Origin of the sequence: Pseudomonas sp. AL10 (assembly GCF_029960685.1) — a bacterium.
In the GTDB taxonomy this organism is placed as follows: domain Bacteria; phylum Pseudomonadota; class Gammaproteobacteria; order Pseudomonadales; family Pseudomonadaceae; genus Aquipseudomonas; species Aquipseudomonas lactis.
Window position 1 is genome coordinate 56,500 of the sequence record NZ_JASBQZ010000005.1, and the last position, 56,127, is coordinate 112,626.

56 protein-coding genes, 1 pseudogene and 1 riboswitch (2 of these 58 cut by a window edge) are annotated in these 56,127 nt (G+C 58.2%); of the genes and pseudogenes, 30 read left to right on the forward strand and 27 right to left on the reverse strand.

The features are described 5' to 3' along the window. Positions 1–371: the 5' end (the start) of an arsenic resistance protein gene (locus QK296_RS07760; RefSeq protein ID WP_282390766.1), read on the reverse strand. Its footprint begins 592 nt before the window's first position; the window shows 371 of its 963 coding nt (coding positions 1–371); it begins with the start codon at positions 369–371; the stop codon falls past the left edge of the window. A 686-nt stretch (positions 372–1,057) separates the two neighbouring features. Then, positions 1,058–1,118: riboswitch (Fluoride riboswitch) on the forward strand. Between the two features lie 137 nt (positions 1,119–1,255). Here QK296_RS07760 and crcB point away from each other — a divergent pair. From crcB to QK296_RS07800, 7 genes are all read left to right on the forward strand, one after another. Beyond that, positions 1,256–1,639: a fluoride efflux transporter CrcB gene (gene crcB / locus QK296_RS07770; protein WP_282390768.1), complete on the forward strand. Its 384-nt coding sequence runs from the start codon at positions 1,256–1,258 to the stop codon at positions 1,637–1,639. Positions 1,640–1,649: 10 nt separating this feature from the next. Continuing rightward, on the forward strand, positions 1,650–2,003 hold the full coding sequence (locus QK296_RS07775; protein ID WP_188251455.1) for a DUF190 domain-containing protein: 354 nt from the start codon (positions 1,650–1,652) through the stop codon (positions 2,001–2,003). 2 nt (positions 2,004–2,005) lie between these two features. After that, the gene (ppa, locus tag QK296_RS07780) at positions 2,006–2,536 is read left to right on the forward strand and encodes an inorganic diphosphatase (RefSeq protein ID WP_282390769.1); all 531 of its coding nucleotides are present in this window, start codon (positions 2,006–2,008) and stop codon (positions 2,534–2,536) included. Positions 2,537–2,645: 109 nt separating this feature from the next. Then, positions 2,646–3,071 (forward strand): EamA family transporter, encoded by a 426-nt coding sequence (locus QK296_RS07785; protein ID WP_282390770.1) that lies wholly within the window; start codon positions 2,646–2,648, stop codon positions 3,069–3,071. Positions 3,072–3,198: 127 nt separating this feature from the next. Beyond that, positions 3,199–3,525, forward strand: coding sequence for a multidrug efflux SMR transporter (locus QK296_RS07790; RefSeq protein WP_348775206.1), 327 nt, complete (start codon positions 3,199–3,201; stop codon positions 3,523–3,525). Between the two features lie 20 nt (positions 3,526–3,545). Then, a complete protein-coding gene (locus QK296_RS07795) occupies positions 3,546–4,097 on the forward strand; it encodes an arsinothricin resistance N-acetyltransferase ArsN1 family B (protein ID WP_282390771.1) in 552 nt (183 codons plus the stop codon). Between the two features lie 259 nt (positions 4,098–4,356). Next, positions 4,357–5,154 (forward strand): sulfite exporter TauE/SafE family protein, encoded by a 798-nt coding sequence (locus tag QK296_RS07800; RefSeq protein ID WP_122727957.1) that lies wholly within the window; start codon positions 4,357–4,359, stop codon positions 5,152–5,154. 252 nt (positions 5,155–5,406) lie between these two features. On the opposite strand, the gene QK296_RS07805 is transcribed toward QK296_RS07800, so the two are convergent. Genes QK296_RS07805 through QK296_RS07835 form a run of 7 tightly spaced genes read right to left on the reverse strand, consistent with a single transcriptional unit; the run spans position 5,407 to position 10,265 of the window. Further along, on the reverse strand, positions 5,407–6,480 hold the full coding sequence (locus QK296_RS07805; RefSeq protein ID WP_282390772.1) for an ArsO family NAD(P)H-dependent flavin-containing monooxygenase: 1,074 nt from the start codon (positions 6,478–6,480) through the stop codon (positions 5,407–5,409). A gap of 37 nt (positions 6,481–6,517) precedes the next feature. Next, positions 6,518–6,940, reverse strand: a complete 423-nt coding sequence (arsC, locus tag QK296_RS07810) for an arsenate reductase (glutaredoxin) (RefSeq protein ID WP_282390773.1) — start codon at positions 6,938–6,940, stop codon at positions 6,518–6,520. Between the two features lie 20 nt (positions 6,941–6,960). Further along, a complete protein-coding gene (gene arsH / locus QK296_RS07815) occupies positions 6,961–7,674 on the reverse strand; it encodes an arsenical resistance protein ArsH (RefSeq protein ID WP_188251458.1) in 714 nt (237 codons plus the stop codon). Positions 7,675–7,721: 47 nt separating this feature from the next. Next, positions 7,722–8,192 (reverse strand): arsenate reductase ArsC, encoded by a 471-nt coding sequence (locus tag QK296_RS07820; RefSeq protein ID WP_003395039.1) that lies wholly within the window; start codon positions 8,190–8,192, stop codon positions 7,722–7,724. A gap of 16 nt (positions 8,193–8,208) precedes the next feature. Further along, entirely contained in the window at positions 8,209–9,492 is a 1,284-nt protein-coding gene (locus tag QK296_RS07825) for an arsenic transporter (protein WP_032894883.1), read from the reverse strand. 24 nt (positions 9,493–9,516) lie between these two features. Beyond that, positions 9,517–9,873 carry a metalloregulator ArsR/SmtB family transcription factor gene (locus tag QK296_RS07830; protein WP_032894886.1) on the reverse strand — a complete coding sequence of 119 codons (357 nt, stop codon included), beginning with the start codon at positions 9,871–9,873 and terminating at the stop codon, positions 9,517–9,519. Next, entirely contained in the window at positions 9,870–10,265 is a 396-nt protein-coding gene (locus QK296_RS07835) for an arsenate reductase ArsC (protein WP_282390774.1), read from the reverse strand. The genes QK296_RS07830 and QK296_RS07835 overlap by 4 nt, the downstream gene beginning before the upstream one ends. A gap of 155 nt (positions 10,266–10,420) precedes the next feature. Between QK296_RS07835 and arsN2 the strand changes: the two genes are divergently transcribed. Both arsN2 and QK296_RS07845 read left to right on the forward strand, forming a co-directional pair. Continuing rightward, positions 10,421–10,912, forward strand: a complete 492-nt coding sequence (arsN2, locus tag QK296_RS07840; RefSeq protein WP_348775207.1) for an arsenic resistance N-acetyltransferase ArsN2 — start codon at positions 10,421–10,423, stop codon at positions 10,910–10,912. Between the two features lie 252 nt (positions 10,913–11,164). Beyond that, positions 11,165–12,169, forward strand: a complete 1,005-nt coding sequence (locus QK296_RS07845; protein WP_282390776.1) for a hypothetical protein — start codon at positions 11,165–11,167, stop codon at positions 12,167–12,169. Between the two features lie 312 nt (positions 12,170–12,481). Here QK296_RS07845 and QK296_RS07850 read toward each other — a convergent pair whose 3' ends face one another. The 5 genes from QK296_RS07850 to QK296_RS07870 form a co-directional block, all read right to left on the reverse strand. Then, positions 12,482–12,769: a hypothetical protein gene (locus QK296_RS07850; RefSeq protein WP_282390777.1), complete on the reverse strand. Its 288-nt coding sequence runs from the start codon at positions 12,767–12,769 to the stop codon at positions 12,482–12,484. A gap of 362 nt (positions 12,770–13,131) precedes the next feature. Next, positions 13,132–14,556, reverse strand: a complete 1,425-nt coding sequence (locus QK296_RS07855; RefSeq protein ID WP_282390778.1) for a site-specific integrase — start codon at positions 14,554–14,556, stop codon at positions 13,132–13,134. Then, a complete protein-coding gene (locus tag QK296_RS07860; RefSeq protein WP_282390779.1) occupies positions 14,556–15,158 on the reverse strand; it encodes a hypothetical protein in 603 nt (200 codons plus the stop codon). The genes QK296_RS07855 and QK296_RS07860 overlap by 1 nt, the downstream gene beginning before the upstream one ends. Further along, complete coding sequence (locus QK296_RS07865) at positions 15,155–17,236, reverse strand: integrase (protein ID WP_282390780.1); 2,082 nt, start codon at positions 17,234–17,236, stop codon at positions 15,155–15,157. Before QK296_RS07865 ends, QK296_RS07860 begins: the two co-directional genes overlap by 4 nt. Beyond that, on the reverse strand, positions 17,220–19,220 hold the full coding sequence (locus tag QK296_RS07870) for a hypothetical protein (RefSeq protein ID WP_156356817.1): 2,001 nt from the start codon (positions 19,218–19,220) through the stop codon (positions 17,220–17,222). The genes QK296_RS07865 and QK296_RS07870 overlap by 17 nt, the downstream gene beginning before the upstream one ends. A 370-nt stretch (positions 19,221–19,590) precedes the next feature. Here QK296_RS07870 and hrpB point away from each other — a divergent pair. After that, positions 19,591–21,717 (forward strand): annotated as a pseudogene (gene hrpB / locus QK296_RS07875) (ATP-dependent helicase HrpB); the annotation flags it as partial. Between the two features lie 122 nt (positions 21,718–21,839). Here the strand turns inward: hrpB and QK296_RS07880 are convergent. Beyond that, positions 21,840–22,928, reverse strand: coding sequence for an endonuclease/exonuclease/phosphatase family protein (locus QK296_RS07880; RefSeq protein ID WP_282390781.1), 1,089 nt, complete (start codon positions 22,926–22,928; stop codon positions 21,840–21,842). 41 nt (positions 22,929–22,969) lie between these two features. Next, positions 22,970–23,629, reverse strand: coding sequence for a YciC family protein (locus QK296_RS07885; protein WP_034133780.1), 660 nt, complete (start codon positions 23,627–23,629; stop codon positions 22,970–22,972). A gap of 181 nt (positions 23,630–23,810) precedes the next feature. On the opposite strand from QK296_RS07885, the gene QK296_RS07890 reads away from it, so the two are divergent. From QK296_RS07890 to QK296_RS07900, 3 genes are all read left to right on the forward strand, one after another. Then, positions 23,811–24,524, forward strand: a complete 714-nt coding sequence (locus QK296_RS07890; RefSeq protein ID WP_094775483.1) for a DUF2076 domain-containing protein — start codon at positions 23,811–23,813, stop codon at positions 24,522–24,524. Positions 24,525–24,643: 119 nt separating this feature from the next. Next, entirely contained in the window at positions 24,644–25,120 is a 477-nt protein-coding gene (locus tag QK296_RS07895; RefSeq protein WP_003194396.1) for an NYN domain-containing protein, read from the forward strand. 25 nt (positions 25,121–25,145) lie between these two features. Further along, positions 25,146–25,757 carry a 3'-5' exonuclease gene (locus QK296_RS07900; RefSeq protein ID WP_169900176.1) on the forward strand — a complete coding sequence of 204 codons (612 nt, stop codon included), beginning with the start codon at positions 25,146–25,148 and terminating at the stop codon, positions 25,755–25,757. Positions 25,758–26,041: 284 nt separating this feature from the next. Here QK296_RS07900 and QK296_RS07905 read toward each other — a convergent pair whose 3' ends face one another. Together QK296_RS07905 and QK296_RS07910 are read right to left on the reverse strand one after the other, a co-directional pair. Continuing rightward, positions 26,042–26,353, reverse strand: a complete 312-nt coding sequence (locus QK296_RS07905; RefSeq protein ID WP_169900178.1) for a DUF3077 domain-containing protein — start codon at positions 26,351–26,353, stop codon at positions 26,042–26,044. Between the two features lie 739 nt (positions 26,354–27,092). Further along, positions 27,093–27,554: an Lrp/AsnC family transcriptional regulator gene (locus tag QK296_RS07910; protein WP_003194390.1), complete on the reverse strand. Its 462-nt coding sequence runs from the start codon at positions 27,552–27,554 to the stop codon at positions 27,093–27,095. A gap of 160 nt (positions 27,555–27,714) precedes the next feature. Here QK296_RS07910 and yedA point away from each other — a divergent pair, with 160 nt between their 5' ends. Continuing rightward, positions 27,715–28,611, forward strand: a complete 897-nt coding sequence (gene yedA / locus QK296_RS07915) for a drug/metabolite exporter YedA (protein WP_003194388.1) — start codon at positions 27,715–27,717, stop codon at positions 28,609–28,611. A gap of 48 nt (positions 28,612–28,659) precedes the next feature. Beyond that, positions 28,660–29,994, forward strand: coding sequence for a DEAD/DEAH box helicase (locus QK296_RS07920; RefSeq protein WP_003194386.1), 1,335 nt, complete (start codon positions 28,660–28,662; stop codon positions 29,992–29,994). Positions 29,995–30,107: 113 nt separating this feature from the next. On the opposite strand, the gene QK296_RS07925 is transcribed toward QK296_RS07920, so the two are convergent. Together QK296_RS07925 and QK296_RS07930 are read right to left on the reverse strand one after the other, a co-directional pair. Next, positions 30,108–31,334, reverse strand: coding sequence for a TIGR03862 family flavoprotein (locus QK296_RS07925; RefSeq protein WP_094774564.1), 1,227 nt, complete (start codon positions 31,332–31,334; stop codon positions 30,108–30,110). 170 nt (positions 31,335–31,504) lie between these two features. Further along, positions 31,505–32,425: a histone deacetylase gene (locus QK296_RS07930; protein ID WP_003194383.1), complete on the reverse strand. Its 921-nt coding sequence runs from the start codon at positions 32,423–32,425 to the stop codon at positions 31,505–31,507. A 76-nt stretch (positions 32,426–32,501) separates the two neighbouring features. Here QK296_RS07930 and QK296_RS07935 point away from each other — a divergent pair, with 76 nt between their 5' ends. The 3 genes from QK296_RS07935 to QK296_RS07945 all read left to right on the forward strand — a co-directional run bounded on the left by QK296_RS07935 (position 32,502) and on the right by QK296_RS07945 (position 34,684). Then, a complete protein-coding gene (locus tag QK296_RS07935) occupies positions 32,502–33,071 on the forward strand; it encodes a GNAT family N-acetyltransferase (protein ID WP_014720044.1) in 570 nt (189 codons plus the stop codon). A gap of 159 nt (positions 33,072–33,230) precedes the next feature. After that, a complete protein-coding gene (gene tesB, locus QK296_RS07940) occupies positions 33,231–34,100 on the forward strand; it encodes an acyl-CoA thioesterase II (RefSeq protein WP_003194379.1) in 870 nt (289 codons plus the stop codon). Further along, positions 34,097–34,684, forward strand: a complete 588-nt coding sequence (locus tag QK296_RS07945; protein WP_003194377.1) for an HAD family hydrolase — start codon at positions 34,097–34,099, stop codon at positions 34,682–34,684. The genes tesB and QK296_RS07945 overlap by 4 nt, the downstream gene beginning before the upstream one ends. A 132-nt stretch (positions 34,685–34,816) precedes the next feature. On the opposite strand, the gene QK296_RS07950 is transcribed toward QK296_RS07945, so the two are convergent. From QK296_RS07950 to QK296_RS07960, 3 genes are read right to left on the reverse strand one after another with little or no spacing between them, the layout of a single operon-like run. Continuing rightward, positions 34,817–35,791 (reverse strand): alpha/beta hydrolase, encoded by a 975-nt coding sequence (locus QK296_RS07950; protein ID WP_282390782.1) that lies wholly within the window; start codon positions 35,789–35,791, stop codon positions 34,817–34,819. Next, on the reverse strand, positions 35,792–36,679 hold the full coding sequence (locus QK296_RS07955; RefSeq protein WP_003194372.1) for a neutral zinc metallopeptidase: 888 nt from the start codon (positions 36,677–36,679) through the stop codon (positions 35,792–35,794). Positions 36,680–36,724: 45 nt separating this feature from the next. Beyond that, on the reverse strand, positions 36,725–37,138 hold the full coding sequence (locus QK296_RS07960; RefSeq protein WP_034133756.1) for a lipoprotein: 414 nt from the start codon (positions 37,136–37,138) through the stop codon (positions 36,725–36,727). Between the two features lie 199 nt (positions 37,139–37,337). On the opposite strand from QK296_RS07960, the gene QK296_RS07965 reads away from it, so the two are divergent. Next, positions 37,338–38,216, forward strand: coding sequence for a DMT family transporter (locus tag QK296_RS07965; RefSeq protein WP_003194370.1), 879 nt, complete (start codon positions 37,338–37,340; stop codon positions 38,214–38,216). Here the strand turns inward: QK296_RS07965 and QK296_RS07970 are convergent, their stop codons facing one another. Further along, on the reverse strand, positions 38,217–39,551 hold the full coding sequence (locus QK296_RS07970; RefSeq protein WP_003194368.1) for an MFS transporter: 1,335 nt from the start codon (positions 39,549–39,551) through the stop codon (positions 38,217–38,219). Between the two features lie 226 nt (positions 39,552–39,777). On the opposite strand from QK296_RS07970, the gene quiC reads away from it, so the two are divergent. After that, complete coding sequence (gene quiC / locus QK296_RS07975) at positions 39,778–41,679, forward strand: 3-dehydroshikimate dehydratase QuiC (RefSeq protein WP_003194367.1); 1,902 nt, start codon at positions 39,778–39,780, stop codon at positions 41,677–41,679. A gap of 77 nt (positions 41,680–41,756) precedes the next feature. Further along, positions 41,757–42,422, forward strand: a complete 666-nt coding sequence (locus QK296_RS07980; RefSeq protein WP_003194364.1) for a TetR/AcrR family transcriptional regulator — start codon at positions 41,757–41,759, stop codon at positions 42,420–42,422. A 135-nt stretch (positions 42,423–42,557) separates the two neighbouring features. Here the strand turns inward: QK296_RS07980 and QK296_RS07985 are convergent, their stop codons facing one another. After that, positions 42,558–43,409 carry a shikimate dehydrogenase gene (locus tag QK296_RS07985; protein WP_183043798.1) on the reverse strand — a complete coding sequence of 284 codons (852 nt, stop codon included), beginning with the start codon at positions 43,407–43,409 and terminating at the stop codon, positions 42,558–42,560. Then, positions 43,406–43,852 (reverse strand): type II 3-dehydroquinate dehydratase, encoded by a 447-nt coding sequence (aroQ, locus tag QK296_RS07990; protein WP_003194361.1) that lies wholly within the window; start codon positions 43,850–43,852, stop codon positions 43,406–43,408. Before aroQ ends, QK296_RS07985 begins: the two co-directional genes overlap by 4 nt. 206 nt (positions 43,853–44,058) lie before the next feature. Here aroQ and QK296_RS07995 point away from each other — a divergent pair, with 206 nt between their 5' ends. The 9 genes from QK296_RS07995 (at position 44,059) to QK296_RS08035 (ending at position 54,786) form a co-directional block, all read left to right on the forward strand. Continuing rightward, a complete protein-coding gene (locus QK296_RS07995; protein ID WP_003194359.1) occupies positions 44,059–44,580 on the forward strand; it encodes an RNA polymerase sigma factor in 522 nt (173 codons plus the stop codon). A 63-nt stretch (positions 44,581–44,643) separates the two neighbouring features. Beyond that, positions 44,644–45,642 carry a FecR family protein gene (locus tag QK296_RS08000; protein ID WP_169856612.1) on the forward strand — a complete coding sequence of 333 codons (999 nt, stop codon included), beginning with the start codon at positions 44,644–44,646 and terminating at the stop codon, positions 45,640–45,642. A gap of 200 nt (positions 45,643–45,842) precedes the next feature. Beyond that, positions 45,843–48,497 (forward strand): TonB-dependent receptor, encoded by a 2,655-nt coding sequence (locus tag QK296_RS08005; protein WP_169856613.1) that lies wholly within the window; start codon positions 45,843–45,845, stop codon positions 48,495–48,497. 81 nt (positions 48,498–48,578) lie between these two features. Further along, entirely contained in the window at positions 48,579–49,199 is a 621-nt protein-coding gene (locus tag QK296_RS08010) for a heme acquisition protein HasA (protein ID WP_003194354.1), read from the forward strand. Between the two features lie 170 nt (positions 49,200–49,369). Next, positions 49,370–51,118, forward strand: a complete 1,749-nt coding sequence (locus tag QK296_RS08015) for a type I secretion system permease/ATPase (protein ID WP_282390783.1) — start codon at positions 49,370–49,372, stop codon at positions 51,116–51,118. Beyond that, complete coding sequence (locus QK296_RS08020; RefSeq protein ID WP_003194349.1) at positions 51,115–52,437, forward strand: HlyD family type I secretion periplasmic adaptor subunit; 1,323 nt, start codon at positions 51,115–51,117, stop codon at positions 52,435–52,437. The genes QK296_RS08015 and QK296_RS08020 overlap by 4 nt, the downstream gene beginning before the upstream one ends. Next, the gene (locus tag QK296_RS08025; RefSeq protein ID WP_032895217.1) at positions 52,434–53,762 is read left to right on the forward strand and encodes a TolC family outer membrane protein; all 1,329 of its coding nucleotides are present in this window, start codon (positions 52,434–52,436) and stop codon (positions 53,760–53,762) included. Before QK296_RS08020 ends, QK296_RS08025 begins: the two co-directional genes overlap by 4 nt. Before the next feature lie 134 nt (positions 53,763–53,896). Beyond that, positions 53,897–54,325, forward strand: a complete 429-nt coding sequence (locus QK296_RS08030; protein WP_282390784.1) for a DUF4160 domain-containing protein — start codon at positions 53,897–53,899, stop codon at positions 54,323–54,325. Beyond that, a complete protein-coding gene (locus QK296_RS08035) occupies positions 54,322–54,786 on the forward strand; it encodes a DUF2442 domain-containing protein (RefSeq protein ID WP_120248800.1) in 465 nt (154 codons plus the stop codon). Before QK296_RS08030 ends, QK296_RS08035 begins: the two co-directional genes overlap by 4 nt. Before the next feature lie 114 nt (positions 54,787–54,900). On the opposite strand, the gene trmA is transcribed toward QK296_RS08035, so the two are convergent. Further along, positions 54,901–55,980: a tRNA (uridine(54)-C5)-methyltransferase TrmA gene (gene trmA, locus QK296_RS08045; RefSeq protein ID WP_032895222.1), complete on the reverse strand. Its 1,080-nt coding sequence runs from the start codon at positions 55,978–55,980 to the stop codon at positions 54,901–54,903. Continuing rightward, positions 55,977–56,127: the 3' portion of an NCS2 family permease gene (locus tag QK296_RS08050; RefSeq protein WP_192002507.1), read on the reverse strand. 1,145 nt of this gene lie beyond the right edge of the window; the window shows 151 of its 1,296 coding nt (coding positions 1,146–1,296); the start codon falls outside the window, past its right edge — the gene reads right to left on this strand; the stop codon is at positions 55,977–55,979. Before QK296_RS08050 ends, trmA begins: the two co-directional genes overlap by 4 nt.

Below are 56,127 nucleotides of genomic sequence, written 5' to 3' on the forward strand. Positions count from 1 at the left end.
GAGTCGCCCTTACCGATATGGGTAAACACCACCACATAGTCGATACAAGGCGTCAGCAAGACCAACAGTGCACCCACCAGAATCGCGGGGTGATCCGTTAGGCCCATGGTCAACGCCCAAACCAACAGGGGGATGGCGACGAAGTTGGCTGTGAGCAGCGCCGTCATGAAACGCTTGTTTGCGAGCCCTTCACGGAGATCCAGGAATGGGATCTGTAGAAACATGGCGTACATCAGCACAGCGATAGCTGGTGTCACCAACGCACCTAACGCTTGAGAAGCATTAGTTGCGAGCAGACCTCCGATAGCAGCGACAATGACCGCGACGAAGTAGACGGGAATCTGGTTCTTCTCTAGCTGTTCTCTGTCCACGAAATGCCCTTAAACGCGTGAAATCAATTTTCGATTGAGCAGGGTAATATCTGTAGCCACTACAGGTTCAAGAAAATGCTTGGGGATTCGCATGTCAGGAATTGGGGCGTTGTCTAAATCAACGGGTTGCCACATTGAGACGATTCGCTACTACGAGAAAATAGGCCTTTTACCGCCGGCCCTGCGGTCGACCGGCAGGCACCGAATCTACACAGAGAAGCATCGTTCAAGACTCGTGTTCATCCGTCAGAATCGTGAGTTAGGATTTCCCCTCGACGATATACGAGAACTCATCGCGCTCGCAGCAGATGCTGATCGTCCGTGTGCTGACGCGCTGTCGGTGGTCAAGAAGCATTTGGCAGAAGTAGAGGTGAAAGTAGCCAAACTCCAGCAGATTCGAATTGAGCTGCTTTCCATGGCAGGCGCTTGTGAGACAACCTGCCTGGGCTCAAGCACCTCTGATTGCACTATTGTTGAGTCCTTGTTCGAACCCGCAGCAGGGACACGTTCCAGGTGCTGCTCGTGATCAAGGAGTTACAGTCGTTCGATATCGAACCAAGCAGTCACATCAGAAACGGCATTGGACGTTCTCAAACCACCGTCAACTAACGCGCCGCTTGACCGCAAGAGAGCTGCTCTGCGAACCCTAAAAAGGATATTGATGCCGATTGCTCAGATGCGGTAGGCTCAGGTTAGGAGATGGCATTCCTCCTTAAACCGCCTTGTGCTGATGATGCCTACGTGAACCCTGGACAGGGTGCGTAGGTGTGCCTCCCTGTCCTCCAATTTAGGACAGGCTATGATTTTACTCCGCTGTTTCCCTCCCGCTTTTCATGCATCCCTCTACCTGTCAAACCACACAGGTCTGATGAGGAGAGCTTGCTGTGTTTAAGTCATTAATCGTCATTGCCATTGGTGCCTCACTAGGAGCCTGGTTGCGCTGGCTTTTGGGCATGAAGCTGAATGCTCTGTTCCCGACGATTCCTCCAGGTACTGTGGTCGCGAACATGGTTGGGGGTTACATCATTGGCCTGGCCATCGCCTTCTTGGCCGCTTCTCCTACCCTTAGTCCAGAGTGGCGTCTCCTGATCATCACGGGTTTCTGTGGCGGCCTTACCACCTTCTCCACATTTTCAGCCGAAACGGTCGCCTTGATTCAGGATGGCAGACTGCTATGGGCGCTCGGCTCAATTTCGTTGCACGTCTTAGGTTCGTTAGCGATGACCGCTGCCGGGCTTCTTTCCTACCAAATGATTGGTACTCGCTGAGGAGTTAGAAATGAAAGGCTTTATGGTCGTTTTCTTTACTCAACAAAACCGTCGCTATCAGGGAAAGATGCTGGGCGAATGGATAGTCGACGTGGCTAAAGAAATGGGGTTACGCGGCGCCACGCTTTGCACTGGAATAGAAGGGTTTGGACACACCGGAAAGCTGCACTCATCGCACTTTTTTGAGTTGGCGGATCAACCCACGGAAATTCGCTTGGCAATCACGGAAGATGAGGCAGAGCGGTTGTTCACACGACTGGACTCCGAGGAAATATCGGTGTTTTTCACTAAGACGCCAATCGAGATGGGCACCCTTGGGAGAGCCCCGTCTGACGCAACCACTTCTACAACATCGGAGGTATGAACATGAGCTACGCGGACATCCATGCTGGTGAGGCGATCCCCGATGACTTTTTCACCGTTATCGAGATTCCTGCAAACCACTCTCCGATCAAATACGAAGTGGACAAGCCAAGTGGGCAGATCTTCGTCGACCGCTTCCTCAGCACGCCGATGTTCTACCCGGCTAACTACGGGTTCATTCCAAATACCCTCAGCGATGACGGCGATCCTTTGGACGTCCTGGTCATTTGCCCATACCCGGTATCTCCAGGCGTTGTCATCCGCAGTCGCCCAGTCGGTGTGATGTACATGACGGACGAAGCTGGTGCCGATGCCAAGGTGATCGCAGTACCCCATGACAAGCTGAGCTCTATGTACAGCAACGTGAAGGAGTGCTCTGATCTCCCTGCATTGCTGCTCGCACAGATCCAGCACTTCTTCGAAAACTACAAGGCATTGGAACCGGGTAAGTGGGTGAAGATTGGCCGCTGGGGTAGTGCAGATGAAGCGCGGGAAGAGATTCGCAAGTCAGTAGCTGCGTATACCCCCACATAGGTCTTACGCCAGATTGAATCCGTTAGCCGGGAGTAGGTACTGAGGGGCAAGTGACTTGTGATTGGCCTCTCAGTCGTTCGGAACATCAAATGTCCTGGGGAACACACACATGGAAAAATGGATGGCTTATGCCTTCATCTCAATGTTTTTTGCCGGGTTCACGTCTGTGATCGCCAAGATGGGCCTCGCAGGTATCTCAGGCGAGCTTGGTCTGACAATCCGTACCTTGTTCGTGTGTGCTTTTGTACTCGTATTCGCGGCATGGGCCGTTCCGACACAAGAAGTGGCCAACATCACGAGCCGGAATTTGTCTTGGCTTGGTCTGTCTGGAGTCACCACTGCCTTGTCGTGGATCTTTTACTACAAGGCTCTGAAGGTAGGGGATGTCGCCACGGTGGCACTGATCGATAAAGGTAGCGTGGTCGTTGCTATGTTGCTCGCCGGCCTGGTGCTTCGGGAGGTCATCACGCTGCGCATGATTGCCGGAGCAGGCCTGATCGTGGCAGGTCTGCTGGTCATTGCCAAGAAACCCTGACTAGATTCTCAGGCGTTCAACGTTTTGAACCAATAGGCACGAAAATGGCATTCACTTCTTAGAGCATCTTTGGATGCTTGCGGTTCGTCAGACAGACGAGGACATAATTTCAGTAAGGATGGTTTTTGTGGGATGGATTTTTTTGTTGCTCGCCGGTGTTTGTGAGATTTTCTATGCAGCCGCGATGCCGCGAACTGACGCGTTTACTCGATTGTGGCCAAGCATCTTTTGTGCAGTGTTCATTTGCCTAAGCATGTATCTGTTGTCACTGGCCACGCGCACTATTCCTGTCGGTACGGCCTACGCGGTGTGGGTTGGGATCGGTGCGCTAGGTACAGCAGTCTATGGGATTACCATACTGGGCGAAGATCGCAGTGCAATGCGAATCTTCTGCTTCTTTCTCATTTTGGCCGGGATTGTCGGGCTGAAATTTCTCGCCGCAGAGAAACACTAAATTGAATCAGGGGTGACCCTATGGCTTTGAAAATTCGTACGGCAGTGGCATCAGATGCAGAAGCCATCCAGCGCATTTATGCCCCGATAGTTTCGAACACGGCGATCTCATTCGAAGAGACCCCGCCAAGCGTTGGGGAGATTGCTCAGCGGATAGCGACGACACTTCAGACCTATCCCTACCTTGTGGCTGAAGACGGTGGTGAGATCAAGGGATATGCATACGCAAGCCAGCATCGTGCACGTGCAGCCTACCGATGGGCTGTTGACGTGACGGTGTACATAGCTGAATCAGCTCGCCGCCAGGGTGTTGGCCGCAAGCTCTACGAGACTCTGCTTCCAATACTTGAGAAACAGCGGTTTCGCGCCGCTTACGCTGGAATTGCGCAACCCAATGAAGGCAGCGTGAGCCTGCATGAGGCGCTAGGATTCACCCATATCGGGACATACCCGAAGGTAGGATTCAAGCTTGGAAAATGGCACGACGTCGGCTACTGGCGGCTCGGGCTCTGCCAAGCAACTCCTCCGTCGGAGCCAATTCTCTTCCCCCAGCTTGCAGTGGACTCAAAGTAGAGCACTCGGGGAGTGCTGCCTATGAGCTGAGCTACTGATGAACGTGCAGCGGTATGGACATGAGACCATTCACCTGATGGCTCAGGTCGAGAGAAAGAAACCGCAATCTCAGGATGCGTAAACTTGAGATTTTCCTGAAGGGCTCTGTCGGGTTGGGATTGTCCGGTCTCTAAGAAGCGCAGTTTTCGCGCAGATTTCTGGTTGCTCTTTTAAGTAATCAGGTGATGCATCTTTGATAAATAGGGACGAACGTCGAGCTATGACCTCGCATCGAGAAAACAACAAAGCAACAGTATTCGGTAGCGGTACTCTCATCGGGGCATTAGGTGGGCTGATTGGATTGGGGGGCGCAGAGTTCAGGCTGCCGCTGCTCATTGGCTTGTTTGGCTTTGGCGCGTTGGAGGCAATCATCCTCAATAAGGCCATGAGCCTTGTAGTGGTAGCCACAGCCCTTCCATTCCGTGCGTTCAGTGTTCCCTACGCGGCAGTCTTTGAGCGATGGGACATTATTGTCACGCTTCTCGCTGGGAGCCTTGCAGGCGCCTGGTTCGGTGCAGGATGGGCGACGAAGCTTAAAAGTAAAACTCTTTACCGTATTTTGGCAGTGCTGCTCGTAGGTATTGCTGGTGCTTTGCTGTTCGGACATGAAACAACTTCTACCGGCGTGGCCCTGTTTCATGGCGTGACACTGGCTATCGTCGGGATCGTGGTCGGTTTCGGTATCGGAGTGGTTGCTGCTCTGATGGGGGTCGCCGGCGGCGAACTGCTGATCCCGACAATTGTTCTTCTATTCGGTGCTGACATCAAGCTCGCTGGCAGTCTTTCACTTGCTGTAAGCCTACCCACAATGATTGTGGGTTTCACGCGATACAGCCGCGACCAAAGCTTTTCAATAATCCGCGCTCAACGGCCCTTCATCTTGGTCATGGCAGTGGGCTCCATTATCGGGACGTTCATTGGCGGGCAGTTGCTAGGGCTGATACCAACGGCTTACTTGCTCCCGTTGCTGGCCGGCATTTTGCTGATCTCCTCGGTGAAGGTTTGGCGCCATAACTGAAAAATGCCAGCCCCGGCAGTGCATGAGCATAGGAGTTCGACGCAATGACCAGTTTGTTGTTCCAGGTGTCGTCCATGCATGAGACTTGCTTGTCAGCACTAATTAAACCGTGACGAATTAATCTGCCAGCAAGTCCGCACATCGCGAATGAAAATGACTGGTCAAGACGAATTAAACAAGTGGTCAGCAGCGATTCAAATGGATGGTCAAGTGGGGGGATTCCGCACATTATCGTCGGGGCGGCGGTAGTTATCAGTCCAACTCAGTGAGATAGCTTTGCACTTGCTTGACTACATCTCGAGCGGTGCGGGTTACTCCGATCAATGTCGCAGAGGCTAGCCCTGTCCAATCGCCGTAACCCACCAGCCACAGACTAGGTGAAGCAACACTCCGGTTTTCATTCACGGCGACTTTGCCGTCATCGCCAACGATACCCAGGCTGTTTAGGTGGTCGAGCGCTGGAGAAAACCCCGTGCACCAGATCACGACATCCACCGCTGTTTCGTCTCCTGATGACCAGACAACGCCTGTTGAAGTGAAGTGCGTGAATGGCCGTACTGCGCTCAATACACCGCGTTCACGAGCGTCCTTCACCGATGGCACCATTACGATATCGCCCAGCCCTCCAGCGGGTTGTTCGGGCTCCACACCAACCTGTTGCGCCTTCAATCGAGCAGTAGCTCGTTCGAACAGGACACGCCCATCAACCTCATCAGGTAGAAACTTTGGAGCCTCTTGAGTCACCCAGGTTGCCTGAGCCACTTTAGAAACCTCGGCGTAAATCTGGGCTCCCGAGTTGCCACCACCCACGACAAGGACGGTTTTCCCCTCAAACTCATCCGGCCCAACGTAATGAGCGGAATGAAGCTGCTGCCCTACGAACAACTCCTGTCCGGGATAGCTCGGAGTAAATGGGCGGCTCCAGGTGCCTGTTGCACTGATAACCGCTTTGGCATCCCAGTTTCTATCCCCGGAGACAACCTGTAATGCTTCTTCGATTTTCTCGACACGGGTCACCCTGGTGGATCGGATGATGGGGAAGTCATATCGACGCTCGTACAGAGTCAGATAGTTGATAACATCATCACGGTGAGGTGTTTCTTCTGATACGGCAGGCATCGGCCAGCCTGCAATCGAGCTCCATGCCGATGGAGAGAAGAGTCGCAGCGAGTCCCAGCCATGCCGCCAGGCTCCTCCTGGTGCCGACTCCGCATCGAGCAGCACGTAGGACAAGCCTGACCGCTTCAAAAAATAGGCGACTGTCAGCGCTGATTGACCACCGCCAATGACCACAACATCAAGTTTCGAATTCTGACTCACCAGCATCCTCCAGGCTCAATCGCGGCACCTCACCGTCGTCGTATCAGACTCTGCGACCGTGCTCATCAATGACCAATTGGCCGTCCTCTTTGACGAAACTCCCACGCTGCTCTTGCGGTAACAAATCGAGCACAGCTTCTGACGGACGACACAAACGCGTCCCCAAAGGCGTCACGACGATGGGGCGATTGATCAGGATAGGGTGAGCCATCATGGCATCGATGAGCTGTTCGTTCGTCAGTGATGCATCGCCCAATCCCAGCTCTTCGTACGGAGTGCCTTTGATACGCAAAAGAGCCCGCACCCCGATACCCATATCCTCAATGAGTCTGACAAGTGTTGTGCGATCAGGCGGGTTCTTCAGATACTCGATAACCGTCGGTTCTTCCCCGCTGTTACGGATCAACTCCAAGGTGTTGCGAGAGGTGCCGCATTCGGGGTTGTGGTAAATCGTGATCTGGCTCATATCGCTTCCTCGTACTGACGTTAGATGGAGCGCTGGTTGACGCGTTTGGAAAGCTCTTCGGCGGACTCTTTACGCTCGGAGTACCGATCAACCAAATAATCCTGGCGATCCCGCAACAGCAGGGTGAACTTCATCAGCTCTTCCATCACGTCCACGAGACGGTCGTAGTACGAGGACGGCTTCATACGACCTGCCTCGTCGAACTCGGTAAATGCCTTGGCAACCGAAGATTGGTTTGGGATGGTGAACATCCGCATCCATCGGCCCAGTACGCGCAGCTGATTAACCACGTTGAAAGATTGCGAGCCACCGCAGACCTGCATCACTGCAAGGGTCTTTCCTTGCGTAGGTCGTACAGCACCTATCGCCAGCGGAACCCAGTCAATTTGGGCTTTGAATACTGCACTCATGGAGCCGTGACGCTCAGGGGAGCACCACACCTGCCCCTCAGACCATTGCATCAGCTCGCGCAGCTCAGCGACCTTGGGATGTGTATCGGCAGCGTCATCCGGAAGCGGCAGACCCGATGGGTCAAAGATCTTGGTTTCAGCGCCAAACTCATTCAGCAGGCGTGCCGCCTCCTGCGTGACTAACCGGCTGAACGAGCGCTCTCGCGTTGATCCATACAGTAGAAGAATGCGAGGTTTATGGAGCGAAGGCGTGCGAGGCGACAGTTGCTCCAGCGACGGAATGTCGATCAGGTCGGCGTTTACGTTCGGCAGTGTGTCTTGCATATAAACTCCTACGGCGGCGCCTGGTTGGGTGCCGCCTCGGTTGATCTTTAAAGCGAACCGATGCGGTTCAGTTCAGCTTTCAACTGTTCAGCGCTGATGGTCTTCAGTGGCAGCGCAAGAAATGCGCTCACGCGCTCGTGAATTTTGGCGAGTGTGGTTTCAAACGCTGCGGTGATCTCGGCTTCCGACCCGCTAGCGTCAGACGGGTCGGCCAGACCCCAATGCGCCTTCAAAGCTGGCCCAAAGAAGATTGGGCATGCCTCACCCGCAGCCCGGTCACAGACAGTGATCACGATGTCGGGAGGCGAGCCTTCAAAAGCATCCGAAGCCTTGCTGCTCAAACCCGCCGTGGAGATACCCGCCGCCTCCAGCGTTTGCAATGCCCGTTGATTCACCCGGCCACTGGGAAAGCTTCCTGAGCTGACTGCTTCTACACCCTCGGGCGCCAAGTGGTTGAAAAGCGCCTCGGACAGAATGCTGCGGCAGCTGTTGTGGGTGCACATGAACAAGACTTTCATCAGACGATTCCTTGATTCAGAAACTGAGGCGCAGTGCCAGGGCGGACAATGTGGCGACGAGGATGGGTACGGTCAGCACGATCCCGGTCTTGAAGTAGTAACCCCAACTGATCGTTATGTTTTTCCGGGCGAGCACGTGCAGCCACAACAGAGTTGCCAAGCTCCCAATTGGGGTGATCTTCGGGCCCAGGTCGCAGCCGATGATGTTGGCGTAAACCATCGCTTGCTGGACAACACCATCGACTTCGGCGGCATGAATGGATAAGGCGCCTACCAAAACGGTGGGCATGTTGTTCATGATCGAAGACAGCAACGCTGTTAGCAGCCCTGTACCAAGGGACGCGCCCCAAACGCCATAACCGGCGAACACGTTCAGGATCTGCGCGATGTGGTCGGTCAGGCCGGCGTTCTTCAGGCCATAAACAACCAGGTACATACCCAAAGAAAAAATCACCACCTGCCATGGCGCCTCTTTGAGCACCTTGCCTGTGTTGATGGCGTGACCACGAGCCGCGATGACGTAAAGAATGAATGCACAGACCGCTGCAATGGCGCTGATTGGCACCCCCAATGGCTCAATGACAAAGAAGCCGATCAGCAGTAGTGCCAGCACCCACCAACCAGCTACAAAAGTGGCCCGGTCGTGGATCGCCTCGTCCGGATTGTCCAGTTGGTTGAGGTCATAGGTCTTTGGTAGATCTTTGCGGAAAAACCACAGCAACATGGCTAATGTCGCCGCCACGCTGACGATGTTTACCGGCACCATGATCGAAGCATATTCGTTGAAGCCGATATCGAAGTAGTCGGCAGAAACGATGTTTACCAGGTTGGAAACCACCAGCGGTAAGCTCGCCGTATCGGCGATAAAACCGGCTGCCATGACGAATGCCAAAGTAGCCGCAGGAGAAAAACGCAACGCCAACAACATCGCGATCACAATGGGTGTGAGGATCAATGCTGCTCCGTCATTGGCGAACAGGGCCGACACCGCTGCACCCAGCAGGACGATAAATGCGAACAGCTTGCGGGTGCTCCCGCCTCCCCATCGGGCCACATGCAGCGCAGCCCACTTGAAAAAACCTGCCTCATCAAGCAGCAGACTAATGATGATGACCGCGATGAAAGTCCCAGTGGCATTCCAGACAATGCGCCAAACCTCTGGTATATCGGCAAGGGTAACGACACCTGCCAGCAACGCCACGATGGCACCGAACATCGCACTCCAGCCAACCCCAAGCCCCTTGGGCTGCCAGATGACAAGGACGATGGTGGCGATAAAGATCAATACGGCAATCAGCATTTCATTAATCCGGTTGGGCGTGAATCAGCTACACACGGCTTGGTTGATCGGACGGTCGTTCATGCCGCAGAGGCGCTTAGCCTCGGTTTCCAGCCATTGCTGATTGGCGTCTACCACTTCCTTCAAAACTGCAGTCACCCACGCGGGCAAATCAGGATTCAGTCGGTAGTACACCCATTGGCCTTGGCGACGATCCAACAACAAACCGGCAGAGCGCAGCAGCGCCAAATGACGAGAAATCTTCGGCTGACTCAGGTCGAGTGCTGCCGTTAGCTCGCAGACACACAGCTCACCTTCACTCACGACAAGCAGCGAAATTTTTGCTCGGGTGTCATCCGCCAGGCACTTGAATAAGGTGGTGGGGTTCAAGGGTTCTGTCATAGATCCTCCAAGTGTTTGGTCTTGACCAAAACGAAGAGCTTGATGCGCTCGTGGATGTCGTGGAGCGTGTGGCGAAATGCGCCAAGATCATCGCTAGTTACTGGGTCAGGAAAATCCCAGGCAATGACTTCACCTGCATTGGGCATTGGTAGGCACTCGCTTGCGGATTTATCACAAAGAGTGATTACGTAATCGAATCGATCAGCTTGCAACTCGCTGATGGACTTGCTGCGCAGGCCCGTTGCATCGACTCCAACCGCCTCCAATGCTTGAGTCGTGCGCAGATCAACCTCAGACGGTTCAGATCCTGCGCTGAAGGCCTCGAAGCGCGGGTCGGTGTGCCGCAGCAAAGCCTCTGCAAGCAGGGAGCGGGCTGAGTTGGCAACGCACACGAAAGCACTTTGATAGCAGGGCTCATGGTGGAACTCGATGCATACGGAAAATCGAATATACGCTTTGGCGAATATTCGGTAAAGCGAATATGATGTCTGCTGTTTCGAGATGTGCCCTAACGTTCCATGCGTGTCGGCATAACGGAGATGAGAGGATGGAGGGGGATATGATGATCAAAGCAACGGCAATAGCCGGAGGGCAGTCGCAGCGCTTTCGCGATGCGCTGAAATTTGCTGACCTTCCAGCAGACGATATTGATCTTCCAGGCCGAACCTTTTTTGAGTTCACACTGGACAGCGAGACGGTCGCATGGGGAGGATTCGAAACGCATGGTACGGACGGGTTGCTGCGTTCCCTGGTCGTAGTCTCGACACACAGATCGAAGGGGGTCGGTGTCACGGTGCTTCGGGTCATTGAAGCGAAAGCCGCCGAGCAGGGAATCGCTCGACTTCATTTGCTGACAACAACTGCGTCAGGCTTTTTTGAGCAGCAGGGCTATGCAGCAAATCAACGAGGCTCTGCGCCGCCTCTGATTTCTCAGACGGAGCAGTTCAGGGGGCTTTGCCCTGGCTCGGCGTGCTACATGTACAAGGTCTTAACTTCGAAAGGTGCGATGACTGTTGCGCCTGAGGTTTTACGAGACTGAAGGAGTGACTTATTCATCGTTTGAAATGCACCTCCAGCGCAAGCGGAGCGCGCAGGCCCTCGGATGGGCCGAAGGCTTGAGGATGGAAGCCCGCAGGGCCAAAACCCAGCGCAGTCGGGGCCAACGGGGTCAAGCCCCTAGCGGATTCAATGTAAGTCGCCATCGAACTACTGAGCCAGGAACCTTTGTCAGGCTTCCACTTGCCCATCCAACACGTCAAAATACGATTTTGACGTGCCTACAGGATGTTCAATGCAGACGATCATCGTTCGCTATTTTGAAACTGTGATCGACCCAGCATCAGGCCGTGAAGTGCCTAACCTGCTGGGAACTGAATCCTACGAAGATATTCGCGAAGCACTCATCCCCGGCCTACCCACCCCGCGCCCAGGTAAGAAGGCCCCCCCGATCTTCGTCACTAAGTGCTTTTCTACCTCCCAGCACCATCGTTGGGAATTGGTATCGGTAACCAGTACGCCCGCGAACGGCGTAGCACCGGCTATTTTTACGATTTTTATCAGGCCGGTAGACGTTTCCAGCGAGGTTTTCCTTTACCAGACGCTCAAGAAGGACAAAAACCAGACGCTGAAGAGACTGCTATGGCCTGGAACATTGGTTGAGGTCGATTATGGCTTTGTCCAGCACACTGGGCGGACTGACGCGAGCACAAAGACTAATAAGCGTTACTGCGACACGCTTCTTGCTGGCGAGATGTACAAGCGTCGATTGGCTGTAGTGGTGAAGGTTGTGTCGCCAAACCTTGTTCAGGTTGCTCCTGTGACATCCGTCACTCCATCGCCGGATGACAAATCGATCTTCCAGATATCTCAGGCCACGCTGGATAAAATGCCGCGCTATAAATTTAGTGGCAAGTCCAGCTATGTCCTGTGCGGCAGAGCAGAATCCGTTTCTATTCAGCGTCTTTTGCCTCCATTGAGCTACGGAACGAGCATCCCCATTCGCAACGTGCGCTACACGGTTAAGCTGGCGCGGAGCGAAGAGAAGCTTTTCAAAGAGGCTCTGCTGCACGCTGTGGGTGCTACCAACTATGTCCCCTACCACCAGTTCCTTCAGGAGCAGATCAAAGCTGATCAGCTCCAGCAGGATGTTGACCGCCTCAATCGGGAGCTGGAGGCGTCCATAGCTGCCCTGGACGCGGTCACCACAGCGGGCAACCTCGCAAAACGTTGGGCATCAGAGTGGGAGCTGGACTATGATGAAGGCCTTGAGGTTCAGCGAGAGTTGGATCGCGCCTGAGTCGAGCAACGTTAAATTGAAGTCCTGTCAATCTGGTTGACACGCGTGGCACCTTTTCTATATAATTTGCCCACATGGTCGAGCTAAGAGTGCAGGACTCCACCTCGGCGACACGGCTAATACCGTCTCCTGTGAAAGTAAAATGTTCAAAGAAACCGCCCCTCAAAGGCGGTTTTTTTGTGCCCATCGTTTAGTGCTCGGAGCCCTGAGATGGAGGGTTACTCTTGAGTCCGGTTTTGCGCCAACGCCTTAGTGGTGGTGCTTCTGCCGGTCGTGGGCAGGATGCCCCGCTGATGGCGAGGCAGCCTCTGTTTACCAGCCCAAAATTTCTTCGACCCGTTCGGTGAGCTCTGCCCGGTCGGTAACCTTGCTCAGATCATCGCTATGAAGTGCATTTTCGGCAGCATGGACATGTACAAGCTTCTCTTTGCCGTGCTTGTTCATAAGCTGCTCCAAGAAATAAAGGACTTCGTAGCCTTCGTCCTTGTCTACCTGCTGACGATCTTTAATACCTGCATAAGGCGAGTCGCCTTCATCTCGAGTCCAAGTATAGGTATAGACATCGGTTTGAAGGTTTGAGCGTTTGAGTATTACAGCCATGTGAACTCCATTTGCGTGATACAGCTGATGTGGAATTGAGCGCTCCGTGCATCCAAAGGCCCCGCCTGGTAGGCGAGCATGATGGTGCTTGGGCGAGCTAATCGTGCCCCAGCTTTTGCGTAGTGTCACGGGATTAGTGGCTTCTTGCTATTGCGCTTAATTACATGGCGCGTCCCTGATGCAAATGAGCCGTGCTAGCGCTTGAGTGAGTTTCTATGTGGCTATAGGAAGTTGGTCAAAAAGCAGGGAGTTGGCATGTTCAGTTTGCGCTTCGAGGTTTGCTCAATTGCGGTTACCAGTTTGTGGCCACCGAGCACGCCGACAGATGTACTCATCTACCGTGATGGCTTGGCGCATAGACATCAGGCGACTGGAGCACGCTTCCTGGCTATCTCAAAATCTTCGTCCCTCAAACGCTGCAGTTCCAGCAACTCTGCTTCGTACTCCTCGATTGTCAGATCCACTTTCAATCTGGTCAATAGTTCTCGTTGCTTGCGGTCGAAAAGCTCCATGGCAGTAGTCAGAAGGACTGAGGAAACAGTTTTTGCATACCCAGCGATTTCCTTGAACGCCATATGGATGTAATGTTCCACCGATTCGGGGGATTTGTGCCCAGTCCACATCATAACCTCGGCAATAAAGCTACGGACATCAAGCAGAGCCTGCCTGAACTGGTCGGAATTCTGGATCTCGTGCTCTTTTATCAACATCACGAATCGTTTCGTGATGAAGGCATGTCTAAACATATGAGGTGAAATTTTTTCCTTAATTCCTGCGACTATCTTAAGGGTTGAAATCTCTGAAGTGATCGTATCGGGTACCAGCCCTTGTCCGGTAGTTTCACCGATGAGAAGAAATCCCTCATCGTGTACACCCTTTAGCTTCTTGAAAACCTGCCGTCGCTGCATGTCAATGAACTTCTTAATGTCGTTAAGAAGCATTTTGTGGACAGGAATGTACCGTATTCTTCCATCGCCCTGTTTCCAGGTTTCTAGCCGCAACATTGGATCGGTCATCTCTAATGCATTTATGATGTCTTGAACCTTAATGCGTGAAATTTCGCCCCTTCTTGCTCCTGTATGCTCGAGTAGTTGAAGCATGACCTTTCTTCTTTGTTTAATAAATCGCGAGGATTTTGCCGAGTCTACTGCATTGCTGAGACGTCTGATGTTTTCATCGGTTATGGGGAAGACAGAGCGAGTTCTACCACCAAGGCTGAGAGAGTGGTGATGCACATAGCTTCTCTTAATATTACGACCGTTACGGTATTGTATTGTAAAGGATTCATGCGTGATGCGTATTGTTCCACCAGTAGATACGAATTCCGGATTGTTGTTCATGCGACCTACGAACTCGAGGAAGTTTAAGCATCTACGTCCAATTGCTAGAATGGTCGGTTCAGTCCTCTTCTTGGATGCAGGATATATTGGTGAGGTTTCTTTCCTTAAAGAGTCAATGAATTGTGTGAAACTAGAATCGGTTAGCTGAATGAAGTCTGTTTTTGAATGGAAGCAAAAACGGATTAGTTGCGAAATTTTCGAGGCATACTCTCCTAGTGAACCACCTTTGGATCCTCTTGAGGATAAACCAAGATTTCCTCCGCGACCTGCTCGCTCCAATAATGAAAGGATGTATTGGTTGGCCGGTAAGCAAGGAGATCCATTAGGCCATGTAATAAATGGAATGTTGTCAAATTGATAGGTTTCTAACTTGTCCAATGCCATGTGTGAATATAAGGTTAGGCCATCTAAGAGATAGGTTAGCTGGCATGAGGTATCTTTACTCATTACCTATAATCCTCAAGTTTAACCACCGGGTTTTCGCTTGGGGTAGGTAGGCTATTAAAGGGCGGTGCATTCAATGAGGTTATGGCCGCCAAGGCCCTTATCGATTCGCTTGCCCGATGCGCTCGTAGCCCAGCGTTAGGAGCATCTCGTACGCTCTTGATATCATCCAGTGCGCGCCCGAGGGCCTGTAACAGAACAAAATTGGTTCTTTGGTGCATGGCGAGTTTGGATTCGAGCTCCTCGACCCTCATGGATAAGCCTACTTTAGTTCGCTTATTGGAGCGCTGAGCTTTGCGTTCGGCGAGTTCAAGTGCTTCCAAGGCAGCTTGCCTTAGTCTGTTGAGGCCATTAAACCCTGTGGGTAAAATTTTTTCAGCATAGGTCTTCAGGGTATTAAGACTCACCGGTACAGTGGTTTTGATTGAACCTTCGATTTCAAAGCTAATTCTCATAGCGGCAGTTGAGCTTTGGTTCTTAAGCGCTGGTATAAGAGCCTTATCACTCTTAAAAGCGTCCGGATTTCTATGGATCCGCAGGAGGCACTCAACCAGCGTATTGAATGCCTCAGTATTACGTTGAATACGTGTGTCCATCTTGCTCATGGCTGAATTTCCTTGATCTTTACCACTAAGCGAAATTTTTGACCGTGCGGGCCTTCAAAAAAATCGGGCTCAATTTCAATTGTGCCTTTCTCCATAAGGTCTGCCAAATAGTCTTCCAGCTCCTCAGCATCAACGACAGTGAAATCATAAGTTTGATACTTGGCTTTTAAAAGATCGGCTAAGTTCTGGTAGTTTTCCGCATGTCCATTATGGATGTCTTCCGCAATATATTGAACTTTGGCACCTTTCAGAGTAACCCCATCAACAGTCTCTGTGATGTAGTTCCATATGTGTGTGGCGTCTACATGCCCGAGCATCCATTGTAAAGTTTCCAGCCCGCCGAAACTGCTGGAGTGAAAAAATAGCAATGCGAAGAAACGACGGAGTTGATGCTGTCGAATATAATAGCGTTGGCCCTGCTCATTATTCAAGGTTTCAAAGTAGTCGCAAAACAGATCGAGGTTTTGATTGTAGGTATAAGTCGATAATTGAGATAAGGTGACATCACCATGGATCGAGGGGCTGCAAAATAGTTCTTGCATTTCTTGGATGAACCCAAGGCGCTTGAGTATCTTTTGCATCCTGATCAAGTTCTTGATCATGTTTACCGCGATGGGTTCTATTGGACGTGCTTCTGTTTGACGTGTCCCAAAGAGCCGATAAGTGCTTTTCCTGTTTTGAAAGATAAGCCATTGAAAGCTGGTATCCAGGCAGTTAGACGCATGCAGGTCTCGGAGCTCTCCAACGCGGCGCCCCATAAGTGCGCCAACGACCAATTGAACACAGCCAGTGTATATTTTGACAAGCTCAATCAATCCCCGGTTACAACGCAAGCGCCTAAAGTATTCTGTATTTTCACCTCGGGTATTTTGTGTATAGGGAGTATCCACACTCCTGCGCGAAAGCCCAAGGTTCTCAACTCCGAGAAGCTTAAGTTCTTCAGACATTATTTTTCTGAAAACTGGGTCTGTTAGTTTGCTAAGGCTGATTCCCTGTTTTCGGCAGTAGATAGCGACTCGACACCATCCATCAATAACATTGCGCCCATGCTTTAAATGGAATTCTATAGCGTCTTTTACCGCGCTAAATACAACGGAAGCAGGTAGAGTTCTGTGCCGCCCTAACTCCTGGAATTTTATTGAGAGATTTTTTATATGAATCAGGTCAGTCTCTGAAGGTGCAGGCAGGCCGATCTCATGAAGGATGCCCAATCCGTAAATAGCCTTTTTGTAATCCGCAAGAGCGCTTTGGCCAATCAGTTCGCTCCCGCCAGTGGTGACAGGAACTGGCGGGAATTCTCGCTTGAAATCATCTTTCCTAGGAATGGTCAATATTTCTAAGATAGGCTTGTCAGCAGTACAGCCCTTTAAGGTGTTTGCATAAATTACTTTGGATAGTGTAGCTGAGTTAGGTACATATCCCTTTTCAGTGGAAAATCTATAGACTCCATTGATGTGAAGGGCTGCTCTTACTTTAGGGATGAGCTCCAGGGGGATCTCGAGCGTGTTGTTATCGTGCTGGCTAGGCGTAATCTCGGAAATTTCAGGCCATTCCGTGATGATTTTTTGGATGGCGACAGGATCTGCTTTAATAAGTAGCTCAAGGCAATGAAGAGACAACCGCTTAGACCACCCATAAACTGCTTCTGCCGCATTGCTGCTCGATGCTATTTCAGTCAGGATGGTCTTTAAATTATCCCGTCCCAGACCTCCCAGGCCAAACTTGGCTAATTTGAAGTGCTTTGAGTTTAGGAGAAGTGCGTCGATGATGTGAAGGGTGGCGGCGAAAATTGATGGAGCTTGTCCGGCTTTGATTTTGCTTGTCGTAACTATCTCTGAAACTGAACCCGTCAGAAAATATTTTAATCCAAGTAACAGATCGTTATGTTTTTGATCGGTCAGCCGGCTTCCGTCTTCAAGCTCGACATTCCAGTCAATCAGCTTAGATTTTTTGAATCCAAAACTGTACTCCCACTGGTTCTCATAAAAGTCGCTAAGTAGCCAGTCAGCTTTTAGCAGTCTTTCCGCAGAGTGCAAAAATAATGGTTTAAGAAAGTCGAGTTCAGGCGGCAGATTCATAGATCACCTTTTCCATGTAGGCAGGATTGCGATGTACCAACGCTGTGGATAAATGCTCCTTTAGAAGACCATCATTACCCTGCTCGATATCGAAAGTGATCAAGCTAGAAATTTGTGCCCAGTATTTAGCTCGCCCAGAAATTTTGTTAGGCATAGGGGATTGGTTTACTGCCTGTTCCAATGAGAGCAATGCAGTCATGATGCCGACATCAATCGAAATATAAATGTGATCTTTGGTGGCAACAGTGGGCTTTATATTTTCCTGCTCAGGTGTTTGAAGGTACGCAGGGATGTCTTTGAGGGCATGGTTTTTCAAAAATGAATGTAGCTCATCCATATTGGTAAAATTTGTTGCCTCAAGAAGATAGGGACTATTTTTCATAGCCTCACATATGAAGCCGCGCTGGAAAATCCGGATCCAGCGTGTTTGAAAGAACCCGAGCAGCGCTTCGGGCAAATATCTTCCTAGTAGAAGTGAGTCATAACGAGCGTGCCCCAGGGCTTTGGCCATTTCAGTTACATCTTTTGTTTTTAAATACACAGCAACGCCGCAAGATGCTCGCAGAGAAGCCAGCGAAACACGCTCAAGGTAGTCTTGAATTCCACATCCCATCAAATGCTCATAGGGCGCGAATTGAGATTGAAGACCTGCGAGCAGGCTATCTGATCCTGCTAGCTTGGATCGGTTCCAGCGAGGAAACCTAGCGCTTGAAGGTTTTGAGAATGCACCTCCGCAAGTTAGGAACAGCTCCTTCCAAGCAGGATTACCCTGCTCGCGTAGGAAATTACGCAAAGGCTCAGTAATCTCGATAATTTCTTCCACCCACCTTTGAGATAGCGAGTTGAGACTGATAACCTGTTCGCTAAGTTTTTTCCCCCGCCGATCCTTGTAGCCTACTAAATTAGCACCAGTTTCGGTTTTTACGAATCCGATGTAATCCCCATTGTCATCACAGAGAATAAGTTTCTCTAAGAAACTTCCAGTTATCTCAGGGTGTTCCGTGACCAATAGGATCTGATATGGGTATAGTTTTTCACTGGTAGGTAGGCCCAGGATTTCGGCAGTTTCCGCTCGGTTTCCGCCTCCAAATCTTGCATCAAGATAAGCCTTCCCAGTTCGGAATCCATCTCTTTCGAACGTAGCACAGATATTTGCATATCCTATTTCTGCTATGCTCTTTAGGGATGACCCTCCTTCTAATGGTGTGCCAAGCTTTGCCATTTCCTTTCGGCTTTGCGCAGCTTTAATGAGAGCGCTAGTTTGAACTACAGCCCAGTTGGTCGTAATCGATATGTCAGTGTCAATACGTTTAAAGAGTAATTCAATTGCTTCTTCATCGGTCAAAAACAGCGGAACCGGCGTAATAAGCTTTTCATGGATTATAACGCCGTTATCTCGTATTGTTTTGTGAGTTCCAGCGCCAAAAGTAGTTCTCGACTTTGGCTTCGGTAGATGACCTCGATAGGGAGTCGCCCATACACCTGTATCAATAAATAGAGCCTCGCAGTTTGAGATTAGCTGGCCCCATGTAAGGATCTGGGAGTTCATGTCTTTTTTATCATTGTAAGCAGTAATGAAAAAATCCTTCATAAAAGCAAGGAAGAATTCATTGATTTTCTGAGGATGTTGGAAGGTAGCAGCTGGCCAGTCTTTGGCATTTGCGGAAAGAAAGCGTGCCATTTTGTTCAGGTCTGTATAGCTAGGGCGTGCTTGCTTTCTGTAGAACATTTCCCAGTGCTGATAGAAGTCTTCAGTAAACTCCTTTCCATGACTTTCCCAAAGGCAGGGGAAATCTAGGAAATGCTCTGTTTCTTTAGATGATTCGATCCTCCAACCATTCCAGTATCGGAGTCTCTCTGCATTGAATTTACCTCGAGTTTGCTCCCAAGCTCGGTCGTTCTCCGCCCAGCTCTCATCGTCGTAACCTATATGCTCCAATGCCGGAACAGAGGCCCGCATTGCGTTGTGCATAGCAGTGAACATACGGATCTTGGCTCTTCGCGCCGCCCACTCATTCCCTACAAAGGATGTGGACTTGAGGGCGCCAAGGAAGCCTCTGACTAAACCTGTGTAGCTGGGACTCGACAGACCCACGTAGCTGACTTGAACGCCGAGAAGGTCGCAGTAGCACTCGAATAGTCTCAGTGCAACTATGAACGACTTTGATAGCGTCCGAGCTGTCGCCTCCATGAGGCTTACGACCTCTGGTGCAAGGACACGAAATGGATAAGAGGCCAAGGAGTTCGTGTTCTTGATGGTTGTCAACAGGTAATACTCTTTGTTTTGGCCTGAAACCGGCATTTTAGAGGGGCTGAGATGATTTTTACATGAATGTGCAATAGTTCAAATTTTTGAGCGCAGCCTCGACGCCGATCTGGCGCTGGCCCTGAGCCTTAACGGTCGCGAGTTGTTTCGCGACGAGCAGCCGCTGAAAATCCTGCTGATGTCCGCCACCCTTGAAGGCGAACGCCTGGCCGGCCTGCTGGATGACGCGCCGATCCTGCGCAGTGAGGGGCGCATGTTCCCGGTGCAGATGCGCTGGGGCCGGCCGTACCAGGCCGGGGAGTTTATCGAGCCGCGCGTGGTGCAGACCATCCTCGAAGCCCTGCATGACGAAACCGGCAGCGTGCTGGTGTTTTTGCCGGGGCAGGCGGAGATTCGCCGGGTCAACCAGCAACTGGCCGAGGCCTTGGGTGATCGCCCTGACGTGCTGCTGTGCCCCCTGCATGGCGAGCTGGACCTCAACGCCCAGCGCGCCGCCATCGACCCGGCGCCGGCCGGCAAGCGCAAAGTGGTGCTGGCCACCAACATCGCCGAGACCAGCCTGACCATCAACGGCGTACGCGTGGTGATCGACGCCGGGCTGGCGCGGGTGCCGCGTTTCGACCCCGGCAGCGGCATGACCCGCCTCGACACCCAGCGCATCTCCCGCGCCAGCGCCACCCAACGCGCCGGCCGGGCAGGGCGGTTGGAGCCGGGGGTGTGTTACCGATTGTGGTCCGAAGACCAGCACGACGGTCTGGCCGCTTATGGCAGCGCGGAAATCCTCGCCGCCGACCTGGCGGGGCTGGCCTTGCAACTGGCCCGTTGGGGCGTGACGCCCAACCAGTTGGTGTGGCTGGACGTACCACCGACTGCCGCGTATGCCCAGGCTCAGGATCTGTTGCAACGCCTCGGCGCATTGAGCGAAGAAAACCTCACCGCCCATGGCCAGAAGATGGCCGAGTTGCCCGCTCACCCGCGTATTGCCCATCTGTTATTGCGTGGCCAGGACTTGGGGCTGGCCGCCACGGCCTGTGACGTCGCGGCTCTGTTGGGCGAGCGCGATATCCTGCGCGGCGGCGGTGCCGATTTACACAGCCGCCTGGCGCTGATGTCTGGTGAAGAGCGTGCGCGAGGTACCCAAGGTGGCGTGCAGCGCGCCAAGCAACTGGCCCGGCAATACCGTGGCTACCTGCGCGGCAAGGCGACCCAGCCGGTGGACAACCCCGACCACCCGCGCTGGCTCGGCGCCTTGCTGGCACTGGCCTACCCGGACCGCGTCGCCCAGCAACGCCGCCCCGGTGGCGCTGAATACCGCCTGGCCAATGGCCGAGCGGCGCTGTTTGCCGAAGCCGACAGCCTGATGAAACAACCCTGGCTGGTGATCGCCGACCTGGGCAGCCGCCAGGGCCAGCGTGAAGAGCGCATCTACCTGGCGGCGGATTTTGACCCGGCGCTGTTCGACACAGTGCTGGCCGAGCAAGTGCGCAACGTCGACCAACTCGACTGGGACGAGCGTGAAGGCGTGTTGCGTGCCGAGCGCCAGCGCAAAGTCGGCGAACTGGTACTCAGCCGCGAACCGCTGACCGGCCTCGACGAATCCGCCCGCAGCCAGGCGCTGGTCAACCTGGTGCGCCGCAAAGGCCTGGAACTGCTGCCCTGGACCCCGGAACTGCGCCAATGGCAAGCCCGTGTGATGTTGCTGCGCCAGCTGGATGCGGGCAAAACCAGCGAGTGGCCCGACCTCAGCGACAAGGCCCTGCTCGCCAGCCTGGAGCATTGGCTGATGCCTTACCTGGGCAAGGTCTCGCGCCTCAGCCATTTTGCCAACCTGGATATCTCCAGCTACCTGCACAACCTGCTGCCCTGGCCTTTGCCCCAACGCCTGGAAGAGCTCGCGCCGCAGCATGTGAAAGTGCCGTCGGGCTCCTCAGTGCGCCTGGACTACAGCGAACAGCCGCCGATCCTGGCGGTGCGCTTGCAGGAATTGTTTGGGCTGGCAGACACCCCGCGTATCGCCGGCGGGCGCCTGGCCGTGAAGTTGCACTTGCTGTCCCCGGCGCGTCGGCCGGTGCAGGTCACGCAGGACCTGGCGAACTTCTGGCGCAGTACCTACGCCGAGGTGAAGAAGGATCTCAAGGGGCGGTACCCCAAGCATTACTGGCCGGATGACCCGTTGGTGGCCGAAGCGACAGCCCGAATCAAGCCGCGTAAGTAAGCGCGATGCAGTTCAAATGTGGGAGCTGGCTTGCCTGCGATCGCATCGCTGCGGTGTCACTGAAAGACCGCATCGGCGGCATCGCAGGCAAGCCAGCTCCCACAAAAGAATAATGATGTGGGTTATTGCGCGGCAGGCAGCAGGTAGCGGGCGATAACCGGTAGATGGTTGGAAATGCGCAACGTGTCCTCCTGCCTCACCTTCGCCTCCACCCGCTTGATGCGCGGGCTGTAGAACAGGTAATCCAAGGTGCGATCCGGCCTGTCCAGGCTCGGGTCATTGGGGAAGTGCGTCAGCCATTTCTCACGATCAATCCCGCTGGATTCGCTATTGCGCGGGATCATCGGGTACTTGTCCCACAGCAGGTGCAACTCGCTGTCCGGCGAATACTGCCCGCGCTTAGCTGCGTCCAGGCGCAGGTATTGGCCCAGTGGCAGCAGGTTGAAATCCCCGCCGATCAACCAGGGCGTGCCCCGGCCTTCGAATTTATCCAGCAGTTTGGCTGTGGCTTGCACCTGTTGTTGCGCGGCCGAGCGGCCAGGTGCGCCGCCGTCCAGGCGTGTATTGAGCACCGCCAGTTGGCCGCCATCGCTCAAGGGCAGGTAAGTCAGCAGCAACGCAGGTTTAGGCTGGAACTGCCGACTGATGAAGTTGGCTTCGGCGGCCGGCAGTTGCAGGCGCTCGGCGTGTTCGATCTGGTAGCGGCTGAGCGTAGCGAGCTTGCGCCCCACGCTACCGAAGATGTGCAGGCTGGGCACAAAGTCGGCTTTCCAGTCGAAGGCCTGGGCGCTGCACGGGTAGAGGTCCACCAGACGCTCCTGCAACAGCGCGAGCTGGTCCTGATAGTGGGAAGGCTTGGCGCCTTCGTCGACTTCCTGCAACAGCAGGACGTCAGGCTGTTCGTCGCGAATCACCCGCGCCACTTCGTCGAGGCTGAACGCCATGTCTTCGACGGTGGGGCGATCGTCCGGGCCGCTGCCGTCCGGGGTGTCGTACCAGAACACGTAGTTCTTGCCGGCCAGGTATTGCACATTCCAGGTCATGACCTTGAGCGCCTGCCCCGGCAACAGCGTCGGCGCGCGGGGTGCCACGCAGCTGACGGGCAGGGTCTCTTTGTCGGCAGGGCGCCAGGTCAGGCTGTAGATCAGCGCGGCCAGCAGGCCGGCGATGATCAACAGGCTCAACAGGGTGATGCGCAATAAACGGGTCATCGGCTCGGCTTATATGCGTGTCAGAAGAGCCACGGAGCATATCACCGCACGTCGGCGTCGCCACCGATCAGCATGAATAAACGGAACAACACCACGCTGGTAAACAGTTGCAGGAAGCTGTGGGCGCTGTCCATCAGCAGCCCCAGCAACGGCGCCGGCTCAGGGTACGCCGCTACGCTGGCGCCCTTGAGCAGCCACAACGGCGTCATCACGCACAGCAGGCACACCAGGATGCGCCAGAAATGCCCACGGGTCAGGCGCAGGCTTTCTTTCATCGCCGCCAACGCCGGCATGCCGCGCAATACCAGCAGGTATTCGGCAAACGCCAACACCACCATCAGCCACAAGCCCGGCAGGAAATACAGCGACAGCCCCAGCAAAATCAGCAAGGTGCTCATGGCCGTCAGCAGGGCAAAACGCGGCCACAGGCTCAAGGCCATGGCCCACACATCCTTGGTGCGCGGCGACTCGCCCCGGGTGCGGGCGTCGAGAAACAGGATCAAGGCGCCGGTGTACAGCGGGTACACCAACAAACCCACGACCACGCTGTAGCCGGGAAACGCATCCGGGCCCAGCGTGTGGTCCAGCACCTGTTGCAGCAAGGCTTCGAGGATCACCAAGGGCAGGCACAGCTGGACGATGGCGCCCAGGTTGCGCTGGGTAAAACGGAAAGAGTCGCGCAAAACGTCTAACGGATTCATCAGGGTCATCACAGGCCTGGAAGCAGAGGGCGACACTTTAACCGATCAGGCTCAAAGGGGCGCAAACGTAAACCTTGAGTAAAGACCATTGAAACAACTCGTAACATCCCCATAACTGAAACGCCCCTGGCCTGATCACAGGCGGGACGAGAATTTTTTATCGGCAATCTACGAGGTCGCCATGAACAGCGAAGAGCAAACCCTGATCGATGGACTGTTTTCACGGTTGCAGCAAGCCGAAACGGACTCAGCCCCCCGCGACGCCCAGGCCGAAGCGCGGATCAAGGAGCATATGGCTCGCCAACCCGCCGTCGGCTACTACATGACCCAGTCGATTCTGGTGCAGGAACATGCGCTGCAGAGCCTCGACGCGCAGAACAAGCAACAGGCCCAGCAGATCCAGCAATTGCAGGACGAGCTGCAACGGGCCAAGGCCACGCAACCTGCGCCGGCCAGCGGTGGTGGCTTCCTGTCGAGCATCTTTGGCGGCGGCTCCCGTGAGCCACAGCCTGCTCCGAGCAACTCAGGTGGCGGCTGGCGTGAACCGGCGCGGCCCGCTTTTGGCCAGCCAGCGCCGCAGCAGAACTACCAACCGCCGCAAGCACCGGTCGCCGCGCCCGCCGGCAGTGGCTTTCTCGGTGGCGCCATGAAGACCGCCGCCGGTGTGGCCGGTGGTGTGTTGCTGGCTGAAGGGATCAGCAGCCTGTTCCATCACAACCAGCAGCCACAGGTGGTGGAAGAGATCATCGAACAACCAGCACCTGCCAGCGATCAAGGCAACTGGGGTAACGATGACCAGCAGTTCGCCGGTAATGACAGCTGGGGCGGCAACAATGCCGACAGCGATTTTTCGGACGATTCCTCATCCTTTGGCGACGACGATTCTTTCGTCTGACACACCAGGCCCGGGGCGCCACGGCGCTCCGGTCTGATTTTTTCCCGGAAACACTCCCTTGGCTGGCATACTGGCGCCCTTTCCGGGCGCTGGCGCCTGGCTGTCCATGAGGAAGTGCGGTGAAAAAAATTGCGGTGTTCGCCGATGTGCAAAACCTCTACTACACCGTGCGCCAGGCCTATGGTTGCCACTTCAACTACGCCGCCCTGTGGGCTGACATCAGCGCGCGCGGGCAGATTGTCGAGGCGTACGCCTATGCCATCGACCGCGGCGACAGCAAGCAGCAGCAGTTCCAGCAGATCCTGCGCAACCTGGGCTTTACGGTAAAACTCAAGCCGTATATCCAGCGCAGCGATGGCTCGGCCAAGGGCGACTGGGACGTGGGCATCACCCTGGACATCATGGACGCCGCCGATCATGTCGACGAAGTCGTGCTGGCCTCCGGTGACGGTGATTTCGACATGCTGCTCGAGCGCATCATCCACAAGCATGGCGTGCGGGCCGTGGCCTACGGCGTGCCGGGGCTGACGGCCAACTCATTGATACGCGCCGCCAGCCACTATGTGCCGATCGAAGGCGCGTTGTTGCTCAAATAGATCGTTGAACGGAGTAGGAACAGGTTTGGAACGCATAGCGGTCATCGACTTTGAAACCACCGGCATCACCCCCAGCAGCCACTGCCGGGCCACGGAGATTGGCGTGGTCATCCTTGAGCGCGGGCAAATCGTGGACCGCTACCAGAGCCTGATGAACGCTGGCGTGCGCATACCGGCGTTTATCGAACAACTCACCGGCATCAGCAACGCCATGCTGCGCAGCGCGCCCCCGGCTGAGCGGGTGATGAACGAGGTCAATGAGTTCGTCGGCACCACGCCCTTGATGGCGCACAACGCCGCGTTCGACCAGAAGTTCTGGGACTTTGAGCTCGGCCTGATCCGCCGCACCCGCCTGCAGAAATTCGCCTGCTCCCTGCTGCTGGCCCGCCGCCTCATGCCGGCGGCGCCCAATCACAAGCTCGGCACCCTCAACACCTACGCCAAACTGCCCCACACCGGCCAGGCTCACCGGGCGCTGGCGGATGCGGAAATGGCCGCCAACCTCACGGCGCACCTGGCCCAGGAACTGCGCCAGACTCATGGCTTGCGCGAGCTGTCCCATGACCTGTTGTGCACCTTGCAGAAAGTGCCGGCGGCGAAGATCAATGAACACCTGAAGAAACATTGCGGGTTTTAAGGCCAGGCGCTGATCGTCCCCACGCTCTGCGTGGGCATGCATCTGGTGACGCTCCGCGTCACGACTTTAAGAGCGGACGCAGAGCGTCCAGGGCGGCATTCCCACGCAGAGCGTGGGAACGATCAGCAAACAGCGCGGGTTCTGATCCGGCTACTACCTCAAGAACACTGGAGTTCCAATGTGGGAGCTGGCTTGCCTGCGATAGCGGTGTATCAGCCAGCCATTTATTGCCTGGCCCTCCGCTATCGCGGGCAAGCCCGGCTCCCACAGGGGTTATGCGTCGCCTATCGAGGCTGTGCGCACTCCAGCGCCTGGTCCACCACCCCCTTCGCCATCTCCACCAAATGCATCACCGCCCGCTGCGGCGCCTTCATCACCTCACCCGAAGCGTGTGCCGTCTCCACCGCGCAATGCAACAACTCCGCCGCATGGGCCAACGCGTCTTCGAAGCTCAGGTTGTCATTCAGGATAAAAATCGGCGCATCCGGGGCGGATGCCTTGAGGTAGTAGTCGATGGCACGACGGTGGAGCAGGGCGTCTTCGCTGAGGAAGTCGGTTTTGGACTGGGGTGGATCGGGGGTGACTTTTTTGACCATGGTGAAACTTCTCCGTCAGGTAAGAAGCTGCAACCGTTCGCTTGCACACGAATTAGGGTGGCAGCAGTACGCAGGTGTGCAAGACCGAGACGGAGTCCGGTAGATCCGAAGATCTCCCGCGTACAGCTGCCATGACACTTAGCGCCTGAGATAAAACCCAGGCGTAGAGAGTTAAGGCTATGCGTATTACCGTCGTCGGACTTGCACGTCCGGTCACCGAACATTCGATGACAGGGCGAGACTAGCTACCGAATCCGACGGAAACAAGGCCGTGGGATTCTCTCGGAAACGTCCCGCAAATGAAAGGGATCGGTCGTGCTGGCCAATGAAATACGGGGGGGGTGAGGTCTCTTTCACCTGAGCGCTGAATGGTCGGTAGGCCAAATCCTGCTATGACCCAGGACCTTTCTCGTTTTTCTCTTCACTCCTCTATCGCGTCTTACTGCGACCTACCATCCCGTCTGTCACTCATGCACAGGGATTACAGTCATGCAGGAAAGCGATCTTCATACAACGATTATGCGAAGCAAGTTGGAACTTGAATCAAATGGCATTGATCTGGGCTCCAGTTCAAGCGTGGCGTTTCATGTGGGCAACACGATGACAAGCTGCCCGGCAGTCACTGATCGTTCCCACGCTCTGCGTGGGAATGCTGCCCTGGACGCTCTGCGTCCGCCCTTAAAGTCGTGACGCAAAGCGTCACGGGATGCATTCCCACGCGGAGCGTGGGAACGATCGATCAGCCACTATTTTTCCCATGGGCTTCCAATTGCCCCAACGGCACCCGCCGCTCTATGGCGCTGGACAAAATAATCGAGGTCTTGCTGAACCCGAACTTCGCCACCCGATTAATCAGGTCTTCCAGCTGCGGCATGGTGCCCACCGCCGCTTGCATGATCACGCAGGGGTCGCCTGTGACGCGGTGGCATTCGGTCAGTTCGGGTATTTCCGCCAGGGCGTCGTACACCTTTTGGCTGCCATGATTGGTCAGCCGCAACTCGATCACGCATTGAATCGGCAAGCCCACCTTGGATAAATCCACCTTGGCCTGGTACCCGGTGATCACGCCGCTGGCCTCAAGCTTGGCCACGCGTTCGGCCACGGCAGGGGCGGAGAGGTTTACGGTGCGCGCCAGTTGCGCGTAGGAAGCACGGCCATCTTCAAGCAGGGCGCTGAGGAGCATGCGATCGTATTTGTCCATGATAAGGCTCCGGTTGCGCTTCGCTTTCGAAAGCACGATTTATAGCCTTGATAACCATGTTTTGAGAAGTGTATTGGCGTTTTAAACAGGTTTTGTAACTTAAGTTTATCCATCTTCGTTTCTAGAATAAGTCTCCCATTTCCTGCCATAGAGCCGCCCAATGCCTGGCCCACGTCGCTTTCCCTTACCGTTGATCGCCGCCTTTTTTGCGTTGTATGTGATCTGGGGTTCCACCTACCTGGTGATCCGCATTGGCGTGGAGTACTGGCCGCCGTTGTTGCTGGCGGGCATTCGGTTTTGCACGGCGGGCGCGTTGATGTACGGCTTTCTCAGGTGGCGCGGGGTGCCGGCGCCGACCTGGCCGCAGTGGAAGGCGGCCGGGATGATCGGCATTTTGTTGCTCACGGTGGGCAATGGTGGCGTAAGTGTGGCCGAACACATGGGGGTGTCGTCCGGCGTGGCCGCGTTGGCGGTGGCGACGGTGCCGTTGTTCACTTTGCTGTGTGGGTTTTTCTGGGGCGCACGTAATACACGGCTGGAATGGGCCGGGGTGCTGCTGGGGATCATCGGCATCGCCATGCTCAACATGGGCAGTACCTTGCAGTCGAGCCCACTGGGCGCGGTGTTGCTGTTGATGGCGGCAGCGTCCTGGGCCTTCGGCTCGGTGTGGAGCCGCCATTTACCGCTGCCCCAAGGCGCGATGGCCAGCGCCGCGGAAATGCTCGTGGCCGGTGTGGCGCTGCTGATCGTCAGCGCGTTGTCTGGCGAGCACCTGCAGGCGATGCCGCCGCTGGAAGGCTGGCTGGCCCTGGCGTACCTCACGGTGTTCGGCTCGATCATTGCCTTCAACGCTTATATGTACCTGCTCAAGCACGTACGCCCGGCGGCGGCGACCAGCTATGCCTACGTAAACCCGGCAGTGGCCGTGTTGCTGGGGATTGTATTCGTGGGCGAGAGCATCGGCCTGGAAGAAGCCCTGGCAATGCTGGTGATTATCAGCGCGGTGTTGCTGATCAGCCTGCCCCAATGGCGCAAGCCCAAACCCGAAATAAGGTAAACTGCCGCGCATTACGCCCTTGCGCTGAATTTTTCCTACGGTAACTACATGACTTTCGCCACCCTTGGCCTGATCGAACCCTTGCTGCGCGCCCTTGAGACGCTTGGCTACCAGACCCCGACGCCGGTGCAGGCCCAAGCCATTCCGGCCGTGCTGGCCGGTCGCGACCTGATGGCCGCGGCCCAGACCGGCACCGGCAAGACCGCAGGTTTCGCTTTGCCGCTGCTGCAACTGTTGACCCTGGAAGGGCCGAAAGTCGCCGCCAACTCGGCGCGTGCGCTGATCCTGTGCCCGACTCGCGAACTGGCCGAGCAAGTACACGCCAGCGTTGCCGAGTACGCCCAACATCTGCCGCTGACCACTTACGCGGTGTACGGCGGCGTGAGCATCAACCCGCAGATGATGAAGCTGCGCAAAGGCGTCGACATTCTGGTCGCCACCCCTGGCCGCCTGATCGACCTGTTCCGCCAGAACGCGTTGAAGCTCAACCAGCTGCAAACCCTGGTGCTGGATGAAGCCGACCGTATGCTCGACCTGGGCTTCTCCGAAGAACTTGCCAACATCTACCGCATGTTGCCGAAAAAGCGCCAGACCCTGCTGTTCTCCGCGACCTTCTCCGATGACATCCGCCTGCTCGCCGGGCAAATGCTCAACGACCCGCTGAGCATCGAAGTCAGCCCGCGCAACGTCGCCGCCAACACCGTCAAGCAGTGGGTGGTGCCGGTGGACAAGAAGCGCAAGCCGGAACTGTTTGTGCACCTGATGCGCAAGGGCCGTTGGAAGCAAGTGCTGGTGTTCGCCAAGACCCGCAACGGCGTAGACGCCTTGGTGGACAAGTTGCAGGGCCTGGGGATCAACGCCGACGGCATCCATGGCGACAAACCCCAAGCCACCCGCCAACGCGCACTGGACCGCTTCAAGGCCAGCGACGTGCAGATCCTGGTGGCCACCGATGTGGCGGCCCGTGGCCTGGATATCGAAGACCTGCCGCTGGTGGTCAACTTTGACCTGCCGATCGTGGCCGAAGACTACATCCACCGCATCGGCCGTACCGGGCGTGCGGGCAATACCGGTGAGGCGATTTCCCTGGTGTGTGCCGATGAGGTGAACATGCTCTCGGCGATCGAGATGCTGACCCGCCAGACCCTCACCCGCAAGATGGAACCGGACTTCGAGCCGGAGCACCGCGTGCCGGACACCGATGCCAGCGGGCAGGTGGTCAAGAAGCCGAAAAAACCGAAGAAGCCTAAGGCGTCCGGCGGTGGCGGCAAGCGCAACCTGGGCAAGTGGGTGGACAGTGGTGACGTGGCGCCGGCTGAGCCGTCGATCAAGCCGGTGCGCAAGGTGCCGGTGTTTAATACTGGGCCGCGTAAGAAGAAGTGATTGATCGTTCCTACGCTCCGCGTGGGAACGCATCCTGTGACGCTCTGCGTCACGAACCTAAAGCGGGACGCAGAGCGTCCCTGGCGGCATCCCCACGCAGAGCGTGGGAACGATCAGCGGTGGAGCCATTCCAAAATCCCCCGCCCAGCCGCTCTACCACTGGCAAAACACCCCGTCAGCAAATACCCACCAGTGGGCGCCTCCCAGTCCAGCATTTCCCCCGCGCAAAACACTCCAGGCAATGGCTTGAGCATCAACCGCTCATCCAGCGCTTCAAACGGCACCCCCCCGGCCGTGCTGATCGCCTCATCCATCGGTCGCGTCTTCACCAGCGTCAGCGGCAACGCTTTGATATCCACCGCCAATTGCGCCGGATCGGTGAAGTGTTCAGCGGGCGACAACTCGCGTAACAAGGCCGCTTTCACGCCATCTAGCCCCAACTGACTGTGCAGATGCTTGCTCATCGACCGTGAGCCACGGGGCTTTGCCAATCCGGCCTGCACCTTGTCCAACGGCTTGCTGGGCAGCAAATCGATATGCACCGTGGCCGCACCGTCGCGGTTGATCGCTTCGCGAATCGGCGCCGACAAGGCGTAAATCAAACTGCCTTCAATGCCGGTGGCGGTGATCACGCATTCGCCCAGCCGAGGCTTGTCATCCCCCAGGCCAATGGCGACGTTTTTCAACGGTGCGCCAGCGAATTTGCTGACCATCAACTCGCTCCAGGCCGACACTTCAAACCCGCAGTTGCTCGGTTGCAGTCGCACATAGGGCAGGCCCTTGCCTTCAAACAGGTTAAGCCACGCGCCGTCAGAACCCAGGCGCGACCAACTGCCGCCGCCCAGGGCTAGCAGCACCGCATCGCTGTGGACAACTTTGTCACCGTCCGGGCTGTGGATAAGTAAACCGCCTTCGGCATTCCAACCCAGCCAACGATGCCGGGTTTGGATAACCACACCTTGATCGCGAAGGCGTTTGAGCCAGGCGCGCAACAGTGGCGCGGCTTTCATATCGGTAGGAAATACGCGGCCAGAGGTGCCGACAAAGGTCTGGATACCCAGGCCATGAATCCATTCGCACAACGCCTCGGCGCCAAAGCTGCGCAGCAGCGGCGCCATGTGCGGGGCGCGTTCGGCGTAGCGCGACAGGAACGCCGGGTACGCTTCGGAGTGGGTGATATTCATGCCGCCCACGCCGGCCAGCAGGAACTTGCGCCCCACTGAAGGCATGCCGTCGTACAGGTCCACGCGCACGCCCGCCTGGCTCAAGACTTCAGCGGCCATCAGCCCGGCGGGGCCGCCGCCGATAATGGAGACGTGGTGGGCAGAAGTCTGAGGCATGGGCAGGCTACGGTGATATGAATAGGCCGAGCATTCTACCCGACCACGACACTGTTGCCTGATCAAAAAACGTACACTTTCCTACAGGCCATACGGCCATTCGCTTGCAGCCGCTTACGCTCAAGTTATCCACAGGCCGTTCCACAGGCATTGTGGGTAACGCTCACACTTCAATGACAGCCTGATGACGTCCACACCCGTTGTGCGCTGTGGTGCAGGATGCCGTGGCGGCGGGCGAGGGCGGGGCGGTCCTTGCTGTAACCGCCGCCGATCACGCCCATCACCGGAATGTCGCGGCCCAGGCAGTGGCGCATCACGCTTTCATCACGGGCGGCGACGCCTGCGTCTGTCAGCTTGAGGTAACCAAGGGCGTCGTCCTTGTGCACATCCACGCCGGCGTCGTACAGCACCAGGTCCGGCTGGTAGAGCGGCAGCAGGTAGTTGAGCGCGTCATCCACCACCTTGAGGTAGTCGGCATCGCCCATGCCCATGGGCAGCGGGATGTCCCAGTCGCTCTGGGCCTTGCGTGCCGGGAAGTTCTTTTCGCAGTGCAGCGACACGGTGATGGCGTCCGGCGTGTCGTGCAGGATGCGTGCGGTGCCGTCGCCCTGGTGCACGTCGCAATCGAAGATCAGCACGCGATTGACCCGGCCGCTGGCCAACAGGTAATGGCTGATCACCGCCAGGTCATTAAAAATGCAGAAACCCGCCGGATAATCGTAATGGGCATGGTGGGTGCCACCGGCCAAATGGCAGGCCAGGCCATGTTCGAGGGCCTGTTCGGCGGCCAGGATCGAGCCGCCCACCGCGCGCACCGTGCGCCGGGCCAGGGCTTCGCTCCAGGGCAGGCCGAGGCGGCGTTGGTCTTCGCGGGACAGTTCGCCGCCCATGTAGCGTTCGATATACCCAGGTTCATGGGCCAGGGCCAAAATGTCTGCCGGGCACAGCGGCGGGCGCAGCAATTGGCTGTCTTCGGTCAGGCCGCTGTCCACCAGGTGGTCACGCAACAGGCGAAACTTGTCCATGGGGAACCGGTGGTCCGCCGGGAACTCAGGGCTGTAGTCTTCGTGGTAGATCAATGGCAAGGGCATGGGATTTTCTGACGGGAACCTGCGACGGATCTTAACAGCGCTGTACACTCACGCACATGGCAAGGCAGGGGGACCCATGGAGCCGATATTGGAATTGGAAAGTGCACGCTTGGTGCTGCGCCAATGGCGCGACAGCGACCTGCCGGACTTTGCGCGCATGTGCGCCGACCCACAGGTGATGCGTTATTTCCCGGCTCAATTGAGCCACTTGGAAAGCGCCGCGCTGATCGGCCGGATTCGCGGGCATTTTGCTGAATATGGCTTTGGTTTCTGGGCCTTGCAGCGCAAGGACACCGGTGAGTTTATCGGCCTGACGGGCCTTGCGAATGTCAGCTTCGAAGCCGGCTTTACCCCGGCGGTGGAAATCGGCTGGCGCCTGGCCCGTGAGCATTGGGGCCTGGGTTATGCCAGTGAGGCCGCCTGGACGGCGTTGCGCTGTGGTTTTGACCGCCTGCAACTGGACGAAATCCTGGCTTTCACCACCGAGAGCAATCTGCCCTCACAAAAAGTCATGCAGGCCATCGGTATGCATTACGATCCGCAGGCAGATTTTGAACACCCGAAAGTCGCAGCCGGTGACCCGCTGCGCCCTCACGTGTTGTACCGCATCACCCGCGCCCAATGGTTGGACACGCTGCACGGATAAGCAGGCGGTCATGCTCAACAGAAACCTGTAGGAGCGAGCTTGCTCGCGAAGAACGCAAGAGCGCTGCGGTAAACCAGAAGCGCTGCGTCATCGTTAACGACCTTCGCGAGCAAGCTCGCTCCTACCGGTAGATACCGTTTTGCTTTGAGGAGAGTTTCAATGAGCCAAGTATTGGAAGATCTGGTGGACTTGCTGACCCTGGAGCCGATCGAGGAAAACCTCTTTCGCGGCCGCAGCCAGGACCTGGGCTTTCGCCAGCTGTTCGGCGGCCAAGTGCTCGGCCAGTCGTTGTCGGCGGCCAGCCAGACCGTAGAAGAAGCGCGGCATGTGCATTCCCTGCACGGCTATTTCCTGCGCCCTGGCGATGCCGCGTTGCCGGTGGTGTATTCGGTGGACCGCGTGCGCGATGGTGGCAGTTTCAGCACGCGTCGTGTCACCGCGATTCAAAAGGGCAATCCGATCTTTACCTGTACGACCTCGTTCCAGTACGACGAAGAAGGTTTCGAGCACCAGACCACCATGCCGGTGGTAGTGGGCCCGGAAAACCTGCCGTCGGAGCTGGAGCTGACCCAGCAACGTGCGCACCTGATCCCCGAGCACATGCGCGACAAGCTGCTGTGTCCCAAGCCCATCGAAGTGCGCCCGGTCACCGAAAAAGACCCGTTCAACCCGCAGCCGTCCGACCCGGTCAAGTACGTGTGGTTTCGTGCCGACGGTGCCTTGGCGGACACGCCGGCGCTGCATAAATACCTGTTGGCCTATGCCTCGGACTTTGGCCTGTTGACCACCTCGCTGCTGCCCCATGGCAAGACCGTGTGGCAGAAAGACATGCAGGTCGCCAGCCTCGATCACGCGCTGTGGTTCCACGCTGACCTGCGTGCCGATGACTGGTTGCTGTACGCCATGGACAGCCCGTGGGCCGGCAACTCCCGGGGTTTCTCCCGGGGCAGCGTGTACAACCGCGCCGGGCAACTGGTGGCGTCGGTGACCCAGGAAGGTTTGATTCGCCATCGCAAGGATTGGGCATGAGCCTTTGCGACGTTAAGCACTGGGTGTTCGACATGGACGGCACCCTCACGGTGGCGGTGCATGACTTTGCTGCCATCCGCGAGGCGCTGGACATTCCACCCGAAGACGACATCCTCACGCATCTGGCGGCCTTGCCGGCGCCGGTTGCAGCGGCCAAGCACGCCTGGTTGCTGGAGCACGAGCGCGAGCTGGCCCTGGGTTCGGTGGCGGCGCAGGGCGCGGTGGAGCTGGTACAGGAATTGGCCGCTCGCGGTTATCGCCTGGGCATCCTGACCCGCAATGCGCGGGAGCTGGCCCATATCACCCTGGAGGCGATAGGCCTGGCGGACTGCTTTGCCATTGAGGATGTGCTGGGGCGCGATGATGCGCCGCACAAGCCGGATCCGGGTGGGTTACTGAAGCTGGCGGCGGCTTGGGACATATCACCCAACGAAATGGTGATGGTGGGGGATTATCGCTTTGACCTGGATTGTGGTCGGGCAGCGGGGGCCAAGACGGTGTTGGTGAACTTGCCGGAGAACCCGTGGCCGGAGTTGGCGGATTGGCATGCCGAGGATTGTGCGGCGCTGCGCCGAATGATCTAACCCAGGCGACAGAGATCAAATGTGGGAGCTGGCTTGCCTGCGATAGCGGTGGGTCAGCTGACACTTTATCAACTGACAGTCCGTCATCGCAGGCAAGCCAGCTCCCACATTTTGATTAGGTTTCGTCAGTGATTACTGGGCGAACAGCACCTTTTCTCCCTCTGGCGAGGTAAACATCTTGTCCCCGTCATGCCCCACCCCCGGCACTTCCACCAGCCTGTGAGCCAACTGCGGATGCCGCTGCTTGAGGTAATCAAAGTAGTTGTGCCCACGTATCAGCCGATACGCGCCCTGGGCCTCGGCCTCGCAGCTTTTATCCAGCGCCGGGTGGTTGAGGTCGGTGTCCTGCTGGCCCAGCAGGTAAGTGATATCCCGTGACACGTAGGCCTGTTCCAGTTGCTGGGCGCCTCGGTCACCCACGTAATCCGGCAGGTTTTGCATGCCGTACTTCCAGTCGTTGAAGCCTGGGCAACTGGTCGCATCGAACTTCACCGGGCGTTGCGGGCTGAAATACGCATAGGACGACGGGTTAGCCACCACATACCGCAGGCGGATGCCTTCGGTGTTCAGCAGCGGGTGGTCGTGGCCGGTGAGGGCGAAGCGCTGCACCACTTGGCCGCCACCGGAATGCCCGGCGACCACGATTTCTTTCAGCGCCGGGAACAGTTTGCGGTTGCCCAAGTGCTTGATGATCTGGTCCAGAGCGCCATAAGAGCTGATCTGCCCTGGGCCGGTGGACGCTTCGCCGGCCATCCAGTCGTTGCCCTTCCAGCGCAAAACCTGATCGTCCAGGTGGTTACGCTTCACGTCCGTTTGATTGAGAAACTGTGGTGCGATCACCAGCGTACTGCCGCCCACCCCGGCATGCTCGGCGGCATTGATGCCGCTGTGCAGGTAGGTTTGCGCATTACGCAGGCGCCCATGCACGATGATCAATGCACGTGTGACCTTGGGCAGCGGTTGGCGCCAATCCTGGCTCAGGCCCAGGCTGAGTTCGCCGGCCTCCAGATGAAAGCGATCGGGGCTGACCACCTTGACGCCGTGTTCGGCCGCGAAGGTGCAACAGGACACGAGCACACCCAGCAGTAACCCCAATCGTTTGATCATTTAGAGACTCTTGGCCGCGAAGGTATCGCATTGAGTGATCTGGCCCTGGGCGAAGCCGGTCTTGAACCAGCGCACGCGTTGGGCCGAGGTGCCGTGGGTAAAGGAGTCCGGTACCACGCGCCCCTGGCCCTGCTGCTGCAAACGGTCGTCGCCGATGGCATTGGCTGCGTTCAGGGCTTCTTCGATATCGCCGGGTTCCAGCCAGTTCAGGCGCTTTTGCGCATGGTTGGCCCACACGCCGGCAAAGCAGTCGGCTTGCAGTTCCTGGCGAACCAGCAGGCCACCGTCGCCTTCCATCTGCCGACCCTGTTGGCGCGCCGCCTGGATCTTGGACGAGATGCCCAGCAACGTTTGTACGTGGTGCCCGATTTCGTGGGCGATCACGTAAGCCTGGGCGAAGTCACCGGCGGCCTGGAAGCGTTGCGACATTTCCCGGAAGAAGTCCAGGTCCAGGTACACCTGCTGGTCAGCCGGGCAGTAGAACGGGCCGCTGGCTGAGGTGGCGCCACCACAGGCTGAATTTACCCGGCCACGGAACAGGATCAGTTTCGGGTTCTTATACGCCAGCCCATTTTGCTGGAACACTTGGCCCCAAGTGTCTTCGGTATCGCCCAGCACAGCGCGCACAAAGTCGGCTTGCTCATCGTTGGCCGGCGGTGCCTGACGCGGCTGAGTGCTGACCGACGGCGCCTGCTCCATCTGCCCGGTCAATTGGCCGAGGATCTGCATCGGGTCCTGGCCGGTCAGCCAGCCAATGCCGACGATCAGCACGATGGCCGTGAGGCTCAGGCCCTTGCCGCCGCCGAAGCGCATACCGCCACCGCCGCCGCCACTGTCATTACGGGCATCCACCACGTTGTCGCTGCGTCGGCCTTTTTTCCATAGCATGGGAGCAATCCTCTGTGTGCTAACCGTGATTGATTATGGTCGGTATTAACGGCAATAGCCTTCGCCAGTGGCAACGACCAGGCAGTCTTTTTTATCTGCCAGCCACTTCAAACCGGTGGCGGCGCCATCGCCAGCGCGCAACAGCTGCGGGCCGTCGGGGCGGGTGAAGGCGATGCCGTCGTCAGTGGCCTCACCTTTGAAGGTGCCAGCGTCATCGGCATCGAGGCCGTATTGCATGGTCAGCAGATAGTGGCCGCGGCCAATGCTGTCGTCTTTGGCGATGGTCAGGTGCAAGCCTTCGACACCGATCCACTTGCCGACCCATTTATCGGTGGGCGGGGTCTCGGGCACCAGGGTCGCTTGCACGGAAGCGGGCGCGGGCTTGGGGGCTTCTTTCGGGGCTTTATCGCAGGCAGCGAGCAGGGCGAGGGCAGACAGGGCAAAGAGGATTTTTTTCATAGCGGCAAGGCCTTGGTTAAAAAGTGTGCAACGCCGGGGCGAGCGTGCAGCGTTGGACTCGGATCCATCGATTTAGTGCGCTGTTCGCCCGGTGTTTGGTTATGCTCTTGGGGCAGACTCCGGCCCGGCTGCTAGATTACCGGGTTGAGCGCTACTTGGTTCAGTGCTCAGCGTCCCGCTCGCCACACAAGAGAATTCAATGACTGTCAGTACCCCGCTCTCCGGCGTCAACCATCCGTTCAAAGGCATCCTGCTGATTGTGCTGGCGACGTTTCTGTTCTCCAGCCACGACGCCTTGTCCAAATACCTGGCCGGGTTTTACCCGATCGTGATGGTGGTGTGGGCGCGTTACATGGTGCACACCTTGCTGATGGCCGGGATCTTCCTGCCGCAATCGGGCCTGCGCGTGTTGCGCAGCAAGCGGCCGGGCATGCAGGTGGTGCGGGCGTTATGCCTGTTGGGCACCAGCCTGTTCTTCACCACGGCGCTGCATTACATCCCCTTGGCCGAAGCCACGGCGGTGAACTTCCTGGCGCCGATCCTGGTGACGGCGCTGTCGGTACCGTTGCTCGGTGAGCACGTGACCCGTGGTCAGTGGCTGGCGGTGATCTGCGGGTTTATCGGCGTGGTGATCATCATCCACCCCGGCGGCGAGTTGTTTACCCCGGCGGTATTGCTGCCGCTGTGCTCGGCGTTGTTCTTCTGTTTCTACCAGTTGCTCACGCGCATCCTCAGCCAATACGACAGCCCGACCACCAGCAATTTCTTCGCCGGCCTGTGCAACACCCTGGTGATGAGTGCAATGGTGCCGTTCTTCTGGCAAGTGCCGACGCTGTGGCATGCGGTGATGATGCTGGCGCTGGGCACCTGCGGGATGACCGCGCACTTGATGCTCACCCAGGCGTTCCGCTTCGCGGCGCCGGCCTTGCTGGCGCCGTTTGGCTATTGCCAGATCGTGTTCGCGGGGTTGTTGGGCTGGCTGGTGTTCAGCCATACCCCCGATATGACCACGGTGGTGGGTATCGGGGTGATCTGCATGAGCGGGTTGGCCGCTGCCTGGCAGCAGCGGCGGCGTTAGTTAAACGTCTACGGTGGGGATCTTGCGCGGCGCCATGAAGTACATCCACACCAGGGCGATGAAGTACATCGCCGGGATCAGGGTGAACAAGATCGTGTAGTTGTTGTTGGTCACCGTGAGGATGTGGCCGACGATCTGGGTCATGAACATGCCGCCGATGGCCGCGCACATGCCGCCAAAGCCGAATACCGTGCTCATCATGTGCTTGGGCGTGTAGTCCATCACCAGGCTCCAGATGTTGGCGGTCCAGGCCTGGTGCGCGCCGATGGCCAGGGAGATGGCAAACACCGCGACCCACAGCTGGCTGGAGCCGGCCGCCATGATCACGCCGACGATGCAGCAGGCGAACAGCAGCATCGACAACAGCCGCGCCTTGATCGAATTCATGCCACGGCCAATCAGGAACGACGACAGGATCCCACCGCCCACGCTGCCAAAGTCGGCGGTGAGGTAAATGATGATCAGCGGAATGCCCATCTGCGTCACGTTGATGCCCAGGTTGTATTGCTGGTTCAAGAACGGCGGCAGCCAATACAGGTAGAACCAGAACACCGGCGCGGTGAGCGAGTAGGCGAGGGCGAAGGCCCAGGTGCCACGCATGCGCAGGATGCGGCTGAACGGCACACGGGGTTGTTCCGGTTCGACTTCCTGTTGCACGTAGTCCAATTCGGATTGTTTAACGGTGGGGTGGTCTTCCGGGTTGTAGTACTTCAAGCCCCAGAGCACCAGCCAGATACCGCCAAGTGCCGACATGCACAGGAACGCCGCCTGCCAGCCCCACACGTGCAGGATCAACGGCAGCAGCATCGGCGTCATCATTGCGCCGACGTTGGTGCCAGCGTTGAAGATGCCGGTGGCCACTGCACGTTCACCCGCTGGGAACCACAAGCGTGTGGTCTTGACGCAGGCCGGGTAGTTAGCGGCTTCGGTCAGCCCGAGAATAAACCGGCAGACCATAAAGCCGACTGCCGAAGTGGCCAGGCCATGGGCGCCGGTGGCCAGGCTCCACAGCAGCACGGCGCAGAAGAACACGCGCTTGACGCCAACCCGGTCGATCAGGCGGCCTTGCAGCACAAAGCCGATGGCGTAGCCGACCTGGAACCAGAAGTTGATGTTGGCGTAGTCCATCGCCGTCCAGCTCATTTCCTTGGCGAGGATCGGTTGCATCACGCCCAGGGCGGCGCGGTCGATGTAGTTCAAGGTGGTGGCGAAGAACACCAGGGCCAGCATGCCCCAGCGCGTTTTACCCACGGCCAGGGCACCGCGGATCTTGTCGCCGATACCGGCGTGCGGGTTGCCCGGGCGCGCGGCCAGGGCTGGATTTTGCAGAGGCATGAGGTTTGTACCCGTTTTTTGAAATTCTTATGGTGTGTTCTGGGTCTTTGTTACGTGAACGAATTGCCCGGTCGATGGTGCGCAGTGGTTAAAAAGTCGTCAATTCGCCAAAGGGGCTTAGTGTTCGATAATCGCACCAAAAACTAACCGGTTCGTACATTTTAATTGCTGCCTGTAGGCTGGGGGCGAATAATTTGCCACAAACAACAATTGCCGGGAGTCTTCCATGCAACGTTCTATTGCCACTGTGTCCTTGAGCGGCACCCTGCCGGAAAAACTCGAAGCCATTGCCGCCGCCGGGTTTGATGGGGTGGAGATCTTTGAGAACGACTTGTTGTATTACGACGGCAGCCCGCGCGAGGTTAGGCAGATGTGCGCCGACCTGGGCATCGCCATCACTCTGTTCCAGCCGTTTCGCGATTTCGAAGGCTGCCGCCGCGATCGCCTGGCGCGCAACCTGGAGCGCGCCGAACGCAAATTCGATTTGATGCAAGAGCTAGGCACCGACCTGGTGCTGGTGTGCAGTAACGCCTCGGCCGACAGCGTGGGCGACGAACGTATTCTGCTCGATGACCTGAGCCTGCTGGCCGAACACGCGGGCAAGCGCGGCCTGCGCATCGGCTATGAAGCCCTGGCCTGGGGCAAGCATGTGAACACCTGGCAGCAGGTGTGGAACCTGGTGCGCCAAGTCGACCACCCAAGCCTCGGTGTATTGCTCGACAGCTTCCACACCTTGTCGCTCAAGGGCGACCCGAGTGCCATCGCCCAGATCCCGGGCGACAAGATTTTCTTCGTGCAGATGGCCGACGCACCGATCCTGGCCATGGATGTGCTGGAGTGGAGCCGGCATTTCCGTTGCTTCCCAGGCCAGGGCGAGTTTGACCTGGCGGGCTTTCTTGCGCCGATCATCAAAAGTGGCTACAGCGGGCCCTTGTCCCTGGAAATTTTCAACGATGGTTTCCGCGCCGCGCCCACCCGCGCGAATGCGGCGGATGGCTTGCGCTCGTTGCTGTACCTGGAAGAGAAAACCCGCCAGCGCCTGGCGCAAGAAGCGCCCGCTGCGCCAGTGGACATTCTGTTTGAAACCCCGGCGGCCAGCGAGTACGACGGTATCGAGTTCCTGGAGTTTGCCGTGGATGAAAGCCTCGGTGCCAAGCTGAGCAATTGGCTGGAGCGCCTGGGTTTCGCCAAGGCCGGCCAGCATCGCTCGAAGAATGTGAGCCTGTTGCGCCAGGGCGATATCAACCTGATCCTCAACTGCGAACCCTATTCCTTTGCCCATAACTTTTTCGAGGCCCATGGCCCGTCGTTGTGTGCCACGGCGGTGCGGGTCAAGGACAGTGCCAAGGCCCTGGAGCGGGCGGTGGCCTACAAGGGCCAGCCTTATCGCGGCCTGGTCGGCCCCAACGAGCTGGAATTGGCCGCCGTGCGTGCACCGGATGGCAGCCTGATTTACCTGGTCGATCCCAGCGAAGGCGGGCTTTACGACACCGATTTCAACCTGCAAACGGCCGCACTCGCCAGCGGCGGCTTGCTGCGCATCGACCATATGGCCATGGCGCTGCCGGCCGACAGTCTCGACAGTTGGGTGTTGTTCTACAAAAGCCTGCTGGATTTCGAAGCCGATGACGAAGTGGTGCTGCCCGACCCTTACGGCCTGGTGAAAAGCCGGGCGTTGCGCAGCCGTTGCAGCTCGATCCGCCTGCCGCTGAATATCTCCGAAAACCGCAACACCGCGATTTCCCACGCGCTCTCCAGCTATCGCGGTTCGGGCGTGCACCACATTGCCTTCGATTGTGCGGATATTTTCGCCGAGGTACGCCGGGCCAAAGAGGCCGGTGTGCCGTTGTTGGATATCCCGCTCAACTATTACGACGACCTGGCGGCACGCTTCGATTTCGACGATGAGTTCCTCAGCGAGCTGGCGTACTACAACGTGCTGTACGACCGCGACGCCCAGGGCGGTGAGCTGTTTCATGTGTACACCGAACCGTTCGAAGGGCGGTTTTTCTTCGAGATCATCCAGCGTAAGCACGGCTATGCCGGCTACGGCGCAGCCAACGTGGCGGTGCGTCTGGCGGCGATGGCCAAGTCACGCAGCGGTGCGGCGCGCCAGGCCCGTTTATAAGGGCAGGGCGGGTGCTTCCTTCGGGGAGCGCCTCGGCCCATAATCGGGCCTGCCCAAGCAATCGCCGTGAGCGCACCATGACCCTGACCCCTGACCTCTGCGCTGTGTCAGACACACCGCGCAAGAGTCGCAAGAACAATCCGGAAAAGACCCGCGAAAATATTCTGCAAGAAGCTATTGTCGAGTTTGTTCAGCAGGGCCTGGCCGGCGCACGCGTGGACGCCATCGCCGAGCGCATCCATACCTCCAAGCGCATGATCTATTACTACTTCGGCAGCAAGGAGCAGCTATACGTCGAGGTGCTGGAGAAGCTCTACGGCGATATCCGCAACACCGAAACGCGCATGAACCTCACGGCTCTGGAGCCGCGTGAGGCGATTCGCCGGTTGGTGGAGTTCACCTTCGATCACCACGACCAGAACGTGGATTTCGTGCGCATCGTCAGCATCGAAAATATCCACAACGCCGAGTACGTCAAGCGCACCGAGACCATCAAGGCGATGAACAGCAAAATCCTCGAAGGGCTGGGGGAGACCTTGCGCCGCGGGGCTGAGTTGGGGCTGTTTCGCGAAGGGCTGGAGCCGCTGGATGTGCACTTGCTGATCAACTCGTTCAGCTTTTATCGGGTGTCCAACCGGCACACCTTCAGCGAGATTTTCCAGATCGAGCTGTCGGACGAGGCGATCAAGCAGCGCCATCGGGAGATGATTTGCGAGTCGGTGTTGCGCTACCTGCAAGCCTGAGAACTGATCGTTCCCACGCTCTGCGTGGGAATGCCGACATGGACGCTCTGCGTCTGCTGTCAAAGTCGTGACGCGGAGCGTCACGGGAGGCGTTTCCACGCAGAGCGTGGGGACGATCATGATGGGGTTGCATCCCTAGGTATTCATGCTCTGGAAATGCGCCAGCATCCTGTCTGCATCCGCCACTTCGCCGCTGAACAACTCAAACGCCTTCACCGCCTGAAACACCGCCATATTGCCGCCGTCCAGGGTACGGCAACCCAAGGCGCGAGCGTCACGCAGCAGTTGGGTTTCCAGTGGGAAGTACACGATTTCCGCTACCCACAATTCGGCCCGCAATAACTGCGCTGGCACCGGCGTGCCAGGCAACTTGGCCATGCCCATCGGCGTGGTGTTCACCAGGCCATCGGCCTCGGCCATGGCGTTTTCCAAGTGGCTGCCAACCTGAGCGCGACCGATGCCGAAATGCTCGGTGAGGTTATCCACCAGGTCCTGGGCACGGGCGCTGTCGACGTCGAAGAGGCTCAGTTGCTCCACACCCTCGGCCAGCAGTGCATGGGCCACCGCCGCACCCGCGCCACCGGCACCCATCTGTACCACGCGGTGGCGCGGCACGTTGTGCAAGTTGCGCCGAAAGCCTTCGGCGAACCCCAGGCAGTCGGTGTTATGGCCAATGCGCTTGCCGTCCTTGAACACCACGGTGTTGACCGCGCCAATGCCCCGGGCCTCATCGGAGAGTTCATCGAGCAGCGGCAGGATCGCCTGCTTGCACGGGTAGGTAATGTTCAGCCCAGTGAAGTGCATCAGCTCGGCGGCCCGCAGGAGTTCCGGCAGGGCGCTGAGGTCCAGATGCAGCGGCTCCAGGTCGATCAGGCGATACAGGTAGCGCAAGCCCTGGGCGTCGCCTTCCTGTTCGTGCAGTGCCGGGGTGCGTGAGGCCTGGATACCGGCGCCGATCAGGCCGGCGAGAATGCGTGGTTTCATCAGGTGCGTCCCTTCAGCGTATGGCTGAAATGTTCCAGGGCCAGGTGGTAGCCATGGCTGCCAAACCCGGCCAACACGGCCTTGGCGATTGGCGACACAAACGAGTGATGACGAAAGGCTTCACGGGCGTGCACGTTGGATAAATGCACTTCGATCACCGGCACTTCACTGGCCACCAGGGCATCGCGGATCGCGACCGAGGTGTGGGTCCAGGCCGCCGGGTTGATCACGATACCGGCGCAGCGGTTGCGGGCGGCGTGGATCCAGTCGAGCAATTCGCCCTCGTGGTTGGTCTGGCGAAATTCGATGGTCAGCCCGAGTTTGTCGGCGCTGCGCCCACACAGGGCAGCAATGTCGGCCAGGGTTTCATGGCCATAAGTGGCAGGCTCGCGGGTGCCGAGCAGGTTGAGGTTGGGGCCGTTGAGCACCAGCACGATGGGCGGCATAGAGGCTTCTCCACAGTTCTTATTGGTTGTGGAGTCAAAATGTACTGGTTGGTTAATTTGGTCAATGGATGGCTGCGGATCTGTTCGGTGATCGAACGTTTAATCAAGGCAAACGCTAGGCTCAATCGGATTAGATATCAATTGAAAACCATTCTCGACAACGCTTAAGATGCCCGCCTGTTTCCTCAACATTCCAGGGAGTCGGTTTGTCGGACGTGGATCTCAAGGGCCTGTTTCTCAAGCACGCCGATACGCTGCGCGGGTATCTGGCCCGCAGAGTACGGGACCCGCAATTGGCCGCAGACCTGGTGCAGGAGAGCTTCCTGCGCCTGGCAGAAAAACCGGCCGGTGAGCGTATCGACAACTCCCAGGGTTATCTCTATCGAACGGCGAGCAATCTGCTGATCGACCATATTCGCCAGGAAGCACGGCGCAAGACCGACACCGTGCCCCACGAGGCGCTGGCCGAGATTGAAGATGACGTGGCCGGGTTGGAGGCTCAGGCAATGGCGCAGCAACAGCGGCAGGCATTGAAGCAGGCGCTTTCGGAATTGCCGGCGCGCACCCAGCAGATTTTCCGCTTGAACCGTATCGAAGGCATGACCCACGCTCAGGTCGCCCGGCATCTGGACATCAGCGACAGCAGCGTGCAAAAGCATCTGGCCAAGGCCCTGGCCTATGTGATGCAGCGCTTGCAGGAAGGCGAGGTGACGCCATCCGACGAATGAATTACCGAAAAACGCCAGGCCAGACGTCACAGCGTCTATATAACGAGAATTCGAGATTCACACGTGAATAGCCAGGGACCGCAACAGCACAGCATTACCGAGGCGGCCGCCGAGTGGGCGGTGCGCCTGCACGCCGGTGCCTTGAGCGAACAGGAACAAGCCGAACTGCGCCAGTGGATCGCCCGCGACAGCCGCCACGAAGCGGCCCTGCGGTTTGCCGAGCAGACCTGGGCGGCGCTGGGCGAGGTGCACACGGACGAGGCTGTACACCGACAGCGCCCGCCCGCGCCCGCTATACCCTTGCGCCGCGCCAAACGTCGAAGGCCGTGGCAACGTGCGGCCGCCGTGGCGCTGGTGCTGGTGGCGGCGGGCATCGGCTGGGTACGCGGGCCGGATGCCTTGCTGCGCTTGCAGGCCGACTACGTCACCCACATAGGCGAAGTGCGCACGGTGCACCTGGCCGATGGCAGCGTGGTGGAGCTGGATTCCGATAGCGCCATTCGCCTTGAGTACGACGGCGTACAGCGCGGCGTCAACCTGCTCCAGGGCGCGGCGATTTTTCAGGTGGCACCGATGGCCGGCGAAGAAACCCGACCGTTCGTGGTGCACAGTGCCGGCGGCCAGACCCGGGCGCTGGGCACACGGTTTGTGGTCGAACGTGAACGCGAGAGCCAGGCCTGGGTCGGTGTGCTGCAACACAGCGTCGAAGTGTCAGTGCCGGCGTCACTCAGAAACGGCCCTGCCGAGCAGGTCCTGCAACCGGGCCAGGCTGCGCGCTACAGCCCCCAGGATGGGGTGGTCAGCCTGGATCAGTTTGATGTGGATCGCGCCACCAGTTGGCGCCGTGGTGTGTTGATCTTCGACCGGCAGCCGCTGGCCAAGGTCATCGAGCAACTCAACCGTTACCGCCCCGGGCGGGTGGTGTTGGCCAACGCAGACCTGGGCGAGCGCGAAGTCAGCGGCGTCTTCCGCCTGGACATGCTCGACAGCGCCCTGGCCACCCTGACCCAAGAGCTTCAAGTGCAACGCCTGGAGCTGGCTGGCCTCAGCCTGATCTACTGACCTTCCCCCGTTAAAAACCGATGCCCCTGTAGGCGCGAGCTCGCTCGCGAAAATACCCAGGGCACCGCGTTTTCGTTGACGTTCTTCGCGAGCAAGCTCGCTCCTGCAAAAAATATTACTGACTTCCCGCGCCTCGCACGTCTTGCTAGGTGAGAAGTATTCGCATAAACAAAAAATGCTCAGCGCAGGGATCATCACCAATGTCAGCACTCACCAAGGGGCGTACCACCGGCAGCCGCTTAGCCCTGGCCATTCACCTGGGGTTGTCCGCCGTGGCCGTACCGGCCTATGCGCAGCCTCCAGCTGCCACGGCTCAGTCCGCCGTGTTGACGTTCGATATCCCTGCGCAATCCCTCGGCAGTGCGGTGCTGGCCTTCGCTGACCAGGCCGGCCTGCAAGTGTTGTTCGACAGCCAGCGCCTGCACGGGCTGAGCAGCACCGCGCTCAAGGGGCGCTTTGACGTGCAGGAAGGCTTGGGCCGCCTGCTCGGCGCCGCCCCGGTGGAGTACCGCTTTACCGGCGATCGCCAGGTCACCCTGACTCGGGTGGAACAACAAGCCGGTGCCCTGGCCTTGGCCACCACCACGGTCACCGGCCTGCACCCGCAGGATTGGGTGTATTCAACGCCGCGCGCGGTGAGTGTGGTGGGGCGCGAACAGCTGGATCGCAACCCGCCGCGTCATGCCGCCGAGATGCTGGAAGAGGCGCCGGGCGTCTACTCCGCCGTCAGCCAGCAAGACCCAGGGTTGTCGGTGAATATCCGCGGTATCCAGGACTATGGCCGGGTCAATATGTCGGTCGATGGCATGCGCCAGAATTACCAGCAAAGTGGTCACCAGCAACGCAATGGCACGCTGTATGTCGACCCGGAGTTGCTGTCCGAGGTGGTGATCGAAAAGGGCGCGACCTCCACCCAGGGCGGTGCGGGGGTGATTGGCGGGGTGGCCAATTTCCGCACCCTGGAAGCCGCTGACCTGCTCAAGGATGGCAAGCAAATCGGCGGGCGCATTCGGCTCACCTCGGGGCTGGGTGGGCGCAGCAACGGCACGCACTTTATCGGCAGTTCGGCGTTTGCCGTGGGCACCGATGTCTGGGACATGCTGGTGGCCGCCAGCGAGCGTCACCTCGGCGACTACAACCCCGGCACCCGGGGCAGCATTGGCGAGTTGCGTAGCGGCGCGGCGTACATGCCGGCCAGTGAGGAGCGGATCAAGAACACCACCGTTGCCTATTCGGGCTCGGTGATGCGTTCACGCTTGCTCAAGCTGGGGCTCAATCTTCCGGTTGAGCAGCGCCTGCAACTGAGCTACCTGGTCACCGAGGTCGACTACGACGACGTCAATATGATGACCGCCGAAAAGCCCCAGTTATGGGAAAAGCTCGGCAGCAGCAACGTCAAGGCGCAGAACTTCGCGCTCGATTACAGCTATGCGCCAGACAACCCGCTGATCGACTTCAAGGCCAAGCTCTACCATGTAGATACCCGCAACGACCAATCCACCCTGGCCCGGGGTATCAGCAAGGCGTACGACGTCACCTATCAAACCAATACCTACGGCGCGCAGGCGCAGAACATCTCGACCTTTGCCCTGACGGAACTGGCCACCCTCAAGGCCAACTATGGGTTGGAGTTTTTCTACGACAAGGTCCGGCCGGACTCCAACCAGGGGGTAGAGGCGGGCTCGGCGCTGACGGCCTCGGCGGCGGAGAGCATCACGCCCAAAGGTGATCGCACCATGGGCAGCCTGTTCGGGCGCCTGGACTTCGACTACGACGGTTGGCTGAACCTTAACGCCGGCTTGCGTTATGACCGTTATCGGCTGCGCGGCGATACCGGTTTGAACACCCGTACCTTCATCATCGGCACCACTCGCCAGATCAGTGTGCCCACCACTTATGATGTGGATCGCGAGGAGGGCCGTTTTTCGCCGACGTTTGGCTTGTCGGTCAAGCCGGGTGTGGACTGGCTGCAACTCTTCGCCACCTATGGCAAGGGTTGGCGCCCGCCGGCAGTGACCGAAACCATGGTCAGCGGCCGGCCCCACGGCGGCGGTTCGGAGTCGATTTTCCCCAACCCTTACCTGAAGCCGGAGCGGTCCACGGCGTGGGAAGTCGGCTTCAATGTGCTCAAGGAAGACCTGCTGTTTTCCGATGATCGCATGGGCATGAAGGTGTCCTACTTCAACACCCGGGTCGATGACTTTTCCTATATGGCCCTGGGCGTGCAGCCGCCGGGTTATGGCAACGTCAATATCGGCAGTGCGGCCTATGTGAACAACCTGGAGACCACGCGTTTTCGGGGGCTTGAATACCAACTCGATTACGACGCCGGTTTTGCCTACGGCCAGTTCAACTACACGCGCATGCTTGGCAGCAATCAGTTCTGCAGCAAAACCGCGTGGCTGGGCGGCGTGACCAAGACCCAGAAACGCCCGGGTAACCGTGCCCCGGTGGACGCGATGGTGCCGGACGACGCAGCCAATGCCGGCGTGGGTTGCAGCGCGATCCTCGGCTCCTCCGAACACATGCCCATGGACCGCGGCACCGCCACGCTGGGCGCGCGGTTCTTTGAGCGCAAGCTGGACGTGGGTGTGCGTGCCCGCTACAGCGCCGGCTACTACGTCAAGGGCGCCGCCGGGGTAACCACCTCGCAAACCGGCGTCTACCCCGCTGACTGGAAGCCCTACACCGTCTACGACCTGTATGGCAGCTACCGCGCCACCGACCAATTGACCCTGCGCCTGGCCATGGAAAACGTCACCGACCGCGCCTACCTGGTGCCGCTCGGGGATGTGCTGGCTTTCACCCTGGGCCGTGGGCGCACCGTGCAGGGCACCGTTGAATATCAGTTCTGACCGCTTTTGCCCAGTGACGGGCAAAACCACAGCAGGCACCGGCTTGCTGGGGAGTGACCACCCAATGACTTGGAGTTTTGCATGAGCATTTCTATTTCATACAGCACGACCTACGCCGCCAGCACCGTCGCCCAATACCTGAACGACTGGTCGGCTTACTTTGGTGATCTCAACCACCGTGAAGGTTCGGTGAAAGAGGGTGTGAACACCGGTGGTTTCAACCCGGGGCCGTTCGACGGCACCCAATATGGCGTGACAAGCAGCGTCAGCGATGCGGCGGTGGTGGCTGAAGGCAGCCTGCATTACACCCTGTTCAATCCGCCGACCCACACGCTGTGGGGTTCGCTGGACGGCCTGACCCTGGGCGATACCCTCGCCGGCGGCGCGAGCAGCGGTGGCTACACCATCGCCAACCAGGAAGTCAGCTTCACCAACCTGGGCCTGTCGAGCCTGCAATCCGAAGGCCGCGATGGCCAGGTGCACAAAATCGTGTACGGCTTGATGAGTGGCGACAGTTCGGCGCTGGCCTCGGCCATCGACACCCTGCTCAAGGGCATCGACCCAAGCCTGTCGGTCAACTCCACCTTCGATCAACTGGCCGCTGCCGGTGTGGCCCATCAGGAGCCCGCTGCATTTGCAGCTGCCGATGTGGGGCTGGTGGGTATTCAGGACGCGCCGCACGACTTCGCCTTGGCCGCCTGATGCAAAAAAGCCGATGAAAGATCGCTCTTTCATCGGCCTTGCTCAAACACCGTCGCCGCCCGAGTGCTTGCAGGCCAGGGCGGCGGCGGCTGCAAATTCTGTGGGCGCGCCACAGGTGCTGTCAACGCACCGGGCGGGCCCTTGCTTGAATCTTCAATGGGATGCCCTTCATGACTCGGCCCGGTGCCAAGCGCGCGAATGAGATGCTGGCTGCACTCACCGCCTATAAAAGCGCCTTCTTTAACATTGGCCTGTTCTCGGCGGTGATCAACCTGCTGATGCTGGCCCCGGCGCTGTACATGTTGCAGGTGTACGACCGCGTATTGGCCTCGGGCAACCAGATGACCCTGCTGATGCTGACGCTGATGATCCTCGGCCTCTTCGGCTTGATGGGCGCGCTGGAGTGGGTGCGCAGCCAGGTGGTGATTCGCCTCGGTACGCAGATGGACATGCGCTTGAACCAGCGTGTATTCGACGCCGCCTATGAAGTCCAACTCAAGGGTGGCACCCAATCGGCGGGCCAGGCCCTGCACGACCTGACCACCTTGCGCCAGTTCGCCACCGGCCAGGCGTTGTTCGCCTTTTTCGATGCGCCGTGGTTTCCGGTGTACCTGCTGGTGATCTTCCTGTTCCACCCCTGGCTGGGCCTGCTGGCATTGGGTGGGGCGTTGCTTCTGATCGCATTGGCCTGGGCTAATCATTATGTCAGCCAGGCACCGATGGCCCTGGCCAGCCAACTGTCGATCAGCGCCAGCCAGCAGGCCACGGCCAACCTGCGCAATGCCGACACCATTGAAGCCATGGGCATGCTCGCTACCTTGCGCGGCCGTTGGTTCAGCCAGCACCAGGCGTTTCTGGTGCAGCAGAACCTGGCGAGTGAAAAGACCGCGATGGTCACCGCGTGGTCCAAGGGCGTGCGTCTGGCTCTGCAATCACTGGTGCTGGGCTTGGGCGCATGGCTGGCGGTGCAGGGCGATATCACCCCGGGGATGATGATTGCCGGCTCGATCCTGATGGGCCGTGTGCTGAGCCCCATCGACCAGTTGATCGGCGTGTGGAAACAATGGGGGGCGGCGCGCCTGGCCTATGAGCGCTTGTCGCTGATGCTGCAGGACAACCCGGCGCGACCGGTGCGCATGAGCCTGCCTGTGCCCAAGGGCCAGGTGAGCGTGGAGCAGATCAGCGCCTGCGCGCCCGGCAGCCGACGTCCGGCGTTGGCAAACCTGGGGTTCAGCCTGCCGGTGGGGGATGTACTCGGTGTTATCGGCCCGTCGGGGTGCGGCAAGTCCACCCTGGCCAGGGTGCTGGTGGGGGCCTGGGCACCCTTGGCCGGCAAGGTGCGCCTTGATGGCGCCGACCTGGCCCTGTGGGACAAGCAACAACTCGGCCCGCATATCGGTTACCTGCCCCAGGACATCCAGTTATTCGCCGGCAGCATCGCGCAGAACATCGCGCGTTTTGAAACGGTGGAGGCCGATACCGTCCTCGCCGCCGCGCAGATGGCTGGCGTGCATGAGTTGATCCTGCAACTGCCCCAGGGCTACGACACGCAACTGGGGGAGGGCGGCGCGGGCTTGTCCGGCGGGCAAAAGCAACGGGTGGCCCTGGCGCGTGCGCTGTATGGGTTACCGGCACTGATCGTGCTGGACGAACCGAACGCCAACCTCGACGAAGTGGGCGAACAGGCGTTGTTGCAGGCCATTGCCCAGCTCAAGCAGCAGCGCCGCACCTTGATCCTGATTACCCACAAACCCAACGTGCTGAGCCTCACCGACCAGTTGCTGATCCTCAAGGACGGCCAGATGCAGGCCTTCGGCCCCACGGCGCGAGTGCTGGAGGCGCGGCAAAAAACTGCGGCAAACAAACCGGTCTCGACCATGAGCATGAGCTACCGCCTCGGTGCAGGAAAACCCGCATGAGCCAGAGCAAGCCCATTTTGCTCAGTGACCCGTCTAACGTGCTGGCGCTGGATGACAAAAAATACTCACGCCTGGGTTGGTGGCTGGTGCTCGGCGGCTTTGCCGGGTTCCTCGGCTGGGCGGCATTGGCTCCGCTGGACAAGGGCGTGGCGGTGCCGGGCAAGGTCATGGTGTCGGGGCATCGCAAGACGGTGCAGCACCCGGCGGGCGGGATCATCGAGCGTATCCAGGTGCGTGACGGTGACCGGGTCAGCGCGGGCCAGGTGCTGTTGCGTTTGAAGCAAACCCCGTTGCGCGGGCAGATGCAGTCATTGCGCAGCCAATACCTGGCGTCGCTGGCCAGCGAAGCGCGCTTGAGTGCCGAGAGTGAAGGCTTGCAGACCATTGTGTTTAGCCCCGAGCTGCTGGCCGATCCCGACGCCGCGAACACCCTGAGCCTGCAACGCCAGCTATTCAACAGCCGTGCCCAGGCACTGGCTACCGAACAGGCGGGCCTGCGTGAAACTATCGCTGGCTTTGAAGCGCAGTTGCGCGGCACGCGGGCCTCCCAGGCAAGCAAGGTTTTGCAGCGCGCGGCGTTGAATGAGCAGCTTCAGGGGCTGCGCGAGTTGGCGCGTGAGGGTTATATCCCGCGCAATCGCCTGCTCGACAGCGAGCGGCTGTACGCGCAAATCGACGGTGCCATCGCTGAGGATTTTGGCCGTATCGGCCAGTTGCAGCGCCAGGTACTGGAACTGCGCCTGCGCATCCGTCAGTTGGGTGAAGATTTTCAGAAGGACCTGCGCAGCCAGTTGGCCGAGACCCGCACCCGCAGCGACGACTTGCGCAATCGCCTGGCCTCTGCCGAATTCGAACTGGCCAACAGCCTGGTCCGCGCACCGGCGTCCGGCGTGGTGGTGGGGCTGCAGGTGTACACCGAAGGCGGGGTGATTCAACCCGGCCAGACGCTGATGGACATCGTGCCCGAAGGCGAGCCACTGCTGGTGGAAGCACGGGTGCCGGTGCAGATGATCGACAAGGTGCACCCGGGCTTGCCGGTTGAATTGATGTTCTCGGCGTTCAACCAGTCCACTACGCCACGGGTGGCGGGCGAAGTCACTTTGGTCTCGGCCGATCGCCAGGTCGATGAGCGCACCGATGAACCGTATTACACGCTACGGGCCCAGGTCAGCACGGCGGGCATGCAGCAACTGCACGGCGTGCAGATCCGCCCGGGCATGCCAGTGGAAACCTTCGTCAAGACCGGTGAGCGTTCGATGCTCAACTACCTGTTCAAACCCTTGCTGGATCGCACCCATATGGCCCTGGTGGAAGAATGAAGGCGTTGTTGTTCACCCTCTGTTTAAGTTGTACACCGGCGGCGCACGCCCTGGGGTTGTTGGATGTGTATGACTTGGCGCTGCGCAACGATCCAACCTTTCAAGCGGCGATTCAGGCGCGGGAGGCCGGGCAAGAAAACCGCGTGATCGGGCGGGCGGCATTGCTGCCGAACCTGTCATGGAGCTACAACAACTCGCGCAATGAGTCCGAAGTCACCCAGAGCACGGCGTTGGGTAACGTTACCAGCGACCGCAATTACCGCAGCTATGCCTCGGCCCTGACCTTGCAGCAACCGCTGCTCGATTACGAAGCCTATGCGCGTTTTCGCCAAGGCACCGCCCAGGCGTTGATGGCCGATGAGCGTTTTCGCGGCAAGAGCCAGGAGCTGGCCGTGCGGGTGCTGGGCGCCTACAGCCAGGCATTGCTGGCACAAGAGCGCATCGAATTGAGCCGTGCCCAGAAACGAGCGTTTGCCGAGCGCCTGCAACTCAATGACCGCTTGCTCAAAGGCGGTGAAGGCACGCGTACCGATGTGCTCGAAACCCAGGCGCGACTGAGCCTGGCCCAGGCCGAAGAGATCGAAGCCGTGGATGCCCAGGACAGTGCCTTGCGTGAGTTGGAAGCCATTGTTGGCCAGCCGCTGCAAATCGAAGAACTGGCGCCCCTGGCGCGCCCATTCGAGATCGCGCCGCTTGAGCCCAACCGATTCGAAACCTGGCGTGAACTGGCCATGGCCAACAACCCTGAACTCAAGTCCCAGCACCACGCGCTCGACGTGGCCTCTTATGAAGTGGAGCGCAAGCGCGCCGGGCATTTGCCCAAGGTCAGCCTGTACGCCACCAGCCGCAAGACCCATTCCGATTCAGAAAGCAGCTACAACCAGAAGTACGACACCAACAGCGTCGGCATCCAGGTCAGCCTGCCGCTGTTTGCCGGTGGCTCGGTCTCGGCCTCCACCCGTCAGGCGGCCAACCAACTGTCCCAGGCCCAATACGAGCTGGACGCGCAAACCGCTGCCACGTTGGTGGAGTTGCGCAAGCAATTCAACCTCAACACCAGCGGCGCAGCCAAGGTGCGGGCCTATGAAATGGCAGTCAGATCCGCCACGGCACTGGTCACCGCCACCCAAAAAAGCGTCAGTGGCGGCGAGCGGGTCAACCTCGACGTCCTCGACGCCGAACAACAGCTGTTCACCGCCCGGCGTGATCTGGCCAATGCCCGGCATGCCTACCTGCTGGCGCGTATTCAGTTGAAGTATTACGCGGGGTTGCTGAGCGAGCAGGACTTGCGGGCGCTGGCCGGGTATTTCCAACCCTCGGCATGAGTGGTTACAACCCGGCATTCGCCGGGTTTTTTGTGGTGACTAATCTGTGAAACAGCTTCGGGAATAGGAGCCGGTTGTCGGGTGGCAGAGGGAAATTGTTACCTGACGGAAAATAACCTAACGGATGGGTTACGATGAGAGTAGGTGTTTACAAAGGCTATGTCATTTCGGTGTTTATCAGGGATGAGCATTGCCCGCCCCATGTGCATGTCAGGGGCAAGGGATGGGATGCGCGGTTTCGTTTCAGTTTCCTGGATGGGGAAGTTGAGTTGTGGGACGTAGAGCCTGAACGGAGGCGGCCGCCCATAGCACTTCTGAAGGAGATACACGGGGCGATCATGCAGCGGCACTACTTGGCGCGGGCACGCAGGATCTGGTGGGAAAAACTGCAGACGGTTTGCCTGGAGAATCATTCCTGGAATTGGGGCGCTGGCGAGTTGGTCCCGGGGTTGGTCATTCGACAAGGTGTCTACGTCATCGCGAGCGCCAGGCACGACGTCGTAGCGCAACGGACAATTTTGAATCTGGTAAGAGCGCCAGATTGCGTGGGGATTAATTTATGAAAATCATAAAAGCCAAAGTCACACCTTATGTACCTCTCACTGAAGCCGACGTTGACAAGGCAATCGCCCGTGGGCGCAAGTTGAAACGCCTGTACGCCAACGCCAGCAACGTACGTTATGAAAACGACTGCCTCTCCATTGGCTTCAGCGATGGCAGCCGCGTCGTGTTGCCGGTGGCTGGCCTGCCGGAGTTCGAAGGGTTTTCAGCGAAGGATTTCCAGCAGTTGGAAGTGACGTTCGGTGGCAAGGCGATTAGCTGTGAGGCGCAGGACCTGGATGTTTCGATCACAGGGTTGATCGCTACAAGCCAGCCGCTGATGGACCTGGCAACCAGCCTGGTGGCATCGCGCAATGGCCGCAAAAGCAGCGCGGCCAAATCCGCAGCGGCTCGCGCCAATGGCAAGAAGGGTGGCCGGCCACGCAAGGAAGCCCCGCAGCCCCCAGAGACAACAGACACTTGAATAAACTGCAGGAGCGAGCTTGCTCGCGAAAAACCCACAGGCACCGCGTTCATCCAGGAAGCACGCGTTATCGTTGACGTTTTTCGCGAGCAAGCTCGCGCCTACCTTGCAGGTTTATCGGCGGGTCAACAACACACCCGATTCCATATGGTGCGTCCACGGGAACTGGTCAAACATTGCGCACTGGGTAATCCGGTGCGTGTCGTGCAGTTGCGCGATGTTCGCCGCCAGCGTCTCCGGGTTGCAGGAGATGTACAGGATGTTGTCGAAGCGCCGGGTCAGCTCGCAAGTGTCCGGGTCCATGCCGGCGCGGGGCGGGTCGACGAAGACGCTACCGAACTCGTAGCTTTTCAGGTCGATGCCGTGCAGGCGGCGGAACGGGCGCACTTCATTCAGGGCTTGGGTGAGTTCTTCGGCGGAGAGGCGCACCAGGGTGACGTTATCCACGCCATTTTCATCCAGGTTGCTCAGTGCCGCATTCACCGAGGTCTTGCTGATCTCGGTGGCCAGCACCTTGCGCACGCGGGTCGCCAGCGGCAGGGTGAAGTTGCCGTTGCCGCAATACAGCTCCAGCAAATCGTCCGGGCGGTCGCCCAGGGCTTCATAGGCCCAGTTGAGCATCTTCTGGTTCACCGTGCCGTTGGGCTGGGTGAACGCGCCTTCGGGTTGGCGGTAGCTGAAGGTGCGGCCACCGACGTCGAGTTTTTCCACCACATAGTCATGGCCGATCACATCGCGCTTGCCCTTGGAACGGCCGATTATGCTCACATTCAGCTCAGCGGCCAATTTGTTTGCGGCGCTGTGCCAGTGCTCATCCAGCGGGCGGTGATAACACAGGGTGATCATCGCGTCGCCGGCCAGGGTGGTGAGGAACTCCACCTGGAACAGCTTGTGGCTCAGGGCAGCGCTGGCTTGCCAGGCGGCCTTGAGTTGCGGCATCAACTGGTTGATGCGCTGGCTGGCGATGGGGAATTCTTCGATGAGGATCGGCGTGCGCTTGTCCTCCTGGGAGAACATCGCGTAGTGGCGCTCGCCGCCTTCGCGCCACAGGCGGAATTCCGCGCGCAGGCGAAAGTGCTGCAGCGGCGAGTCGAAGACCTGCGGCTCGGGCGCGTCGAACGGTGCCAGCAGGTCACGCAGGCGCGTGACCTTGTCTTGCAGTTGAGCGGTGTAGCTTGCGGCGTCGAAAGTCATGCGTTGAACCAGCCCAGCTTGATCACAAACAGGATCGACAGGATCACCAGTGCCGGGTTCAGCTCACGGTAGCGGCCCGAAAGCAGCTTGATGGCGGTCCAGGCGATGAAACCGAAGGCGATGCCGTTGGCGATGGAGTAAGTGAAG

What these genes read in the sequence shown, in the direction of transcription:
- QK296_RS07775 (WP_188251455.1), top strand. Translation starts at nt 1,650, where the DNA reads ATGAAAGGCTTTATGGTCGTTTTCTTTACTCAACAAAACCGTCGCTAT.
- ppa (WP_282390769.1), top strand. Translation starts at nt 2,006, where the DNA reads ATGAGCTACGCGGACATCCATGCTGGTGAGGCGATCCCCGATGACTTT.
- QK296_RS07785 (WP_282390770.1), top strand. Translation starts at nt 2,646, where the DNA reads ATGGAAAAATGGATGGCTTATGCCTTCATCTCAATGTTTTTTGCCGGG.
- QK296_RS07795 (WP_282390771.1), top strand. Translation starts at nt 3,546, where the DNA reads ATGGCTTTGAAAATTCGTACGGCAGTGGCATCAGATGCAGAAGCCATC.
- QK296_RS07800 (WP_122727957.1), top strand. Translation starts at nt 4,357, where the DNA reads ATGACCTCGCATCGAGAAAACAACAAAGCAACAGTATTCGGTAGCGGT.
- QK296_RS07805 (WP_282390772.1), bottom strand. Translation starts at nt 6,480, where the DNA reads ATGCTGGTGAGTCAGAATTCGAAACTTGATGTTGTGGTCATTGGCGGT.
- arsC (WP_282390773.1), bottom strand. Translation starts at nt 6,940, where the DNA reads ATGAGCCAGATCACGATTTACCACAACCCCGAATGCGGCACCTCTCGC.
- arsH (WP_188251458.1), bottom strand. Translation starts at nt 7,674, where the DNA reads ATGCAAGACACACTGCCGAACGTAAACGCCGACCTGATCGACATTCCG.
- QK296_RS07820 (WP_003395039.1), bottom strand. Translation starts at nt 8,192, where the DNA reads ATGAAAGTCTTGTTCATGTGCACCCACAACAGCTGCCGCAGCATTCTG.
- QK296_RS07825 (WP_032894883.1), bottom strand. Translation starts at nt 9,492, where the DNA reads ATGCTGATTGCCGTATTGATCTTTATCGCCACCATCGTCCTTGTCATC.
- QK296_RS07830 (WP_032894886.1), bottom strand. Translation starts at nt 9,873, where the DNA reads ATGACAGAACCCTTGAACCCCACCACCTTATTCAAGTGCCTGGCGGAT.
- arsN2 (WP_348775207.1), top strand. Translation starts at nt 10,421, where the DNA reads ATGGAGGGGGATATGATGATCAAAGCAACGGCAATAGCCGGAGGGCAG.
- QK296_RS07845 (WP_282390776.1), top strand. Translation starts at nt 11,165, where the DNA reads ATGCAGACGATCATCGTTCGCTATTTTGAAACTGTGATCGACCCAGCA.
- QK296_RS07850 (WP_282390777.1), bottom strand. Translation starts at nt 12,769, where the DNA reads ATGGCTGTAATACTCAAACGCTCAAACCTTCAAACCGATGTCTATACC.
- QK296_RS07855 (WP_282390778.1), bottom strand. Translation starts at nt 14,556, where the DNA reads ATGAGTAAAGATACCTCATGCCAGCTAACCTATCTCTTAGATGGCCTA.
- QK296_RS07860 (WP_282390779.1), bottom strand. Translation starts at nt 15,158, where the DNA reads ATGAGCAAGATGGACACACGTATTCAACGTAATACTGAGGCATTCAAT.
- QK296_RS07865 (WP_282390780.1), bottom strand. Translation starts at nt 17,236, where the DNA reads ATGAATCTGCCGCCTGAACTCGACTTTCTTAAACCATTATTTTTGCAC.
- QK296_RS07870 (WP_156356817.1), bottom strand. Translation starts at nt 19,220, where the DNA reads ATGTTCACTGCTATGCACAACGCAATGCGGGCCTCTGTTCCGGCATTG.
- QK296_RS07880 (WP_282390781.1), bottom strand. Translation starts at nt 22,928, where the DNA reads ATGACCCGTTTATTGCGCATCACCCTGTTGAGCCTGTTGATCATCGCC.
- QK296_RS07885 (WP_034133780.1), bottom strand. Translation starts at nt 23,629, where the DNA reads ATGAATCCGTTAGACGTTTTGCGCGACTCTTTCCGTTTTACCCAGCGC.
- QK296_RS07890 (WP_094775483.1), top strand. Translation starts at nt 23,811, where the DNA reads ATGAACAGCGAAGAGCAAACCCTGATCGATGGACTGTTTTCACGGTTG.
- QK296_RS07905 (WP_169900178.1), bottom strand. Translation starts at nt 26,353, where the DNA reads ATGGTCAAAAAAGTCACCCCCGATCCACCCCAGTCCAAAACCGACTTC.
- QK296_RS07910 (WP_003194390.1), bottom strand. Translation starts at nt 27,554, where the DNA reads ATGGACAAATACGATCGCATGCTCCTCAGCGCCCTGCTTGAAGATGGC.
- yedA (WP_003194388.1), top strand. Translation starts at nt 27,715, where the DNA reads ATGCCTGGCCCACGTCGCTTTCCCTTACCGTTGATCGCCGCCTTTTTT.
- QK296_RS07920 (WP_003194386.1), top strand. Translation starts at nt 28,660, where the DNA reads ATGACTTTCGCCACCCTTGGCCTGATCGAACCCTTGCTGCGCGCCCTT.
- QK296_RS07925 (WP_094774564.1), bottom strand. Translation starts at nt 31,334, where the DNA reads ATGCCTCAGACTTCTGCCCACCACGTCTCCATTATCGGCGGCGGCCCC.
- QK296_RS07930 (WP_003194383.1), bottom strand. Translation starts at nt 32,425, where the DNA reads ATGCCCTTGCCATTGATCTACCACGAAGACTACAGCCCTGAGTTCCCG.
- QK296_RS07935 (WP_014720044.1), top strand. Translation starts at nt 32,502, where the DNA reads ATGGAGCCGATATTGGAATTGGAAAGTGCACGCTTGGTGCTGCGCCAA.
- tesB (WP_003194379.1), top strand. Translation starts at nt 33,231, where the DNA reads ATGAGCCAAGTATTGGAAGATCTGGTGGACTTGCTGACCCTGGAGCCG.
- QK296_RS07945 (WP_003194377.1), top strand. Translation starts at nt 34,097, where the DNA reads ATGAGCCTTTGCGACGTTAAGCACTGGGTGTTCGACATGGACGGCACC.
- QK296_RS07950 (WP_282390782.1), bottom strand. Translation starts at nt 35,791, where the DNA reads ATGATCAAACGATTGGGGTTACTGCTGGGTGTGCTCGTGTCCTGTTGC.
- QK296_RS07955 (WP_003194372.1), bottom strand. Translation starts at nt 36,679, where the DNA reads ATGCTATGGAAAAAAGGCCGACGCAGCGACAACGTGGTGGATGCCCGT.
- QK296_RS07960 (WP_034133756.1), bottom strand. Translation starts at nt 37,138, where the DNA reads ATGAAAAAAATCCTCTTTGCCCTGTCTGCCCTCGCCCTGCTCGCTGCC.
- QK296_RS07965 (WP_003194370.1), top strand. Translation starts at nt 37,338, where the DNA reads ATGACTGTCAGTACCCCGCTCTCCGGCGTCAACCATCCGTTCAAAGGC.
- QK296_RS07970 (WP_003194368.1), bottom strand. Translation starts at nt 39,551, where the DNA reads ATGCCTCTGCAAAATCCAGCCCTGGCCGCGCGCCCGGGCAACCCGCAC.
- quiC (WP_003194367.1), top strand. Translation starts at nt 39,778, where the DNA reads ATGCAACGTTCTATTGCCACTGTGTCCTTGAGCGGCACCCTGCCGGAA.
- QK296_RS07980 (WP_003194364.1), top strand. Translation starts at nt 41,757, where the DNA reads ATGACCCTGACCCCTGACCTCTGCGCTGTGTCAGACACACCGCGCAAG.
- aroQ (WP_003194361.1), bottom strand. Translation starts at nt 43,852, where the DNA reads ATGCCGCCCATCGTGCTGGTGCTCAACGGCCCCAACCTCAACCTGCTC.
- QK296_RS08005 (WP_169856613.1), top strand. Translation starts at nt 45,843, where the DNA reads ATGTCAGCACTCACCAAGGGGCGTACCACCGGCAGCCGCTTAGCCCTG.
- QK296_RS08010 (WP_003194354.1), top strand. Translation starts at nt 48,579, where the DNA reads ATGAGCATTTCTATTTCATACAGCACGACCTACGCCGCCAGCACCGTC.
- QK296_RS08015 (WP_282390783.1), top strand. Translation starts at nt 49,370, where the DNA reads ATGACTCGGCCCGGTGCCAAGCGCGCGAATGAGATGCTGGCTGCACTC.
- QK296_RS08020 (WP_003194349.1), top strand. Translation starts at nt 51,115, where the DNA reads ATGAGCCAGAGCAAGCCCATTTTGCTCAGTGACCCGTCTAACGTGCTG.
- QK296_RS08025 (WP_032895217.1), top strand. Translation starts at nt 52,434, where the DNA reads ATGAAGGCGTTGTTGTTCACCCTCTGTTTAAGTTGTACACCGGCGGCG.
- QK296_RS08030 (WP_282390784.1), top strand. Translation starts at nt 53,897, where the DNA reads ATGAGAGTAGGTGTTTACAAAGGCTATGTCATTTCGGTGTTTATCAGG.
- QK296_RS08035 (WP_120248800.1), top strand. Translation starts at nt 54,322, where the DNA reads ATGAAAATCATAAAAGCCAAAGTCACACCTTATGTACCTCTCACTGAA.
- trmA (WP_032895222.1), bottom strand. Translation starts at nt 55,980, where the DNA reads ATGACTTTCGACGCCGCAAGCTACACCGCTCAACTGCAAGACAAGGTC.